This is a genomic window from Undibacterium parvum, assembly GCF_003955735.1.
Classification (GTDB): domain Bacteria; phylum Pseudomonadota; class Gammaproteobacteria; order Burkholderiales; family Burkholderiaceae_D; genus Undibacterium; species Undibacterium parvum.
The window spans coordinates 173,015-230,551 of record NZ_CP034464.1 but is presented as its reverse complement, the minus strand read 5'-3'; the positions used below and the strand labels follow the sequence as shown (position 1 = coordinate 230,551).

Genomic DNA, 57,537 nt, shown 5'->3' with positions numbered 1-57,537 from the left:
TTGGTGCAGGCATTTAATGCCGCTCGTGCACCATGAATGAGCAAGGTTCTGAGATAGGTTTCGCCACGCTTACTAATGTGACCTAAACGTTCTTTGCCACCACTTGAATGTTGGCGCGGAACCAGACCTAACCAGGCTGCCATGTCTCTGCCATTGGTAAATTGTGTAGCGTCGCCTACTGCCGCAACCAAAGCGCTGGCGGTGATTGGGCCAACACCTTCTATTTCCATGAGTCTTTGAATTCGCTCATCGGATTTGACTGTCGCTTCAATACGTCGATCATGTGCTTTAATTTTGTCATCAACTTGCCTCAATTCTTCTGCCAATTCACTTAATAATTGGCGGAAGCGCTCATTAAGTTGTCCATCAGTTTGTTCCAGCAGTATGGGTAAGGCTTGACGAACCTGAGAAATGCCCAAGCCAATAACGATACCAAACTCACCAAGCAATCCGCGTATTTCATTGCTTAACGCAGTTCTTGCTCGAATTAGGCGACTGCGAATTCGATGTTCTGCTTGAGTCACTTGCTGGTCAGTATTTTTGACCGCAACAAATCGCATTGACGGACGACTAACTGCCTCACAAATTGCCTCGGCATCATTGGCATCGTTCTTGCCACTCTTTACGTAGGGCTTGACGAATTGTGCGGCGATAAGCTTGATCTGATGACCGTACTTGCTTAATTCTCTTGCCCAATAGTGCGAGGAACCACATGCCTCCATACCGATTAAACAAGGTGGTAATTCTTTGAAAAATTCATGCATTTGCGCACGACGTAACTGCTTGCGCATCACCACTTTCTCAAATCGATCAACGCCATGCAATTGAAAAACTTGTTTTGCCAGATCGATACCAATTCGACTAATATTCATTTGGACTTCTCCTCTGTGAACTGACTAGTTTTATGACTCATCAGTTTGGCACAGTTGATGCCGTAGGGGGAGGAGTCCATTCCATTGCCCTACGATTACGCCTTACCGCGTTGGTGCGCGGAGGTAGTAGACCCACCTGCTATGCAGTCGATTTGGCTTTTCACTCAAGCTCCATGAAATATTTAATCAGACCCACAGGCTTTCTCTCTTCAGTTCCGAAACACCGAAATAGTTCATCAACTCCCTTCTGATGAGCGGCCTTGTATGTCGGATCATCTTGTAGGTTGACACTATCTTTCACGTATTGAATGGTATCAATGTTTTGATCGTGAAAAACGATTGAGTGACCTGCAATGATTCTAAGAATTGCATCTTCCTCAGATTTACACGGAGAGCCAAGTCTTTGTAGAGCTGCGTCAAAGAAGCCGAATAGATAGCCTCGCACAAATTTGCTTTGAAGCTCAGCCGTATAGTTTGGCCGATTTCGACAAAGGAGTAGTTGCATATCCAGAACCGTCGCAACGCTTCCTATTGCCTTGACACTCTGTTTATCTAAAGTATCGAACACAGCATCGAGAGGTGTCCTCTTTTTTTTAAAAAAACCAAACATGACTATCTCTTTCTTGTGCGAGTGTTGTGAATAAAGCTTCGAGAGGCCTAACGTTGGAAATAACTTGCAGCCGGAATGCCCGAGGCATGGAAGGAACCCAAAGCGTAGCTTTGAGCTGTCAGGTTGATTAAATGGTTAGGCCTCTTTAGTAACAAGTAATTTCTCCATCTTTGCTGGGTCATTTGGCATTGACATATATCCTTTCCCGATGTACCACGAAATAAGCCAGCTTGAATCTATCGTGCGATCAAAAGGGCGGGGCTCTAGCCTAATCGATTCGCAGTGAAGGCTCTTCGCAAGTTCCTCAGAGTATGAAAGCAATTTGCTACCGATGCCTCGTCCTCGGTACTCCGGAAGTACAAATAATTCGTAAATGAATCCTAACGACTGATCGCTCCAGTTGTCGTAGCAAAGAAAACCAACGTCACATTCGCTGATTTTTGCAATAAACATTCTTGATCTACCGTTCTTTGCTCGTTCTGCGAGTCCGCGAAGCATTGAGTTCGTAACAAAGGTAGATATTGTGATTTCGATGATGGATAGCATTAGAACTCCAAAATATGAGAACGGACTAACTAGAAATGTGCGCCACCGTGACGGGCTACGCATGATACTTTAATAAAAAATTTTTGAAACCCGGTAGTGGACTGGCTTTGGAAATATTTATTGCATTTTGGATACCATTAAACGAGCTGCCAAGGTCAGGTCTTGCGTTGCAACAGCGTTGTGAAGCAAGGAGCACTCGACGAGCAGCATGAGCAATGCGCAGCAAACTCGATGGTAAACTGCACGCTGCGAAAAAATTCGATGACTATCCAAGAGAGTGCGCGCATGAGTTCAAAAGGTCCAGGGTTTGCCGTTTTGTATCGGTGGCGTCTGCACGAAGACGCCGAAGTATCATTTGTGAGGGCATGGACACGCGTTTCAGAGTTGCTGCTTTCTGAGCGTGGCTCGCTTGGCTCTCGTCTGCACCGCGGTCCCGATGGTTTGTGGTACAGCTATGCACAGTGGCCGAGTGCAGACGCCAGGAAACAGGCATTCGCTCTCGAATCTGTAGATCCTGAAGCTGAGCGCCAGATGACCGAGGCCATCGCAGAACGCTTCCCTGAAATCGTTCTAGAGCCAGTCTCTGACCTCATGGTTTTACCTTCAAAAAACTAAAAGAGTTAGCAACGCAATTGAATTCAAGCTTGTAACTCGGTAAGACGTAGCGTGCTCCATCTATCCCATTGTAAGCAATCTCAAAACAGGCAAGCCCACTGCGCATATTCCATGCGGGCTGCAGGCCGATGTGCTTGAAGAAGCGCATGGAATATGCGCAGTGGCAGGCATGCTTATGCGATTCCAAACAGTTCAATAGATGAAGCCAATTGCTCCCTGCAATTGCGCCTTACCGCGTTAAATAGGATAGGGGAGAAACGAGCGGGGATATACATTGAATTTTCCTGAGGGCTTGGTAGTCAATGAAAAATGGCGATGATTTGGTTTGAGCTTCATATTCAGGCTATCAGCACTATGATTCGAGCAGCGATATAGAGTCCGCAGCCAAAAACGATGTGCGTGATCAAACTCTGTAAGCGCGCCGACGCAGGATGAGGCGTGCGTGAGGCCGCAATACCTGCGCCCATCCCCGGTTGCATTAAAAAGAAGGGCGCAGTCACGCTTCCTACGCCGACGGCCAGGGCGGGGGCAATCGTCGGCAGCCCAATCCAAGCCATTCCCCAAATCGCAACGAGCATGGCAGCGAATGTGATGCCCACCAGATAATGGGTCAGCCATCCTAAAATAGCTTCGCCGCGTACAGCTGCGGAATCTTTTATGCTGTTATGGCGAAAACGGCCACGGGGCATATGCGCAATCCATCGGCCGAGCAAACCATAGTTTGGCATTGGGATGCGGAGCAGTGCTTGGCGCATGAGGCTCCATAAATCCATCACCGCTGTCGCTCCAATGCCAATCAACACCACATTCAATAAATCGTTCATTTTTCTCTCCGGCAGTCTCTTTGATTGAAATAGGCTGCTATCCTACGAGTTCAAGTTAACTTGAGGTCAAGGACTATTTAAATGGATATTGCTGAAGTGGCGCAACGCTCGGGCTTACCCGCCTCCACACTGCGTTTTTATGAAGAAAAAGGGCTTATTTGTTCGGTCGGCCGACACGGGCTGCGGCGACTTTTTGGCAACAACATCTTGGAACGATTGGCGCTCATCGCCTTAGGGCGTGCAGCCGGTTTTTCCTTGGCTGAAATTTCTCCGATGCTAGGCGCAGAAGGCACCCCGCAAATTGATCGACAACTCTTGTTAGACAAAGCCAGGGAACTCGATCGCACCATCCAAAAATTAACCGCAATGCGTGATGGACTACAACACGCCGCCGTTTGCAAAGCGACTAGCCACATGGAATGCCCAACGTTTCGCCGTCTAATTGGTTTGGCGGCAGCTGGCGTCAATCGTGGGGATGAGGAGAAAAAACACCGTAATCGATCTCGAACTAGTCAAAGTGTGTAACGGTTAAACAAATGAACTGGGTGATGCAAGACCTGAGTCCAGCACACAGCACCCTGCATCTCAAACACGACCAGGCCACAGCAATCCAAAACCGCATGCCGCCAACGCGCATATCCCATGCGGCTCGCCCGCCTATGTGCTTGAAGAAGCGCATGGAATATGCGCAGTGGCGCTGCCTGTTTGAGATTTTATACGGCGTAATAGATGAAGCCCATTACGCCTTACTGAGTTGCATTAGAATAGAATGCGTCAACGCAAGACCTGCCCAGTACTTGCAAGCATTTACCAATACTTTACTTGTTTTGACGCCACGCGGAAGACTTACGTCTTATAGATAGATTTCATACTGGTGATGGCTTCCATGACTTTTTGGCGCAGCTCTGGCGGCTCCAGCACTTCTGCTTCGTTCCCAAAGCGTAAGATATCGGCACAAGCCATCATCAGAGATCCGACAGGCATGGTGGCTATGCACCAGCCTTCTGCATCAGTTTCAGTGGACAACTGCATTTCTGAAAACGCATACGGTGACAAAAAGTGCTCCCGCCATTTCACACCAATAGGTGAGAGGCGCAGTGTTGCCATATTGCTGTGCATGTCGCGCTCCAGTTTTTCTGTCGATTTGCGCCAGTAGGCTGCCAGGTCAAATGGGCCTGGCCTCTGGAAACGCTCATCCAGTACAGAAATTTCCTGTATGCGCGAAATTCTGTAGGTGCGCGGAAGCTCATCGACTTGAGCGACCAGATACCAGGAACCAGCTTTCATGACCATGCCCAAAGGCTCCACCGTGCGCTCCCGTATGCCTTTCCAGCTCTGGTAGCGTATCTGTATCCGCTTATGTTCCCATACGGCATCAGCCACCAGAGGCAGGTATTGCGGCTGTTCCGACTGGGAAAACCAGCTGGGTGCATCAAGGTGAAAGCGGGAACGCATTTCCAGTGCACCTTCACGCAGGGAAGCTGGCATGGCAGACAGCAATTTGTTTTGCGCCGCCATCATGACAGATCCCAGCCCCATGTCGCTTGCCGCACCTGCCAGGCCGCTCATGAACAAGGTTTCTGCCTCCTTGGCGGACAAGCCATTCAACTGCGTGCGGTAGCCATCCAGCAAACGATAACCACCACCAGACCCGCGCTCGCTATAAATAGGAATGCCCGCTTCGCTCATGGCGTCGATATCGCGATAAATGGTACGCAAATTGACAGCACATTCTTCTGCCAACTCAGGCGCAGTAGCAAAACCGCGCGCCTGCAGGATGGCAAGGATGTTAATCAGACGACTGGCACGCATACATGGGCAAAGCCTTATTTTTGTACAAATCTTAAAATAGTAGCAAATATTAACCAATCCTGACAAAAGATGTCAGGTATGAAAGCATATTCTTACATCAACGGCCCGGCAATCCCGCCACCGCAATGAAAAAGAAAGGTCTTACCATGAAAAATACAGACAACATCACCCTGTTCTACGCTCCACAAACACGCGCTACAGGAGCTTTGATTATGCTGGAAGAATTGAGCGCACCTTATCAATTGCATGTCTTGAACATGAAAACTGGCGAACAAAGGCAAAGCGAATATCTGTCCATCAACCCCATGGGTAAAGTACCTGCAATTGAGCATCGTGGCCAGCTCATTACCGAGCAAGTAGCGGTATTCTTGTATCTGGCTGACCTGTTCCCGCAGGCAGGACTGACACCTGCACTGGATAGCCAGTTGCGCGGTCCTTATCTGCGCTGGATGGCCTACTATGCGGCATGCTATGAGCCTGCACTGGTAGACAAGTTTGCGCAACATCCGCCAGTGATGCCTTCGATGTGCCCTTACGGTGATTTTGACACCATGCTGGGCATCATCAAGGCGCAACTGGAAAAGGGACCATATTTACTGGGTGAGCAATTCACTGCAGCAGATGTACTCTGGGGCAATGCCTTGCGCGTGGGTACCATCTTCAAGCTGGTGCCTGAGTCACCTGTCGTCATGAATTATATTGAACGTGTTTGCAGCCGTCCGGCTTTTGTCAAAGTCGATGCCATTGATGCTGCCTGGGCAGCAGAACATGAGCGCATCGTCAGTGAATCCAAGCCTGAAGACAAGGCTGCCTGATCGAGGCTACTGATTGAGCCAGCCTTAACACCTCTGTAAAAAACAATGTCCCTGGTCCGGATATCTTTCCGGGTCAGATACATGCATGAGGCTGCCAGGGTCAAGGCTGCCAGGGTCAGGCCTTGCGTTGATCTGGTCCAGGTTCCAACTCAAAGCGCAAGACGTAGCGCGCTCCAACTATCATGCCGTAAGCGATCTCAAAACCGACTAGCCCACTGCGCATATTCCATGCGCTTCTCCAAGCATGCCGGCCTGTGAACCGCATGGGATATGTGCCTTGGGCCTATGCCATGTTAGGATTTTGCGGCGAGCTGCTGCACGATTTGCTGGTTGCTGCGGTCGACCTTGGAGATGCTCAGGTCTTCGTTGAGTACATAGGCTAGCTTGCCGTCGCGGGTGAACACGATGGCTTGACGCGGTTGCTTGAAGCCGGCGATGGTGGCGACTACTTTGAGGCTGGCGACATCGATCACTGAGACGGTATTGTCGGCCAGATTGCCTGAGTACAGTTGCTTGCCATCTGGGCTTAACGCCGCACCGTAAGGGGCACGCCCGACCGCCACTAGCGCGCTGATCTCGCACTTGGCGCTATCGGCCGACGGCTTACTGAGTTTAATGTGTTGCTAAACCAGTTTGGTAAAGCTTTTAACGCGATAGAACACTGCTTTGTCGTGTACGCAAGCCCATGCCAACAGTCAATGCTATGACTAGGAAAACAGGCCATAGATACATGCTTGTGACATTGCCAAATCGCGAGATACTGTAAGTTAGAAACAAGATAGACAAGGCAAGGAGTTGGGCAATGATGTACTTGGCGAGTGCGCGGTTGTTCGGATTCATGAATAGATAGGCTAGCGCTACAATCATCAATCCGTAGGCTGTGGTCACAGAACGCCAGGCGACTTCGGCAATCGCACGAATGCCAGGAGGCAGGGAGCTCTGTTGAATCGGGGCATTCAATTGCGGGCTGCCCACGAAGATTTGCATGCCTATCATGAACAAGCACAGCAATGCTGCACTTAAGTACCAGCAATTTTGCTTTCGCATAGGATTTTCTTTGATGTCATTTAATTTGTGACTTACACAGATAAGCTAAGCTGCGTAGGGCGCACCCTACAAAAGTCGATTTGCCTAAGCCTTAAATTTGCCTGAGCGACTTTCGGTTCTGCTCTCGCTTTCGGTAAGCTTCAAGCTGACAATAATCCTTTCGTTAGCACCGCTGGCGCAATAATTTTATGCGCCGGTGCAACAAAAAACATATACACGCGGCCTAGTACATTGTGAGTGTGCACCACGGTAGTCAGGGCGACGCAATGCTGCTCGCCCTTACTCTGTTTGAAAACCGATATCTTGACGTTCAGATGTTTGTCTGAATCACCCAAGATGATTTCGTTCTCTGATAAATATTGTAAAGAGAAGATACCAATGCGGTCGCCGACTCGGTAGGCGCTGACTGGCTTTTCTTTAAACTCATTCAAAAGCCCTAGATTTTTAAGTCCAAACAAAGTAACGACGCGATTGCGTATGGACATTAAACGGTTGACCCATGCGGGGGTTTTTCTAATGATCATTAAATACAGTTCCAGCGCCGATGGCGTGTTCGTATTTATCGGAAACTGGTAACAATCATGAAAATCTGCCCCGCTCAAACTACGCGCAATTTCGCTAGAGACAGGTACTTCCGTGGCGCTCACTTGTGAGTTCATTTTTTTCCTTGTATTTGAATGAAGGAGAGATTTTCACAATCAACGTTACTGTTCAGCCGACTATGAAGAAAGTCAAAACCCCTCACCGCTGAGACGCGGAGAACGGCAAAGTAGTGCTCCTTATTTTTCTTGATTTGAAATTTGTTTTGTCCATGGGTTGCCCGTCACAACCGTCGCAGCTATTTTTTTTAGCATGTGCATAAGGCCCAAGAATGCGCGATCAAAATACGGCAAGTCTTCATGAAAACCTGCGGCGATGTTCATCATGGTTTTGCTGTTACTGCGTTCAGGCGATGGATAAGCGGATTTATTGCTGAAATCAAAATGCTGACTTCTAAACGGCTCCAATTGCCAGTTGATGAGAGGCGTAATTGCTGGTATCAAGGTTTCAATAAAATCGGCCAAGCTCAATTCTGGCGAAATGACACCGATAGCGATATACGCTGCACGAACCTGTGCATAGTTGTCTTCTGAAGGCGTATCGAACAGCGCTGTCCAGGCCTGCGCCATGGCTTCGCAAAAATCCTGCGAGATTGTTTTGGTACAGCCAAAATCGAGTACGCCTAATTGCCCATCAGGCATAAACAAAAAGTTACCCGGATGTGGATCGGCGTGTAAGCGACCAAGTTGGCGCACGCTGTGCCAGAACCAGTCGTAAAGCAGTTGGCCGAAATGGTCGCGCTGCGTTTGAGTTGGATTGGTAGCTAACCACGGCTCTAGGTGCAAGCCTTCCAAATGCTGCATCGTTAACACGCGGCGGCTCGATTGCTCGCCCAGCGCTTGCGGGATGACGATGCCTGGTAGCGAGACGTGCGCGCCAAACCAGCGCAACTGTTCTGCCTCATGTTCATAATCTAGTTCTTCCGTCAGCTTGTGTTCAATCTCATGCATCATGCGATCGATCAGCTCTTTGCGTGGCATCAGGTCGGTACCCATCGCCAGGGTTTGCAAGAGCCCTTGCAGCATGCGGATATCGCTGCCTATTGATGAGGCAATCCCAGGGTACTGCACTTTAACCGCGACTTTGCTACCATCGGCCAAGCTGGCTCTATGCACTTGCCCGAGGCTGGCGGCGGCAAACGAATGTGGCTCAAACTGGGCGAACATCTGCTCTGGTGCGAGACCAAATTCACGGCTAAATACTTTGTGAACTAGTGCGCGATTGAGTGGCGTGACTTGGTAGCAGCCTTTGGCTAATTCGCGTCGTATGCCGGCAGGTAAAAAATCGGCTTCCATACTTAGCAATTGCGATACTTTAAGCGCAGTGCCTTTGAGTTGATTCAGTGCGCGAAATAAAATGCGCCCAAGTTCAGCTTCGTGCTGATCTCTGGCCGCGTCCTTGTCGCTATCATCACGCGTGAGTTGGCGTGCCCTATGCCCGATATGCGTAATGCCAGCGTGCGCCAGCGCCAGACCGCTAATGGCGCTGCGTTTTAATTTACTGGTGGCGGGTGCCTTGCTCATGATTATTTTCCGAGGCCACGTTTGGCCAGTTTCAACATATCCAAAATACCGGAACCATTTTGCATCAGACGTGACAACTGGTTGCGTAACAAGAATCCGGCCAGCTCAGAGAGCTTATTCACGACACCACTTTTCAATGCCAGGACCAGGATCGCCAAGGTTAAATCGACCAGTTGCGTGGTATCAGAAAATTCTTCTGATTCATCTTTCAGCCAATACGCTATCACTGCAAACAGGTAATCGGCAAACAGGCCGCCCAGCATATTTTTAAAATCACACACCGCGATCTCGCCACTCAGCTCAGCCGCATCGATAAACGCCACTACTTGCGCTTTTAAGGCTTGCTGTCCTGGCATATTGTCACGCATCATCAGTAAGGGCGATTTGCCGACTACGCTGCGCGTAATTGCGACAAACTCACGGTCTGCCAATAACAATTCAAGCAAGGCATCCACCAGGCGTTGCAAACGCTCCTGCAAGCCAAACTCATCAAAGCCCGGCGTTTCTAAAGTTTGCTCCAGTACGATTTCAATACACAATTCGTAATAACCGAGCATTAACTTCTCTTTGGTCGGAAAGTATTTATAGATCGTGGCATCGCCAATTCCTGCTGCCCGCGCGATCTGTTTCATGCTGCTTGCGTCATAACCATGCTCGGTCATCAGATCGACTGCAGTGCGAATAATCTGGCGCCGGGTTTGTTCTTGCTGGGATTTAGATGTTTTCATAATCAATACTCACTATCTTTAAAATTGAAGATTATTGACTTTAATATATACCTAAAGTATTTTAAGTGCAAGAATCATGAGAGTATTCGATTAAATTAATTTTTTATTATGTTTATTGGCGTTGGCACTTGAGCGTGAGAATGCAGGGCTGGGAACCTGAAAAAGGAAGACCTCGTATTTAATTAGTGACCGAAGGCGCAATGGTTGCGGCAATTGCGCCGTAGCGCATGTTCGAAAATAAGCAGCAAATGTTAGCGGCATCAGGCCAGACGACAAATGCCATGCAAGTTCAGTGAGCTGCGCAGTCTTAAGCGGGCACGAAATAGTACGACCCATAAATTGGCGGCGGATAGGTTGAGTTCTGCGCAGATTTCTTCGGCTTCGCATTCCAACCAGGCGTGCATCATGAATACCTTGGCGGTTTTGATGGGCAATTTTTCTAGCGAACTCTCGAATATGCGGAAAAAATCTTTTTGCTCTAGTAGCGTGTCGGGGGCATTGCCCGCGCGCGCCACTGGCGGCTTGTGGTAAGCCTGGTGCGTGCTGTTGCGCGTACTGTTGAGCAGGCTATCGATCAGGTCGGACTCAGCCGCCTCATCATCCAATATCAGCGATGTTTCTCTTTCTGAAGCACGCAGAATGTCGATGATTTTATATTTGAGTATGCCTGCGACATAGGTGCGAAATGCTGCGCGCCCGGCAAAACGATCTGGCTGTTCCAGCGCCGCCAGCAGCGCTTCTTGTACCGCATCTTCGGCCTGCGCAGGATTGCGTAATCGCTGCAGCGCATAGCGTAATAATAGTGGCCGCATCGTTAGCAATTGTTGGTGGCTGTCCTGGCGATTGCGCATCGCGCTAAATATGGGCCTTGCTGTTTGCTGTTGAGCGAGAGGGGAGTGTGCGTGCATGGCCTTAGGAGCGTGATGGGTGGGAGTAAAAAGACGGTGATGTCTTGATATACGTGCGCATCAGAAGTTTGGATTCAAATACAGAGTTCAATTCTGTGAGTCCGGCAGCGACAGCAACAAAAAAGCCCGCGGCACATGCCTGCGGGCTTATTAATGTGAAATTAATGAGAACTTAATGGAAAATAAAATCCTGCCATGCCCTTGCGCATAGCCCATGCGGCCTGCAGGGCAGATAGGCTGGAAACCCGCATGGATACTGGGTATCCGGCCTATGCCTAATTTTTTTAAAGCTGCTTGGATGAGGCTAGCCTGAAATAGCTTGATGCAAATTTTGCTCTGATAGGCTTAGGCTTAGGCTTAGGCTTAGGCTTAGGCTTAGGCTTAGGCTTAGGCTTAGGCTTAGACTTAGGCTTAGGCATCGACGATCTGAAAAGGCTTGAGCATCCTTACACGCATAGATTTTAGTTTGGCGAAGCGTAGTTCCATATCGTTTTCCAGCAGCCATTCATGCTGGCTTTCGGCGCGCATGGCCTGGCCTTGCAGATTGAACCCTTGCCAGTCGAAATCAAGCGTGACGCTAAAACTTTGATTGCCATGGTCCAGCACTTTAAAGTTTTTATAGGCGTGGCTGCTAACGCTGATGCGTTGCGGGATAGCGCTAATCCAGGCATCAAATTGCTGCAGATTGCTGATGTGCTGGCCTTCGCTTAGCTCTAAAAAAAAATCGTCCGCCAGAAGTTCATGCAACTTAGCGCTATCACCATTGGCTGTTTCTAGTAGATACAGCCAATAGTGCATAAAAGATTTGCTGCGGTTTTCTGCATAGGCGGGCTCAAAATCGAACTGCGCGATCTGGCCGGTGGCTTGTAAATCGAGTTTCTCAAAGACCGGCAGATCTTGTTCAGTGCTCACGAGCACGGTCGCATAATGCAGACGGTAGCTGTGCCTGGAAAGATCGGGACGTATGTTTTGATACACGATGTCGGCTTCTAAAGAGAGCTTGCCATCGGGCAGTAGTTTGACCTCGGTATTTTGCACATGATGGGCATTTTGCCAGCCAGTAAATAGCTCCAGTCTCTGCTGTAAATCGGCTTTCCCCTTGCTCGTGCCCATTTGCGAAGTAATCTCTACATCGTCGCTGAGTAGCGCTTTTTGATTGGCGATACGGGCCTCGGTCAACGGCACTTCATACACCTGGTACCAACGATAGTATTGCGCCAGCGCCAGATGGGTTTGCTGCTGTAGATGAAATGGATTTGTCATTGCTAGTCATTATTCTCGATTTGGATTTGTCTCTGCTGTTTGCTTGTGCGGCTGTCGGTCTGAGGCATAGTCAGCGCTTCAGATCGCAACCACCAGCGACTGCCGGCATGCGGGCTTGCCATGTTTAATAGCTCGCCCATCTGTGGTGTGCTAACCGGGAGCCCAGCTTGCTGGGCTAAATGCACGATGCGATTGAATGGCTCATACCAGGCGTGCAGGGAGAGATCGAAAGTGCCGTTGTGTATAGGCAGCAAATGCTGACCGCGCAAATCTTGATGTGCTTGTAAAGATTCTTCTGGTTGCATGTGTACGTCTGGCCATAACTTATCGTAGGCACCGGTTTCTATCAGCGTCAGATTAAACGGGCCATAGGCATCGCCGATTTGTTTAAACCCATCAAAGTAACCCGAATCACCGCTAAAGAAAATACGCATGTCCTGATGGAGTATGGCCCAGGAGGCCCATAAACTTTTGTTTCTATCGTGCAGGCCGCGCCCCGAAAAATGCTGGGATGGCGTCGCAACAAATTTAATCCCGTGCACGGTAGTGTCTTGCCACCAGTCTAGTTGTTGCACTTTAGCCGCGTCTACACCCCAGGCTATCAAGGTATCGCCGACACCCAAGGGTGTCAGGAAATGCTCTACCTTATGCGCTAATTGCTGTATCGCAGCCTTGTCCAAATGGTCGTAGTGATCGTGTGACAGGATCACGCCCTTAATCTTTGGCAGTTGTTCTATGCTGATAGGTGCCGCATGGAAGCGCTTCGGCCCCATCCATTGAAAAGGCGAGGCGCGTTCTGAGAACACCGGATCGGTGAGCCAAAATTCGCCCTGCATTTTCATCAAAACAGTTGAGTGGCCTAATCTAAACAAGCTATTGTCCGGTGCATCGTGCAATTGCTGCTGGCTCATTTCAATTACCGGTATCGCTAAACTGGGAACGGTATTGGCAGGCTTGTTAAACATGAAGCGCCAGCTAATCGCCAGCGTCTTCCAAAAGCCATGTGCTTGCATTTTTATCTGATTGCGATATTTGCCCTGATGTTGGACGGCTGCTGGTTTGATGGGGGTGAGGCTCATGTGGGTATCATCCTAAATTGGAACATCTGTGTGCGCTACATTGTTACACTACACAGTGTAGTTTTAATTTGGGCAAAAGTAAACTGCCTAGTGTAAAATATTTCATTTGCATTTATTTCACTGATCCCATGACTGCTCCAGTACGCCTTACCGATAGAAAACGTCTCGCCATCCTGGAGGCGGCGATTGCCGAGTTTCGTCAACATGGTTTTGAGGCGACCAGCATGGATAAAATTGCCGCCACCGCCTTGGTCTCTAAGCGTACCGTCTACAATCATTTCGCCAGTAAGGATGAATTATTTGCGGCGATATTGATGGAGTTATGGGATAGCAGTGCCGCGCAAGGCGACTTAAATTACCAAAGTGAACGTACGGTAAGGGCGCAATTGAGCGACTATCTGCAACGCAAAATGCGCTTATTGTGCGACCCCAATTTTATCGATTTAGCGCGGGTCGCAGTGGCCGCCACCATCCATAACCCTGAGCGCGCCAGAGAAATGGTGGCGCGCCTAAGTCAGCGCGAGGAGGGAATTGCGGCTTGGATGAAGGCGGCACAGGCTGATGGCAAACTCAAACCTGGTGACCCTGTACTGCTCAGCGACTTATTGCAAGGCCAGTTAAAAGCGGTGGCATTTTGGCCGCAAGTAGCGATGGGGCAGCCGCTATTAAACCTGCAGCAACAGCAAAAAGTGCTAGAGCTTACTTTGGAGATGTTTTTGTTGCTTAATGAACGCTAGGCTGGCTGTCATGGATAAATCTCTGCGGCTAGATAGTTAGTATCATTGCAGGTGGCACAAGGTTTTGTGCGATTTTTAGCTTGCTAGCGACTATTTTTAGCGGCTTTCTGGGTGTATGCTGAGGTTTTTGTGACTGTTAATAAAAGGCTCACAGCATGCAGCGTCGCGCACTTTTACAACTGGCTGGCTTAACTGCAATAGGCGTACTGCCTGCGTTGGCGCAGGCGCTGCCAGCTATGCAAATTTCCACTCTGTCCGAGCAAGACCCGGCTACTAGTATCGCTGAATTAATCATCACTGAGGCCTATCGCCGCTTAGGGATGCAGGTGGTAGTGCGTAAACTGCCGGGTGAACGCGCCTTGCGTAGCGCCAACAATGGTGAGATGGATGGCGAGTTGTATCGCAAGCTGGGGATGGAGCTTGACTATCCAAACTTACTGATCGTGCCCATACCTTTGCTCACTTATGAAGTTGTGATTTTTTCGCACGGCACCAATTTCGTGGTCAACGGTTGGGAGAGCTTGCGGCCCTATACGATAGGCTATGTCAAGAGTATCAAAATCATAGAAAAAAACACGGTAGGCATGAAGGTCGAAGTGGCGAATAGTCTGCGTCAGGCATTTCTGAAAATGATGCTAGGTCGCTCTGATGTGGTGGTGGCGAATCGCGCCTCGGGTTTGGCTGCGCTAAAAGAGCTTAATCTAACTGAAATCAAGGTGCTGACACCGCCCTTGGCTTCCTTTCCGGTATTTCACTATCTGAATAATAAACATGCGGCCCTGGTGCCTAAACTGACGACGGTGCTGCAACAAATGCAGAAAGACAAGAGCATAGAAAACATCCAAAAATCTGTCATGTCTGACTTGGAGGCTTACCATGCTGTGCCTGTAGATCTGAGCGAAGCTAGCGAGGCTAGCCACGCATGAGCGTAGTGGCTAGGGTAATAGTGCGAAATAATGCGAAATGGTGCGAGCGAATACCAAGTATTCCGCTTTGATCCGGCTTCGAACTTCAACTCATCTCACGTAGTAGGAAACAAACGGCAGACCATGCTGATAGGAGTGCTTAGCTTTGTTAAAAAAGAAGTCATGCCCGCGAACACATGGGGTATAGTGTTGCTCTTGGTAAATAAATTGCATCAGTGAAACTATTGTCATCGTCAGGCAGATCGCTTGCTCAAGCTGCGTTTGCCGTTGACGCTGATCGATAAAATGTCTGTTAGCATGCAAAGTAGCGGGCAATGTCGCTAATGCAGAGCAATAGAACCTTAGGGAGCTCCAGACTGCAGAGGACAAAAAACTATTTTTTGGAGAAATGGGTGTTCAATTCCTACTCTGGTGTGGCGCGATTTCTGGGTGTGGGGCTGATGCATGCATTAGCGGTCTGCCTGGTACTGGACTATCTGACGATAGATGGAAATATTTCTATTTTCTGGATACCTAGCGGCATCGCTTTGGCCAGCGTCATAATGGGCGGTCGCGCCTATCTGATCTCGATTTTTTTCGGGGCATTCGCTGCCTACCTGTGGATGGGGCGTAGCGTGGCTCCCGCTCTGATTATTTCTTTGGTCAATATCAGCGAAGCCTGGCTAGCGAGCTGGCTATTAAGCCGACTGAGTATTCACCACTCCCCATTTAACGCCCGGCTTACGCATGCCCGAGACTATTTGGGTTTGCTGGCCATTGCCATGCCGGTCTCTGTACTTGGTGCACTTCTTGGTGTGCTGTGTTTGTGGGCTGTGGGTGAGCTTGGTGCAGACGCGTTCGCTATTTCTTTGCTGCATTGGTGGATGGGCAGTGTCTTGGGCGTTGGCATTGTCACGCCCTTGATACTGGTATGGCGACATCATTCAGCTAGCTTGTTTGTTGCCGCGCGTGCCGCCGAAGCCTTGTTTGGATTTATTTTGTCTTTTTTGACAGGCCAAATCGTTTTCTTGGGGTGGTGGACTGAGTCGCTAGAAATTATTCTCAACCCATATTGGAGCTTTCTGTTTGTCGCTTGGGCCGCCGCTCGTTTTGGGCGGCATGGTGCTTTGCTCATGGTCTGTATGAGTGTCTTGCAAGCGCTGATGGGGGCTATTCATGTCAGCGGCTATTTTGCCAAATATAGTGTGCAGTTAGGTTTAATGAATTTATGGTTGTATGCGCTGGTGCTAACGGTGTTAGGCGTGATGCTGGCGCTGGTGATTAATGAGCGTAGGCAGGCCGAAAGTCTGGCGATAGCAAGTGAAAAAAGTCATAGGAATTTACTCGATTGCGCACCAGATGCAATTGGCGTGATACGCAATAGCCGCATGGTGTATGTGAATCGTGCGGCCCTGGCGATGTTTGGTGCGAGCGCTAGCGAGGACTTAATCGGAAAATCGATGTTGGATCTGGTGCATCCGGATTTTCATGCGATAGCACTGGCGCGCGCTAAACAAATCGTAAACGACGGGGTGGCCGTTCCCATGATAGAGGAACGCTTCGTTAAATTGAACGGCACACCGTTCGATGCCGAAGTACAAAGTACGCCGATTATTTTTGACGGACTTGCCTCGGTTCACGTGATCGTGCGTGATGTAACTGACGCTAATTGGGCTATTAAAAACGAAAAGTTCCGTACCTATATTTTAGAGTTATTGGTCAGCGATATACCACTTCACCAGCAACTTGAGGCGATTGTACTCGGGGTGGAGCAGCTCGATACGACTGCCATTTGCAGTGTTTTATTACTCGATAAATCAGGCCTGCATCTGGGGCAGGGCGTGGCACCCAACTTACCCGATTTTTATAATCAAGCCGTTGATGGTGTCGCCATTGGCTTAGGGGTAGGTTCATGTGGCACGGCAGCGTTTACCGGCGAAACCGTGATCGTCAGCGACATTGCCCATCATCCGTATTGGGCACCCTATACCGAACTGGCGGCGCGTGCTGGCCTCAATGCGTGCTGGTCGCAGCCTATACGTTCGGCGTCGGGGAGCATCTTGGGCAGTTTTGCGATTTATCATCGGAGCGTGAATATCCCTGGTGAAAAAGATATAGCACTCATAGAGCAGTGCGCGCATCTGGCCAGTATTGCGATAGAAAGGAGCAATGCAGAAGAGAAGCTGAGCGAGAGCGAAGCGCATTTTCGCCTGCTCACGGAAGATGTCACCGACGTAGTGTGGCGCATGGACAGTAATTTCATCATCACCTATGTCAGCCCAGCAGACGAACGACTGCGTGGCTATCCTGCTAGCGAAGTAATCGGATACTCTTTGGCTAATTTGTTGACCGGCCTGGGATCCGAAAAGATCGCGGAAATTATGCAACGCCGCAGCGCTGCCGAACAAGCAGGGCAGTTGCTAGGGAGTGAAACCTTTGAGGTGCAGCAACACTGCAAGCATGGCAAGACCATCTGGATGGAGACGACCTCAAATCCTGAGCGCGATGCGAATGGAAAGATCATTGCCTATCATGGGATTAGCCGCGATATCACAAAACGCAAGGAGGTAGAACTGGAGTTGCGCATCGCTGCGATCGCTTTTGAATCGCAGCAGGGCATGTATGTCGCCGATGCGGCATGGGTAATTTTACGGGTGAATCAGGCCTTTACCAAAATTACTGGTTATAGCGCAGAGGATGTATTCGGACAAAGCCCGCGCATGCTCAGTTCAGGGCGGCACGATGAGGCATTTTATGATGAAATGACAGAAAAAATTGCTAGCTGCGGGACCTGGCAGGGTGAGATTTGGGATAAACGTAAAAACGGCGAAATTTTCCCCGCCTGGTTAATCTTGACCGCGGTCAGTGGCGAGGATGGTTTGATCAGTCATTATGTCGCAACACTGAGTGATATGAGCGCACGCAAGGCCGCTGAAGAGCAAATTAAGACACTGGCATTTTATGACGCATTGACGGGATTGCCGAACCGGCGTTTATTGGTCAATCGGCTCGAACAAGCCATGGCAACGGTGCCACGTCATCAAAGGCACGGCGCTTTATTGTTTATCGATCTGGATAATTTTAAGACGCTCAATGATACCTTGGGCCACGATATTGGCGATTTATTGTTGGCGCAGGTGGCGCAACGACTGAACACCTGCATACGCGATGGCGATACGGTAGCGCGTTTGGGCGGTGATGAATTTGTCGTTATGTTGGAAAACTTAAGTGAACAGACGATCGATGCGGCCAGTCAGGTTGAAGTGGTTGGTGAAAAAATATTGCATGTACTAAATCAGGTTTATCAGTTGGCGAAGTATGAACATCAAAGCACACCGAGTATAGGCATGACCTTGTTTGGCGGAGAGCGTGAAAATATAGAGGAACCCCTAAAACGTGCTGATTTAGCGATGTACCAAGCCAAGGCTGCAGGCCGAAATACCCTGCGCTTTTATGAGCCGCAGATGCAGGCCGTGGTGACAGCCAGGATGCAACTGGATGCAGATCTACGTGAAGCCTTGAGCAGTGAACAGTTCGTCTTGTATTACCAGGCCCAAGTGCAGGGCGCAGCGCTTACCGTCGGTGCCGAGGCACTGGTGCGTTGGCAACATCCACAACGCGGCATGATTTCACCTCTGGAGTTTATCCCATTCGCGGAAGAATCTGGTTTGATTCTGCCTTTGGGGCATTGGGTTTTGCAAGCTGCCTGCCGGCAGTTGGCAGCGTGGGCGCAGCAGCCGGCAATGCGAAATTTATCAATGTCGGTCAATGTCAGTCCACGGCAATTTCATCAGGTTGATTTTGTCGATCAGGTATTACGCATACTCGACGATAGTGGTGCCAATCCTGAGCATCTCAAGCTTGAATTGACTGAAGGGCTATTGGTCACAAATGTGGAAGATGTGATTGCCAAGATGAGCGCGCTTAAACTACGCGGCGTCGGTTTCTCACTCGATGACTTTGGTACGGGTTACTCATCTCTGGCCTATTTGAAACGCCTGCCCTTGGATCAGTTAAAGATAGATCAAAGTTTTGTGCGTGACATTTTGATTGATCCGAATGATGCTGCAATCGCTAAGATGGTGGTAGTGCTGGCCGATAGCCTGGGTTTAGCGGTGATTGCGGAAGGCGTAGAAACAGAAGAACAACGCGTTTTGCTAGCAAGTCAGGGCTGCCATGCTTACCAGGGTTATTTGTTTAGCCGACCACTGCCGATTGCGCAATTTGAGCACCTGGTAGGTGCAGGTGCGGGCGCTGGTGCTAACGTCGATCTGAGTGATAGTCAATTTCGGGATTTGATTCTGCCCCCCCGCCAACACGCATATCCCATGCGCCCTGGCGGGCAGGCAGGCTGAAGACCCGCATGCCTATTGCGCAAGCGGCCTATGCCATTTTGAAATTACGGTCATTCTGAGGCGCGAGCCAGGCGGGCAGCAAGCGTAAAAAAAAGCCGGACAAGTTTGACTTGTCCGGCTTTTGCAAATGCTGGCTTAGTAAGGGCCGCTTTCTAACCAGCGTTCTAATTGCGGCAGGCGATCGTTACCCCAGAAGCGCTCACCTTCGACGATGAAAAAGGGCGATCCGAAAACCCCACGGGCTTCGGCCATGTCGACCTCGGCTTTGACGCGGGCGCGGCTGGCTGGTGCGCTGATCGCATCTTGAAATTCTTCCGCTTCGATTCCCAGTTCGGCTGCGATGCTTTGTAATTCTTCTACCGCAGCGATATTTCTGTCTTCGATAAAATAAGCTTTGAGTACCAGATTGGCGAATTGGCAGCCTAGCTTAGGATTGCGATCATGAATGGCGTGAAACACGCGTGCCGCCTGCTCGGTATTCACGCCTAAGGACGACGGTGTCTTGTACGCGACCCCGTAATAGGCTGCCAGGCGTTCTGCATCGCGTAACACGTAGTCACTACGCATCATGCTGCTGGGTATTTTGATGCGCTCTAAAGATTGGAAATTGGCATCGAGCACGATCGCGTGCCAGTTGACGCTACGTGCATGGCGCGCCGCCAGAGCATCAATCAACTGCGAGGCGATATAGCCGTAAGGAGAAGAAAAGTCGAAATAAAAATCGATAGGCGTGGACATGCTTTGGTTCCTAAGGGTGAGCGAGGGAGCAGGGCGTGAACAGCACCTTGCAAAGAACGCAAAGTATCTATGAAAGTAGCAGTTCTCACAAGTGGCGCGTGCATCTATTGTGATCGTTGTGTCAGCCCTGCAAAATTCGCGCAAGCAAGTGCATATGTAACATTTATATAGCTCAGACTATATTCGTGTAAAATTGCCGCGCAGCAACGTTTTTAATTGTTCTGCGCAGCTTTTTTGGACGGGTACAATAAGAAAAGTAGCTAAGCAAGGTGCCCGCATTAACTCCTTACCGCGATTATGAGCGACCCAGCGAACTCTCAGCAGCATAAGGCCATGGATTTTTTCCTGGCACGGCAACCTATACTGAATCGCCAGCAGAGTCTGACTGCCTACGAATTACTTTTTCGCAGTGCCGCGTTAGGTCCTGCCGGTGTGGTGGACGATGTGGCAGCGACCGCTTCAGTGATCGAGCACGCCTCTGAGTTAGGTCTGGATAATGTCATCGGTAGCTCCTTGGGCTTCTTCAATGTAGACACCAAGGTTTTGCTGAGCGATTTTATTCAGTTTTTGCCGCGCGATAAGGTCGTGTTGGAAATTTTGGAAACGGTAGAAGCCACCGATGAAGTTGTGGCACGTGTGGCCGAATTGCTGGCGCTGGGTTATAAATTCGCACTCGATGATGTGATTGCCGATTCGCCTTGTCTGCGTAAGCTCTTACCTATGATCGAGATTATCAAAATTGATATCATGGGCATGTCGCGCAGTGATTTGACGGCGCTGTATCAGCAATTTAAAGGTGCCAACAAAAAAATGTTGGCAGAAAAAGTTGAGACCTTAGACGAGTTTAATTTTTGCATGAACTTGGGGTTTGATTATTTTCAAGGCTATTATTTTGCCAAGCCACTGATACTGACAGGCAAAAAGCTCTCGCCCTCGCAACTGGCTATCATGCGCTTGATGGCCTTAATCGTGGCCGATGCCGACACTGCGGTGATAGAACTGGCGATTAAGCATGATGCTTCTTTAGGCTTAAATTTGCTGCGTCTGGTGAATACGCCGGCCTTTCTGACTTCGCAGCGCATTGAGTCGCTGCGCCAGGCTCTGGCGGTGCTGGGGCGTAGACAGTTACAGCGCTGGTTGCAAATTTTACTGTATGCCGCGCCCGGTAAAGTCGATAGTTTTATGTCGCCTTTGTTGATGTTGGCCACTAGTCGTGGCAAGTTGATGGAGTTAATCACACAACAAATCATGCCGCGTAATCAGACTGCCGCCGATACCGCATTTACGGTCGGTATCATGTCCTTAATGGATACTTTATTTAGCTCTCCTATGCCGCAAATTCTTGATCAGGTTTCGGTGGTGGAGGAGGTTAAATTGGCCTTGCTGGAGCGCCGTGGCCAATATGGCGAAATACTCCATTTGATCGAGCAGATAGAGGTTTTGGATCAGGATGAAGCTGCTGCGGCGCTACTGCTAGCCGAATTGCAACAAATCGGCATCAGTAAAGAAACCCTGTTTGAGTTGCAAGTGCAGGCCTTTGAGTGGAGCGATGAGATTTCGCGTAGCGTGGCCTAGACCATCTGCATAGTCTTCCTTCCTCTAAGTTTTTATACCTAAGTGCTCTATTTGCTGTAAGGTCACGCTATTGTTCCGCATTACTAAGCGCGGCCTCTTGGTATTTAAATTCTCTTCCTCCCGGTTTTCTCCCCCGTAGATGTTAACGACAGTTGGCTCGTGATGGCGCCGGCGCCGGTGCTGTCTTGTTCTGACTTGCTCTGCTAGTTAGCGGGAAAATCTAGCCTTAGAAAGCAGTATGGCAAATTCTTTTGCATTACCCGCAAGCACTGATTATTTTGGTGATGCGCTGCAGCTAGACATGCTGACCAATCTGAGCACACATGGCTGGTCACAACATAGTCTGTTTTTACCTGAAACGCTCAGATTGGCCTTGGCGACCGAGTGTGCGGATCTGGCGGCGAGTGGGGCGCTCAAATCGGCTGGGGTTGGGCGTACGGCCGTATTGACAGTGCAGCCGGCGATACGTGGCGATCAAATTCTTTGGCTCAATCCCGGTCAGTCGCAGGCCTGTGACGCGTATCTGGCCATCATGGAAAGTCTGCGCTTGCTGCTAAACCAGCATTTTTATCTGGGTCTGGAAGAGTATGAAAGCCATTTCGCTTTCTATGCGCCGGGCAGTGCGTATCTGCGCCATCTGGATAGATTTCGCGATGATGATAGTCGTACCGTGTCGGTGGTGATTTATCTGAATCAGGATTGGCTGTCGGATCAGGGCGGTGCCTTACGCCTGCATCCGCAAGGTCTGGCGAGTCTGGATGTGTCGCCTATCGGTGCCACCATGGTCTTATTTTTGTCGGCAGAAATGCTGCATGAAGTAATGCCGGCAAGCCGCGACCGGCTCTCGCTGACCGGATGGTTCCGGCGCAGAGCTTAGTTGCTTCAGTCTAGTCTGAGCGATTTTCATACTACGTAATTGAGAATAGCGAAGTAGTGGGCGCTGCTGCCGCCCAAGACAAATAAATGCCAGATGCCGTGACCGTGTTTGACGCGGGTATCGAGCACAAAAAAGATAATGCCTACGGTGTACAGTAAGCCGCCTGCTGCCAGCCAGGCGAAACCCGCGCTGCCCAGTGTGTTCATCAAGGGCACGATGGCGGCTAAGGCGGCCCAGCCCATCACCACATAAATCACCACAGAAAAAATTCTGGCTTCACTTTGCGGCCTAAGCTCCAACAAGCTGCCCAGGATACCTAAACTCCAGATCAAGATCAGCAAAGGCCAGCCCCAGGAATGACGCAGGGTGACCAGACAAAACGGGGTGTAACTACCGGCGATGAGTAGGTAAATACTGTGGTGGTCTAGTTTTTGCAAGATGCTTTTTGCCGGCCCGCGCACGCTGTGATACAGAGTTGAAAAGCTATACAGGAGAACGAGCGTGATGCCATAAATGATGACACTGGTCAGTTTCCAAGGGTCGTCGGCTATCACCGCATGCATCACTAGTACGCCACTGCCTATCAGCGCTAAGACTGCGCCGAAAAAATGGGTCGCTGCGTTAAATTTCTCTCCGTAATACATGGCTGATACATCCTGTGGGTTGGAACTATGTGCGGTGCAGCATAACACGCCTGGTTTTTTTCTTGCTAGAGCGCAGGTTCTAGCTGAAAAACGCTGGCTATCAGGGGGCGCGTTTGCAGCAATTGTGCGCGCCTACAAAAGCGCGGCTGTGGTAGTCTGCTGGCATGATTAATACCGCACTAAAAAATGCCGCACTCACACAGTCTGTAAAAGACGGCTGTTTACTTTTATGTTTACTTGGCGCAGCCACTGCCATTAGTTTTCTGCTGGATCCGTATGTCTCGCTGACCAGTCTTTGCATGCTGTATGTATTGGCGGTGGTGTTAGCCTCGTATCGTCTTAGCCGCACTCTGGCGGTGTGCGCTGCGTTTGCCGCAGTGTTAGCCTTAAATTTTTTCTTCGTGCCGCCACGCTGGACTTTTCAGGTAGAACGCTCTGAACATTTTATTGCGCTGCTGACCATGCTGGTGCTCGCTTTGGTCATCAATCACTTAGCTTCAGGGATGCGCCGTGAGACTGAGATTGCCAGGCGCAACGAGCAGCGCGCGCGCCAATTGCAAAGCCTGGCTATCGCTTTGGCCGATGCCGATACCCCAGTGCTGGTAAAGCGCTTGGCGCAAAGTGCACTCGATGTCGCCTTTAGCGGCCCTAACGTCGTAGCGCTCTTGGATGCGGACACCGATCAACTCGATCTGCCTTTAGATCTTCCTAATGCAGTCAGTGATGGCTTGCGTTGTTGCATAAAAGAGGGCGTTATTCTGGGGGCTGGCACTGGTCGCTGGAGCGAACTCGATGCCTGGTATATACCTCTGGGAGCGCGGCGGCTAGAAGCTGCGCTCAGTGGCGCCGTTTGTCTACAGAATGTGGCTGGCGATGATGAAAGCGGCCGTGAACACGCTAGCGCTTTATGTACCATGGTCGCGCAAGCTCTGTGGCGTCTGCGTCTGAGTGGCGCCATGCAGGCCGCCCAGAATGAGGTGCAAAGACAGCAATTGCAGGGCATTTTTTTGGCTGCGATTTCGCATGATTTACGCACTCCCTTGGCGGTCGTATTGGGTGCCGCCTCGGCCTTGCAACTGCAGCACGATAAACTCAGTATGGCCGAGCAGCAGCGCTTATTGACCAGCATCGTCAACGAGGCTGGGCACCTGGCGAGCTTGACCGAGAATACTTTGCAATTGGTCAGACTCGCCAACTCTACGCAGAGCTTGACGCGCGATTGGGAGTCTATGGAAGAAATCATCGGCAGCGTGTTAGCCAGAATCAGGCAAGTCGATACCGGCCGACGTATCCTTACTAAAGTACCGGCAAGCCTGCCTTTGGTGCGGGTCGACGCGGTCTTGCTTTCTCAGTTAATCGGCAATCTACTTGAGAATGCCTTGAAGTATACCGATGATGCGGTTCATCTGGTGGTCAGCCTGGAGTCGCATGCGCAAGGCGTAAATATGCTGGTCGCGGTAAAAGACCGTGGCCCGGGTATTTCTGAGAAAGATCAAATAACAATTTTTGAGGCCTACTCACGTGGCGATCATAGCGAACGCAGTGGGCAACGCGGGTCCGGCCTTGGCTTGGCAGTGTGCCGCGCGATCGCGCAGGCGCATGGCGGCAGCCTGATCTTGCGCCGCCGTAGTGGTGGCGGCAGCAGCTTTGTGCTCAGTCTGCCACTGGCCACGGAGCAACCATTTAAGCAAGGAGAACAGCCATGAGAGTGCTAATTGTCGAGGACGATAAAGATATTCGGGCCCTGATGCGCACTTCGCTGTCGGTCGAGGGCTTTGAAGTGCAGACGGCGGTCTCGGTCAGCGAAGCGAGCGCCATGTTAAAGCATGCTATGCCAGATGTGATGGTGCTCGATCTTGGCCTGCCCGATGGGGATGGGGTCGATCTGGTGCGCCAGGTGCGAAAACATCACAATTTGCCGATTTTAGTGGTCTCGGCGCGGCATCAAGAGGCGCAAAAAATTCTATTACTCGACGCCGGCGCCGACGATTATCTGACCAAGCCTTTTAGCGTGGGCGAACTGCTGGCGCGCATACGGGTCGCCTTGCGCCATCGCGGCACCACAGTCACTGCCGCAGTCACTGTCTATCAGCTCGATGATTTGCAAGTGGATTTACAGTCGCATGAAGTCCTCTGCAAGGGGCAGCAACTGCATCTGACCAAGACAGAATTTAATCTGCTGGCACGCCTGGTGCGCAGCTGCGGCAAGGTAGTCACGCATAGACAATTGCTGGTCGATGTGTGGGGCGATGAATTTGTCGATCACACCCATTACCTGCGCCTCTACATGGGGCAATTGCGCGCAAAGATTGAAGATAATCCGGCTGAGCCACGTTATCTGCTCACCGAAACCGGGGTCGGCTATAGGCTGGCAGCGGTATGAACTCACAACAAACTCTCAATAAATTCTAAATAATTACTTTTGGCTGAAGCCTGGTTGAACCAGGCTGACCGAGAGTGAGGATAAATTCTCAGGTCGCTTCTCTTGTTACTCTAGGCCCCAGGCTGTTTTATACGCTTATTGATCCATTATTTCGTTATTCTCGCTTAATATAGTCGTAAACCGCTAGCTCGTATTCATGCTGACTTTTAGGGTTATGATTTTCTCGATGAATAGCTAAAGTCGTAAATTGAAGACTATAAGTACGTCATATTTTCAAAAGGCATACATTAAAGTCGTAAACATAGTGTGCATCATTGCCGTGAATGACTGGGAAAAGAGAAGGTCCATTCATCCTGGGTACTTTAACGCGCAAATGGCCGATGCGAAGCGCAAGTGTCAATCAGCAATTTAGTTTTTTAGGTGTCATTTAAAATGAATCACTAATGGTAATTATTTATAAAAAATATGAGCCGGAATGCCTGCTTGTTCCGCAAGCCCAACAGCATGACGGGTTCCGCGGGCTAATCCTGGCTTGTCATAGTCTGGATGAAAGGCAAGTACCAAATCGATTCCTGTTCTGAACATTCTATCGTTGAGTCCTTTCCATCCGTCCATAGGGTAAATATCGTAGTCTTCCTTGGTCTTTTTCATCAATTCGACGCCTAATCCAAGTTCTTGGGCAGCTTAATTTGCGAAAGCATCGACACCAGGTGTGTCGCCGGTAATAATCACACTTAAATTTGGAAGGCGGCTAAGTTCGCGTCGCAGCGCTTCGATATCCGTCCAAGTCGTTGAGCCGGTGATGAGAACACGCATTTTAGGGTAAATTCCTTGTCATCATAAACATGGCGATTTTCAATTGGTTACGAAATTTTTTACGAAAATTAGCCATGGAAAATTTTGTTTCATTCCCTTGAAAGAACCATTTGCTACTTTGTAGCCAATGCTGTCTCACACTATTTTTGTTTGTCTGGAAGATGTATGGCTGCCCGAACAATGGAATGTTTGTGAGAACGCTGTTATGCCATGATTAAATTGTCGATGCTAATCTTGCTCTGACATCTGCGAGAGTCACTTCGTTGAGTAGCTTGCCATTTTCAAACACTGAAACAAATTCGCAATTATTGACTTCAGTCCAGCTAACTTGATCCTTTAGATAAAATTCACCTTGCTTATCTTTGTAGACAGCCACCAAACCTTTGGCCGAATTTTTGGTGCCGTCACCCGTTTTTGGTGCTTTAAAAATTTCACGATTTTCACCTGCAATTTTGGCAAACGTCGCTTTCACGGCGAAACCATCTGTGTCACGAGTGACATATTGATAGGTGTAACTTCCAATCCCAAACACTACATTGGTTGACGCAAATCCTTTGGCTTTTAGTCCGGTACAAATCGCTGTCGCACGTTCAATCGTGATGGAGTCACCATAGATTAAACCAACATGCGGGTCGAGAAGTTTATACCCTTGCATGCTTTTGCTACCACCAAACACATCCCACAGGCATTCTATCGCGCCCTTGTATTCAGGCGATCCGACCAGTGCATCTGCATCTCCACAAATCATTTTTACCGGGCAGCCAGTGTCAGGGCGAAATACCACTTTGCCATCCCGCGCCAAAATTTGCGCTTTAAGTTTGACGGTAAAGTCAGTCATAACCTGCCAGAAATCCCAAGAGTCCGACACAATACTGACGATGCCGGCCGGATAGATGTCTTGGATTAAACGGCGAAAGGTTTCTAGCTCATTATCCATACCACCCGCACACATAACGGAATGCTCAGTCGCTGCGACACTACCACCGACCAGTTCCAGGTCACTATTGGCGCCATAAAAATCTTCCAGAAAGTCGATGGCGGGAATGGTGTCTGTTCCGGTAAAACTTAATAAGTGCGCAGCACCGCTCATCGCCGCAGCTTCAGCGCCAAACATGCCGCGAAAACTAAAGTCATGTCCCTGCCAATTTACAAAATCAATACTACCATCGGTTTCTAGCGCAAAAGCTGTGAGAATTTTCTTGTACTCATGTGCTGTGGTGGCACTGGTGCACATGCCCCATACATTGGTGGATAGAATAGTCTCGAGGTAATTAGTGAGCCAGAAAAAACGCTCGTCTGTATTGAAAATAACCAAACATGGAACTCTTAATGGATAAACCGAGCCCTCAGGTAATGCCATAATTTTTATAGGCAAATAGCCCAGATCATGAAGATCTTCTATGTGCTGAGTGCCGACATTGTTTGGACCTAAATAATTATTGATACGACGTGAAAATCGACGAATCACTTCCTCTTTTGGTTGTTGGAAAAAATCTTCTTCCCAGCTCTTTATTAGGAAGCTTTTTATAAAATACTGTAGTCCAAAAAAAACGAGGTTACTTGTGTATTCGCGGCGCGTTGTTCTGGCGGTTAGATTACTAAACACGACTTCGGTATTGTCGGGATATTGACGGCGATGATCAACTTTGTAGCCATCAATTGCGGTAGCGGGATTTAAATTCATTTGCTTTCTCCTTGAGCTGGCATAAATTGCCAAATGTTTTTCACGTTTAAAAATTTAGTTGCGACCAAGTCTTGCAAACTGTTGGTGGTGTACACCGCATCAATCCCGCTTTCTTGCAATTTAATTTCCTGGGCACTTCCTTCATAGTGCGAGACTACCAAGATTATTTTTTCACAATTTTTAGCTTTGAGCTTCTTTGCCAACTCGATAAAGGTGCGGCCACCGGCACAAATATCATCGACAATCATCGCTGTTTTTCCACTTAGATCTTCACAGAAAACCTCTGTGCCGATGATCGCGCCATTGCTTACATCGCGTAATTTGTCGGCTCTCACTACCGGTAGTCCACCGAGTTGACTAGACAATTCAAAGATTTTTTTATTCGATCCGGCATCTGGTGAAATTAAAATCAGATCCCTGTCAATTTCATTAACAACGTCTTTAATAAATTGATGGTTCTTAATGACTTGCGCGTTATTGAGCAAAGCAACCACGACATCGCTGTGCGGATCAAATAGATACACCTTGTGATACTGCTGTTGATTAATTAAATCGGCATAGACCTTGGCCGACAGCGGCTCGCCCTGATTGCATACACGGTCTTGTCTAGCGCCAGGAAAATACGGGATGTATAAATCAATTTCATTCGCACCTTGGCGGCGCAATGCATCGGTCAAGAGTAAAAGTTGAATTATCGATTGATCACCTCTGTAGCGAAACATGATTTCAACATGCTTGTTGCTGGGCGCTAAAATTTGCAGATGATTTTCACCACTACCGAATGTAAACTGCTTAAACAGCTCACCCTCCTGTTGAGCCTTAGGTAAGAAATAGCGACTATTAACTGTATCGAAGTTTGCCATCGGGTCATCCTTTTTTTACTGTGATCAGAGCGAATTCATTTTTGCGTAACAGCGGTCAGAAGGGATAATTTACTTTTCAATACAATCTTTTTTCCTTGCGCTAAATTTATTATAAGTGACTTAGTTTAATTGTGCAACTAAGTATGTTATATTACTTAAAAACCTAATTAGCGGGTATCTATGTGGGTTAATCGTAAATTGAATGTCCGAATAATTTGACGCTTGGACGTAAAAAAATGCAAAAAGAATGGAGTTTCAAATGACTCATGTTATTTGTACGGTCGATATGGTCTTACTTACATTGCACGAAGGCGGACTGAAAGTGGCGCTTTTAAAGCGTGATCGAGAACCGTTTAAAGGCGTTGCAGCGCTCCCAGGTGGCTTTATTCATATTGAAGAAGATACGGATGTTCGAGCGGCCGCATTACGCGTATTAACAGAAAAGACCGGAATCGACGTTCCCTATCTGGAGCAGTTGGCTACTTTTTCCGGTCCAGCGCGAGATCCACGTGGATGGTCGGTATCGATAGCGCACTACGCTCTGGTTTCCTTCGATGTAATTGATCGCGCCGCCCATCCTGATGTGAAATTGCTTAGTGTTGATCGACCAATCTCTTTGCCATTTGATCATCGCCTAATTTTGGAAACAGCGGTATCGCGTTTGCGTAGCAAGAGCCAGTATTCGTCATTACCGTGCTATCTGGTTGGAGAGACGTTTACATTGCCGCAGCTCCAGCGCGTCTATGAAATCTTGATGGGTGAGTTAATTAACAAGGTGAGTTTTCGCAGAAAAATCGCCGAAATGGACATGCTGGAAGTCATAGAGGGCCAATTCGAATCGGCGGGTGCGCATCGTCCGGCACAACTGTATCGCCTTAAGGCACACTTCAAACAGCAGTTGCAACTGTTGGAGCGAGGCTTGTGAAATAACGGTCGGATTTACGATGCGAAAGCGAGCAAAAAAGCTGAAAATGGCGTCGTGACATACCGTTTTCAGTATTCAGTTTCTTATAAATTTTAGCTCGCTTCAACTTGACAATGTCCGCAAAACCGCAGCTGAATATAGCGTGATCGGGGAAGTCAGTAAGTCATCGTTATGTGTTGTTATACTCATTCAATTTTGACGTTTCATATTTCTAGGGTATCAAGTTCTCCGCTGTGATTTTTTACAGAGTCATGCCAGAAGGCCTATATTTTTCTGGGATGTTGATTTACGCATGAGCACCTAATTGTCAGAAAAATTTTAAGGGAAACATTATGGTATTTAACGCGCCTGCGCCGGACCTCGGGTTTGGATACAACAAAGAATTCCCGGGCGTCATCGACGATATTTCGTCTGCGTTCTCAGTCACGCTTCCCGATGCAGTGGTCAACATGGTATTCGAAGTACTGAATCAATACTCGATCACTCTCTCTGCCAGCAGCAATCCGGCGGGTCTCTATGTGGAGTCGCTCTTGTACATGATTTATTGGTTCCATCGCCTCCGTGATCCCATGCGCAAGAATGCTATCGAAGAATGTCTTAGTCAATATTTGAACGTGGATCGCCAATCCCCAGTAGTGAATGCGTTATTGTCCGATCCTAAGCTAAAAATCCACGCACAGGAGCGAATTAATCATGGCGTCATGGTTCGTAAGACTGTCGACGTACTAGTGATACGCGACGGTCAGAGCGGGCGGGAATTTCTAACGTTGGATCGTACTTTTTTCCCTGAAGGCATAGCTTTGCCTGGCGGACTGCTTCGGGATGACGACGAACAAAACGATTTTGGCATCCCGGGAAATATTTTTGCGGCACTTCGGGTAACGGGGAGTAAAGTGTTTGGATCGGAAACGCCAGAATTTGGCATATCAGACGCCGACGGCCGTAAATACTATTTTGTCCGGAGCGAAGTGGGAAAAGAAGCTCGAATCCATATGGATAGAACCATTTCGCACGGATATCGCGACCACCTAAAAGACATCGCTGTTCCATCAGATCCGCGCCACATTGTTGACACGGTTGGATTTCTCGTCGAAATTTCAGATACCGAAAATGTCAAGGGAAGGTGGCTTCCGGCGAGCGTAATTACGACGCCTAATGCGAAAGAAGGGACCTTTGCCTTCGGTCACCACAAACAGATCGCTGCTTCACTCATGGCGAAAAATTTTTCCAAAACGCAAGGGGTTTCCCACCATGAATGGATACGGAGTTCGGTAAAAAATCCAGTGGATGTTTACGGTGCTTTGCGGGAGCGGTTTGCAAAGAATAATGACAGTCTGAATACGTCGATTCCAGAGTTGTTGCCTGTAGTCGACTACATTCGTAGTCAGATGATGCTTCCAGCGATGGACGAGAAGTGCTGCGGCAATTTAGCACTTGCCTCAATGCGCGAGCAGTTAGTACACAAACTCCACCACATTACAATACAGAACGGCGCGATGTGTCCTTACGCACCGACGTTACGTATCGTGTTCGAAGCAGTAAGCTTTTTTGATGTGGCATGCCGTATTGAGAAAAATCTGAGCACCCATTTCCAAAAGAAATACTGGTACCGGTACGAGGAGTTGATGTCCCGAATTCCCGAAGTGATCATCATTCCGACTTTTGATAATATTTCCGCGACTGACCTCATGAAAATCCGAGGCACCCCACTATATTTTATAGGGATATCACCAGATCCTGTGTACGTCGATGAATTTTGGCAGTCTCCACTTGAATTTCTGATTCACGACCTTAACCATGCATGGAAGATGATGGACATGGACGACAGGTTTATTCAAAAACACCCAAAGATGAGCAGAGATGACCTCATGGAAAAATCCAATGATTTTATCCGCGGGTACTTTCCGAGTATTGCCGTCAAAAAAACAGACACAGAAGAACAGAAAGAATTGAAGAAGCTCAAGAAAATTCTCTTATTTGAAGTCGCTCACGAAGACGCTAGGCCACTGTTGCCCAATATCGTTAGCGAGGCTCTTCTAGAAGACGAGGGATACGAGTTCCCGGACAACGTCGTGCGCTATGATGACAGCGGGAATCAAGCGTATTTGGAAAAACGCACCATTCCTGGCATTACTGCGCTTTCTTACGTGCGGCACAAACTGCAGCATGGTTTTTTTGATCAAACTGACTCGCAGAACATTCAGATCGTGTCCCCAAAATGCCGCACCGTGGACTGGATTGTCAGAGCGACGGAAGAGTTGCTATTGGAGGTTGGTGGGATGATTCCTCCCGCGATTCAAAAAGAAGGTTTGACCGAATACCTGACGCGACAGGCGTGCTCCCGAGGGCCCACGATTCTTCATTCACCCGAAAATTTGGATCCCGCGGTAGGACAGTATGGAGATGGAACCATCGCACAGACGTAACAGTGTTGACGCGCATTAAAAATTGATCAAGATGGTGGAGGCAATTTTCGCTGCGCATCAAAAGTTTAGGTCAATTTGATTAAAAAAAGCCCAATAGAAAAATTGGGCTTTTTTGCTTTTGTTTAAATAAGTTATCGATTTTAAGATAAATTACTGATAGTTGAGATAACGACTTTAATAATCAGTTTACGACTATATTAAGTGGGGATATTAGTAGTCTCAAATTCAGAAGAATTGTTACTGCCTATATTTTTCCTTATGCTTTCCTTATACGCTTAGTCCGATAGTGGTGACCTGTCCTACTTTTTTGGAAATTCATGAGTAATCATTCTAGTCGCGAAAGCGTCGCCGCACTCACTCTGGGTGCGCTGGGCGTGGTGTATGGCGACATCGGCACTAGCCCCTTGTACACGATGAAAGAAGTGTTTAGCCCTACTACCGGCGTGCCGCTGGATGCCGCGCATCTGATCGGTGCCGTCTCGGTGATCTTCTGGGGACTGATGATGGTGGTCACTCTCAAATATGTCTTACTGATTTTACGTGCAGATAATCGTGGTGAAGGCGGTATCATGGCGCTCACGGCTTTGGCCGCCAAGGCGGCTGGTACTAGCGGCCAGCGGCGCGTGATCTTGTTGCTGACCGGTGTGTTTGGGGCCGCTTTGTTTTACGGCGACAGCATCATTACCCCCGCGGTGACGGTACTCGGTGCGGTCGAAGGTCTGGAAATGATCTCGCTCAGTTTTAAAGCCTATGTAGTACCAATCGCGCTGACAGTTTTGATCGCCTTGTTCGCGATGCAGCGTTACGGAACTTCGGTGGTAGGAAAACTCTTTGGACCGGTAATCGTGCTGTGGTTTGGCGTGTTGGCAGTCTCCGGGCTTAACGAAATTATCCAGCAACCGGCTATTTTAACGGCATTAAATCCGCTCAATGCGATTCGTTTTCTGAGTGCGCAGGGCTGGCATGTGTTTGTGGTGGGCGGCGCGATCGTGCTGGCGTTTACCGGGGCCGAAGCGCTGTATGCCGATATGGGCCACTTTGGAAAACGCCCTATACAAATTGCCTGGATGGGCTTGGTGTTGCCTTCCTTAGCGCTTAATTATATGGGGCAGGGCGCCTTGTTGATGCGTGATCCCGGTGCCATAGAGAATCCATTCTTTCGCTTGTTTCCGGCTAGTTTATTGATTCCTGCCGTGGTGCTGGCGACCTTCGCTGCGGTGATCGCCTCGCAGGCGGTGATTTCGGGGGCTTATTCCATGACCAAGCAGGCCATGCAATTGGGTCTACTACCGCGTATGCAAGTGAACTTCACTTCAGCCAAGGAAATGGGACAGATTTACATGCCTGGCGTGAATTGGATCTTGCTGGCCGGTGTGTTGTTGGCGGTGGTGGGTTTTGGTAGCTCGTCAGCGATGGCAGCGGCATACGGGATCGCGGTGACGGTGACCATGCTGATCACCACGATATTGACCTTCTTCGTGGTGCGCAATAGTTGGAAGTTTCCTTTGGCGGTGGCATTGGCTTCTACCTGCGTATTTCTGACGCTCGATATCTTGTTGGTGGTGTCTTGTTCGCTAAAGTTCTTTCAGGGTGGCTGGTTTCCATTGGCGATGGGTGGCGTGATCTTTTTGGTGATGGCGACCTGGCGCCGCGGACGTGAGTTGCTGATCAATAGCATACGTCAGCATGATCCGGAATTGTTACCGTTTATTACTGCCTTGTCGGGTGACAGCATAGCGCGCGCTTCCCGTACTGCAGTGTATGCAGTGGCTAATCCAGATACGGTACCGCAAGCCCTGATGCATAACTTAAAACACAATCAGGTACTGCATGAACGCAATCTGATACTCACTGTGGTGTTCCATGATGTGCCTTGGATACCGTTTGAAGAGCGGGTGCAAGTAGAAGCGCTGGCTCCCGGATTTTGGAAAGTGAAGGTCAATTATGGATTCAAGAACACGCCGGATATTCCTAAGGCACTAGAGCTCTGCGCCGCCCATGGTCTGGTTCTGAATTTATTCGAGATCTCTTATTTCCTGAGCCGTGAAATCGTGGTGCCAACCAAGGGCACCGGCATGGCGCACTGGCGAGAACTGTTGTTTGCCCTGATGTCGCGCAATGCGGGCAACGTGGTGGATTTTTTCAGATTGCCGAATAATTGTGTGATCGAGTTGGGCACCCGGGTGCAAATCTAATCAGGCATGCCGCCAACGCGCATATTCCATGCGCCTTCCCAGCCTGTCTGGCTGGAGAGCCGCGTCCAGTATGCGCGTCCGGGCATGCCATCTTTGAATTTAAATAGGGAGATGAAATCATGAAAAAATCTATCGCAGTACGGCTGGTTTTATCGGCAATCACGTTGTTGCTCACCCCAGTTTTAAATAGCTTATTGATGCCCACTGCGGTGCTGGTGTCGGGTAATGCGGCCTTGGGTCAAATGACTAGTTCTGAGGCCAGTTATGTCAGCGCTATCGCTGGCATGAACTTGGGCAGCATGTTATCCGGCACCCCTGGCATCTTGTTGTTCCTGGCACTGCTGCTGATCTGGGGTTCTTTGCTGATCAATCGCAAGCATAAATAGCCTGCAAAAACTAAGCGAAACAAAGAAGCAAATCAAACAAGTTAAGCAAAAAAATAAGAGAGCATAAAATGAAAAAAATAATCGCAACGGGCTTGCTACTGAACTTTTCACCGAGCTTGCCACTGTCCTTAATCCTGATTGCCAGCCTGAGCGGCTGCGTCGGTAAGCCTGATCTGGAAGAATTGGTAGAGATTAAACCTAACGAAACATCCTTCATGATCAAGCTGGAAGGTGATACGAAAGCGGGTCAGGCCAAGTTTATGTCGGAAGAATTTTTAGAACAAAACAAAGTAGCCACCAAACGCATTTCTATTCCTCACCGCAAACGCAGTACAGGGAATAATTCTAATGATTATGAATGGATACCAACCGCAAAGCTGGTCACGGTGGACCGCACGCCAGTCTCGCGCGAATGGACTAGCAGCGAAAAAACCGGCACTAGCAGTAAGAACGAAGGGATACGGGTAGAGTCGGTAGAGTCTATCGATTTTTCTATCGGCGTGGTGATGACGGCCTCGATACCGGAAGACAAGGCGGCTAAATTTTTATATAACTACGCTGGCAAGCCTTTGCGCGACGTGGCGGATCAGGATATTCGCACCTATGTGCAGGCCGGCTTGTCGCGTGAGTTCGGGGTGCGTACGCTGATCGATGGCCAACATCAGAAAAAAGAGATTTTCGATAAAGTACTGGTCGACACCCGTGCACACTTTTCTGATTTGGGCGTCGTCATCAATAACCTGGGCTATGCCGAGGGTATGACTTACTCTGACCCTAGCATACAAAAAGCCATCAACGAAACTTATGCGGCGCAGCAATCGGTAGAAAGAGCCAAAGCCAAGGTACAAGAAGCAACGCAGATGCGCTTGGCTGCCGAAGAGTTTGCCAAAGCACGCGAAGCGCAAGTGGCGAAGACCCAGCTAGAAATCGAAATGCTCAAGGCGCAGGCCATGGTCGAGTTTGCCAAGAACCTTAAACCGGGCATGCTACCCAATATCGTGCCACAAGGCAGCCAACTCTTGTTTGGCTTAGATAAGCAGCTCAAATAAATCGCATAATCCCGAAACATAGTTGCATAGGTGAGCACAGCTTGTCTATGCAGATCGGGGCTGCTGTTCGGGTTAATTGAAATTCATGGTGCCGGCCAGTAGGGCATCGCGCATCAGGCTTGGAGTCTGCCCGGTCCAGCGTTTAAACGAGCGGCGGAAGTTGTTGCTATCATGAAAACCGAGATAGCTGGCGACCGCCTCGTTATCGTAGCCTAAGCTTTGAAATAAATGTAGCGCGACATGAGTGCGAACCTGGTCTAGCTCTGCCTGGAAGTGCGTGCCGTGACGCGTCAGATGACGCTTCATGGTTGCTGGGCTGATGCCAAAGTCGTGCGCGCAGGTTTCCAGATTGGGTGCGGTGCGGATGTTGCGGAGCAGGTAGTCATACACTGCTCCGAGCAGGCTAGGCAGGACAGGTGCAAGCAGAGCTTGCTGCTCCAAATTTTGCAGTATCAGTGTGCTTGCCATCGCGTTGCCTCGTGGCCAGGGACGGTCCAAGCATGTGGCATTGATCAGCATGGCGTCGAGCTGACAATTAAAACGTAAATCAGCCCCTAAATGCAGACGATGTTGCTCGTTATGCCTAGGGCTACTACGGTTAAAACAAAAACGCCATGCTAGTCGTTCGCCACTGAGCCAACGGCACATACTTGTTACCGCGGTCATATGCATTTCTACCAGGAATGGGAGCAGGCTGGGCGCGCCAAAACTATCGCTCCAATACAGTATCGCGATCCCAGCTTCCTCTCTGAAACGTGGCTGCAATAACGGACAGAGTTTGCTTTGATAACGCACCAATATATGCAAAGCCTGACGCAAATTTGGCGCTTGTAACAGAGCGTGACTCACTTCCCCGTAATGACCTGGCAGCATCTGCTGGCCCAGCATAAAACTGGTATCGGCACTATCCAATGCCCGGATTAAGTTTTTCAATAATTGCAGATAGTGGCTAGGGCTAATGCGCTCATCATGGTCAAGCTGGTGCTGTAAATGCTGTACTTTATCGCCTGGCCCTTGCAGTGTGTCCGGCATGATGTCGATGCGATTGAGCTCGCGGCTATCTGCGTAGCCTAGCACTAAGGCCGGTTGGTACTGGATAGGAATGCTGCACTCATGCTCCTGCAGATAGGCAATCACGCGGCCGCCAGTGTGGTGTGCTCGCTGGTGGCAAGTGGTTCTAAGGCCAGGTTTAAACGTGCCAGCACGGCATCGGCACAGGTGTCTGCGGTGGTGCAGGCGTGGCGCATACTAATTTTGATCAGCTCGCCCGAAGCGCGATGTTGCATATGCGCCAGCATAAAACATAGATGCTGTGCGCAAGACTCGGCGCTGGCAAGACTGGTTTCCGGCATCAAAATAGCGAAGCGATCGCCCGCGTAGCGACAGAGTAAATCTTCATTGCGTAAATTAAGTAAGAGCATGTGACCTACCGCTTGTAGCACAGCATCGCCTTGCTCCTGTCCAAAACGACGATTGATCAAGTGGAAATCATCGATGTCTAGTAATGCCACGGCACAGCTTGCGTCTGGTTTTCGGTGTTGTTCTAGCGTGATTTGTTCGCGCAGATAGTCGGCCGTGGCGAGTTGAGTAATTCTATCGAAAGCGCGATGATTTCTAAATAAACGCTCACGTTTTTGCAAATGCTCGTTGAGTCTAAATTGTTCCTGACGCCAGTAATACATGCCTGCCGTCAGGGTCAACATGCCGCCCAACATGAATGCTGCTTCCAGAAAATTATCCCAAGTTTGCTCTTTAGGAATGACAAAAAATTCGTCCAGACAATCGGCCCATTCGCCTAGCATGATTGCTGCCAAGCCGCTTGCCAGTAAAGTGGTGACCAAGCCACGAGGGCGACTACTCAGTAGCATCAAGAGCCAGACCCCGGCCATGATGGCCGTGCCGCCTTCGCCTATGATATCCATCCATTGCCAGCGTTGCATAGGTTTGAGCGTGCCTTTGCTGGCATAGGCGATCAGGCACAGCAGTAGCGCAATTATTGCGCCAGTCAACAAAGGTCGATGTAGTCTGAGCATGCTAAGGGTCTTTTCTGTCAAGGTGCCGGAACGTAGATAATCATTGACTGATGCAAACTTGCCCGCATCCTGCTATCTGCCATTCCGTCCTAAAGCTTGGTGTGCGGCGGCGCGCGTAGCGGGAGCAATTTTGCGTAAATTCTAAATAAAAACAAGTGCGCGAGGATAGCGTTTGCAGGTGACAGGCGCATGACATGCGGATGTTGAGACGAGAATCAGGGGCGATTGATGCAAAATCACAACGCGGGGCAAAACAGCTCACGATCATCGGCATGAGCCTTGCACAGGAGGGCAAGCAGCTAGTGGATATCATACGGATGAGCAGTCAATCTGGCTCATTTTTCGGACTGGCGGGTAGAAAATAAGGGCTAAGTGTGCCAGTCACTAGCTGGCACGCTGTGGCTGTCACGTAAGCGTCATATTCGGCTTCTACACTCCGTGCTTTCCCTCACGCCAGCTGAATTTATTTTATGAAAACCTTGCCAGTTACCCGTCGTACTCTCCACGCAAAATCCCCCAAATGCGGCCGTCTTTCAGCCTTAAACCTATGTCTGTTGACTGCCTTTGGCGGCCTCATTACTGTTGCTAGCAGCGTCCACGCGCAAGCAGTCGAGGCGCAGCCAGCTAGTGTGCAGATCAATGGCCAACGCGCCAGCTTGCGCAATTCGATAGCCGCACAAGAAAAAGCCGATAACATCGTCAGCGTCATCAGTAGTGATGATATCGGTGGCTTACCGGATAAAAACGCCGCCGAGGCACTGGCTCGTCTGCCGGGTATTTCTGTGCAGCGCGATCAGGGGGAAGGGCGTTATGTCACGGTGCGTGGTATCGGTGCTGATCTCAATGCGGTCACTATCAATGGCGCTTTGGTACCGTCTCCAGAAGCTAGCCGACGTGCGGTGGCGCTCGATATTTTGCCGGCTGGTTTGATCCGTACACTGGAAGTGACTAAGACCTTAATGCCAGAGCAGGACGCCAATTCGTTGGGCGGCACTACCGAGGTAAAGACCTTATCGGCGTTTGATATTCCAGGCAAAATGCTGACCCTCAATGCGGGCGCCAACTATGATGAGAATACCGGCAAGACCAGCCCCAATCTTGGCGCGGCATGGGCCGATCGTTTCATGGATGGCAAGCTCGGCGTGGCACTCGGCATCAGTTTGGAAAAACGTGAATTTGGATCGGATAATGTAGAAACTGGCGGCGCCTGGACAGGCTCAGGCAGCGATGCCAAAGTGGGCGGATTTGAATTGCGCGATTATCTGCCGGTGCGCGAACGGCGCGCCTTTGCATTCAATCTCGATTTCCGGCCGAGTAAGCACAGCAGCTATTTTTTGCGTAGTTTTTTGAGTGATTTCAGCGATGATGAGGTACGTGATCGTCTCACCATCAGTAATATTAGTGGTGGTGCGGTGGCTGAGGGTGGCAGCGCTAGCGCTCGTGGCGAGCGACGCTTGCGGCAACGTAAATACACGCAAAATATCAGTTCTGTAGTGCTAGGGACCGGGCAAAAATATAAGCATTGGACGTTAGACGTAAATCTGGCGAGCAGCAAGGCCAGCGATGATACGCCAGAAGCTATTAATGATGCGCGTTTCCGTGGGAATAGTAATTTTTCCGGGGTAGGATTTTACAATAGCCAGATGCCGCAGTTAGTCGGGCCTGCCAGCTTGTATGCGCCTGCCAGTTATAGCCTCAATGCAATCACCTTGCAGCAACGCTTGTCACAAGACAGTGTGCAACATGCCAAAGTTGACCTGGCCCGCAAGTTTCAGCTCGATCAGTTTGAATCCACGCTTAAATTCGGTGCCAAAAGTAGCCGCCGCGAAAAAACCAATGATACCAATCAATGGCTGTATAACAGTAGTAAATCATCCAGCGCGAACTACTGGGGTGCTGGTCCGACTGCACTGACAGATTTTGTCCAGGAACCGCTCGACTATCAATTGGGGCGCATAGGCCAGGGAATTAATCCTGCACTGATACGGGCGCGGGTGGCAGGCTTGAATCGCGATGCTGCCAAACTAGTACTGGAGTCGAATCTGAATGACTACCGCATGCATGAAGATATTGATGCGGCGTATCTGCAAAATGCATTTGATAGCGACGCCTGGCATGTCTTGGCGGGCGTGAGGATGGAGAAAACCAGCTTTGACGCCAGCGGTAGCCAGGTGTCCGGGACAAAATTGCAGGCGCTACAGCGCGAGAATGCCTATACCAATTGGCTGCCATCCTTGCAGGCCCGCTATGAGCTGGATAAACACACCAGCGTCAGAGCGGCCTGGACCAATGCCGTGGTGCGTGCCAATTTTAGCCAGCTGGCACCCGGCATCAATCTGGTGAGTAACAGCGAAGCGGTGATTGGCAATCCTGATTTGAAACCGCTCAAAGCGGCTAATCTGGATCTGGGCGTAGAACGCATTCTGGGGGGCGACGGTAGTGTGTCGGCCTATCTGTTTTACAAAGATATTAAGGATTTCACCTATTCGACCAATCTGGCAGGTAGCGGAAAATGGCTGGGCTATACCAGTGCTAGCTCGTATGCCAATGGGGATGCCGCCAAAGTGAGGGGCATAGAGCTCGCTTATACGCAAACTCTGAGCCGTTTGCCGGCGCCCTGGAATGGCTTATTGTTTGGTGTAAATACCACCTTGAGTAGTTCTAGCGCCACCGTGAGTCGTTACGATAGCGCTGCTGGCAAGAGTTTGTCGCGCAGCATCAGCTTGCCTAGTCAGTCGGATCAGATTGTGAATCTGATGCTGGGCTACGAACAGGGTGCGCTCAGCACGCGTCTGGCACTCAATTACAAATCAGCCTACCTGCTGGAAATGGGCAGCGACATACTTAAGGCAGATCAGGATCGCATTGTCGACGCGCAAAAACAATTGGATTTTTCTTGCGCCTACCAAATCAATAAGCGCCTGCAGCTGATCTTTGAAGCCAGCAATCTGAACAATGAAAAATACTATGTATATCAAGGCAGCACGCCTTACAACGCACAGTATGAGCAATACGGACGCAGCTATAAGTTAAGCCTGAAAGCGAGCTTATTCTAGGCCTGATTAAGTAAATCCTTACTATTCAGCCTAATATGAAGAAAGTCAAAACCCCTCACCGCAGAGGCGCTGAGACGCGGAGAACGGTAAAGTAGTTCTCCGTTTTTCCTCGGCGTCTCGGCGTCTCAGCGTTGAGAGGTCTTAGTTGTTTTTGTCGTGCTCCTAGCAGGCTGAACAGTTACGTTAATCTTAAAATTCACCGGCTGCCAGGCTGGAGCGGTAGTATCCATGCGCCTTGCCAGCCAGGCTGGCCGCTAAGGCGCATGGATACTGCGCCAGCGGGCATGCTGTTTTTTAAATTGTCTTTGTCCACATGGGCAGGGATGTAAGAGTGAAGTCGTCGAAATATTTCATGAAAATCAAAAATCTAAGTCATCAATTTTGCGTGGCCGCCGTATTGATGCTGACGCAGCTGGTCTGTGCAGCCCGCCCGTCCCGTGTTTCTGACGCGTTGCCTGTGAGTGTCCCGGCAGAACTGGCTAAAGCCCAAGAATTAGCGGCCTTGCCTGACGGTGCCTGGCTGGCGCTAGACAAACAAGCCTTGCGTCTGTTCGACGCCAAGGGCAAGCAGTTGGCGAAACTGCCTATGCGTGCCAAACATCTGGACACCCGCTCGCATGCACAGGGCGCGCTGGCGATAGTGCTCGACGCCGATACCCAGCGGGCGCTGCCTATTCTGGTCGATCTGAAGGCGGGCACTTTGCACGCGCAAGCGGCTTTTCCTATGCCTACATTTGCGGTCGAGACCATCTGTCTATACCGCGATGCGCAGCAGCTCGATTATCTATTTTTAGTAGGAAAAGATGGTTTGAGCGAGCAATGGGTGATGCAGGGCGATCTACGTAAGCTGGTCCGTAAGCTGGCCTTGCCAGCGCAAGCTAAGCATTGCCGTAGCGACGACCATACCCATACTCTGTTTGTCAGTGAAAGCAATCTGGGATTGTGGGCTTATGGGGCCGATCCGGAAGGCGCGGCGGCAATCGGCCAGCATCAGCCGTTGATTTTGCGCGCGCCATTTGGTGGTTTGCGGGGCGGCGCCGGTGCTCTTGCGGTGCTGCCGGGTGGTGTGGCCGTACTCGACGCCAAAGGCGAAAATCTCCATTTATTGCGTCAACATCAAGGCACGTGGCAGGCGTTGCCAGTACAGCGGCTGGCGTATAAACATGAAATCGATCAAATCAGCTTAAGGCAAGACGCCAGCGGCATACAACTCTTGCTGCGTGACGAAACGGCCAAGAGCTGGCATGTGCGCAGACCAGCATGGCAGCACAGTGCAGCCACGCAGCAGCGGGCGCAGAGTCTGCCCATCGTGATCGTAGCGCCGCAAGTACAAACCGATCCTGTCGCGCGTTACGGTGATGCTGCGGATGATCCGGCAATTTGGGTTCATGCCAACGATACCTCGCTATCGAGAGTAATGGGTACGAATAAAAAGCAAGGTTTGCTAGTCTATGATTTGCAGGGCAAACAAAGGCAGTTGCTGGAGAGCGGACGTTTGAATAATGTGGATTTGCGTCAAAACCTGCAATTTGCACAGCAAACTTACGATCTGGCAGTGGCCACACAGCGCGATGAAAATAGTCTGGTGCTGTTTGAGATAGCGGCCAATGGTGAGGTGACGGAAAGTGCGCGCATCGCCACTGACCTAGACAAAATTTATGGCACTTGCCTGTATCAGCCAGTGACTGGGGGCTTAGAGGTATTTGTCAATGACAAGGATGGTCGCTTTCAGCAGATACGCATAGAACGATCGGCGCAGGGCTTTACCGGCCGGGTAGTGCGCCGTTTTAAGGTGGATAGTCAGCCCGAAGGCTGCGTCGCCGATGACCGTAACGCCAGGCTTTTTCTAGGGGAAGAGAAGCGCGGTGTCTGGCAAGCTTCCGCCAAGGCGGAGAGCGATCCCGCGCTAAGCATGATCTTGCCGGTCGCTGAAAACCTCAAGGCGGATGTGGAAGGTATGGCGATTTATTATGGTGCTAAGCATGATTATCTGATTGTCTCTAGTCAGGGCGATAGCACTTATCTAGTGCTGGATGCGCAAGCACCTTACCGTCTGCGTGGCAAGTTTAGCATCGGTATCAATTTAGCCGCAGGCATCGATGGCAGCTCAGAAACGGATGGTCTGGATGTGAGTTCGGCCAACTTCGGTGGAAAGTTTAGTCGCGGAATGTTAGTGGTGCAGGATGGGAATAAACGATTGCCTGACGGTCCGCAAAACTTTAAATATGTGGCGTGGTCCGACATCGCAAGAGCGCTACAACTGCCTGACTAATGAAAGTAAAAATCGGCGTACATGATGGCTCTGGCTGCGTCTCACATTATCGGATAAATGTAATATACCCCCTCCCTGTATATTTTTTAACGCGCAATAAACGTATGCGCTAAGCCTATGTTTATTTAAAAATAGAGGGGAGTATGTCTCATAAGCAGGTGCTTGCCAGCCTAGGCGCGATGCTATAGGCTGGCTTGACCTGGAAAATTACGCAGCCGTGAAATATCGATAAAGGGCGGTGTACGGCACCCGCAATTCCGAGCCGAAATTGGCCTTGCTGCAGCCATCGACGGGGGCTTTGCCAGCTTCGGTCGCCAGACGTTGTATGTAGCTCACTTTGCTAAATACACCGTTGCCGGAAGTCGACTTCGCAGAGAGCAATAACCAAGGGATGGCGCTGGCGACAGGGCCATCATTGCGTGCTTTGACTTCAGCGACGACCTTGCTGCCATCCTCTGATTCCCAACTAGGGCCAGCGTAGTGCTTGCCGATTTTTTTCCCGTTGGCATTGAATAGCTCGGCTTCCGGTGCCTTGAAACTCCATTCATATTTATTGACGTCGGTTTTGCTGGTGCTGCAGGTGTAAATTTGCACACCGCTGGCATTGGTCTCTGCCAGGAATTGCTGAGCAGCAGGCACTTGCAGGTTCTCTGGCACGACGATCTTGCTGGCGGGGCTAGAGGCGCAGGCACTGAGGCCGGCGCTGATGGCAGCGAGCAGTAGCATTAGCAGTTTACTAGGAGGAAGAATGGCATTAGATGTTGGCATGAGCGTCTTGGATGATAGGTGGGTGCTTGAGTTAAAACGAAACACTAAAAATTAGTTTCGCAATGGAAATAGAAACGTGTTATTTTACTATGAGTAAAAAATACATAAAAAGTTCCAGTGGAATATTCCATGCAAAAACCTGAACTTGAACTTTCAGAGCAGTACCAGCTTCTGCTCGCGATGGCTTTTCACGCTGAAAAAGTTGCGGGCCGACGCTTGGCGCGTCAGCGTGGCTTCTCGCAAGAGTTGGCGCTGCTGGAGATTTTAGAGGAGATTGCCGCGCTCGCTGGTCTGGCAGGGTGGTCGCAATTACTCGCACAACGCGCCGCACAACGCGCCATGTTGGGGAGTAAATTGGCAGCGGTTCGGCAACGCAAAGTAGCTGCGCGCCGCGCGCGGCAATTGCAGCAGCAAGCACCAGCCCATGCATGGCAAGCCTGGTTTGATGGTTCGGCCCATCCCAATCCCGGTCGTTGCGGCATAGGTGCGCTGTTGATCGCACCGGATGGCCGTCAATTTAAAATATCCCAAGATGCAGCTTATGGCGATAGTAGCGATGCCGAATATCGCGCCCTGATCGCCTTGCTGCAGAGAGCATTGCCTTTGCAGCCTGAACTTTTAATGGTGTACGGCGATAGTCAGGTGGTGATTAATGATGTGCAGCAGGAGGTGGACGATGGGCTAGCCATGCACGGCGCTCAGGTCTGGCCTGGTCGCCTGCAAGCGTATCGGCGCGAGGCGAGGGCATTGATGCGGCAATTGTCTGAAGTGCGTTTATGCTGGGTGCCACGCCACAAAAACGCGGCCGCCGATGCTCTTTCGCAGGCCGCCTCGCGTAGTATTACTGCAGGCTTCATACCAGCGACACATTAGTTGATGATAGTTAGGTTTTATTAGTTGATGATAATAAGGCTTTGCCAGGTTTAGGTATTGGAATAGCAGCGTTTGCTTTTTTAATTTGAAGTACTAAAAATTGTAGGTAAAAAAGGATTAACATGAAAATCGAAAAAACTTCCACTGGATTTTCCACTTTATTCTATGCTGGCTTTCGGAAAACCGCGCTGCTCGCCAGTAGCGCCATACTGATCAGTGCCTGTGCCAGCACTAACTCTTTGACGCCTGCGCAGAGCGCGGAAAATGCCCTGGCATTGCTAGGCGCGGATAGTATTTATTTTGGTGGCGACATTATCACCATCAATGATGCCCAGCCTAGTGCCGAAGCGGTCGCCGTGAATGGGGGCAAGATCGTGGCAGTCGGTACCCGCGCCGAGATAGAGAAAACCCAGCGTGGTAGTAAGACCAAGATGATCGATCTGGCGGGTAAGACCTTGTTACCTGGTTTTGTCGATGCTCATAGCCATTTTACGGCGGTCGGTATGCAGGCTAGCTCTGCCAATCTCCTGCCTTTGCCAGATGGCCCTGTGAATACAATCGCTCAGTTGCAGCAAGTGATGCGCGAATTTATCGCCAAGTCGCCAGTGGTGAAAGCGCATGGGGTTGCGGTGGGGTTTAATTATGATGACTCACAACTTAAAGAGCGCCGACATCCTACCCGCCAGGAGCTAGATGCTATTTCTAAGGATATTCCCATCATGGTGATCCATCAGTCCGGTCACCTTGGCGTCTTAAATAGCAAGGCGCTGGCAAATATGAAGATCACGGCCAAGAGCGTCAATCCAGCTGGCGGCATGATCCGGCGCGAAGCCGATCGCAAAACGCCTAACGGTGTGCTGGAAGAAAATGCGTTTTTTGGTATCGTGTATAAGATGGTGCCAGCATTAACTGCTGCCGAGACTGTGGCGCAAATCCAAGCCAGTGAGGCGATTTATCTGGCCAATGGTTTTACCACGATACAGGATGGCAAGACCGATTTAGCTACGCTGAAAGCCTTGCCGGAAATGGCCGTGGCCGGTAGTTTTAAAGCCGATATTGTGTCGTATGCCGATATTGCCGCGATGGGCGATGATCCTATTTTGCACAGTAGCTGGATGTCGAGCAATTATCGCAATCACTTTCGCATAGCCGGCGTCAAGTTGACCTACGATGGCTCGCCACAAGGTAAAACTGCCTGGTTCACCGAACCGTATTTTAAAGTACCTGCTGGGCAAAAAAAGAGCTATGCCGGTTATGCCGCGTTCAGTGATGCCGAGGCGCTTAAATGGTACACATTGGCGACTCAAAATAATTGGCAAATGCTAAATCATGCGAACGGTGATGCCGCTATCGATCAGTTAATCAAGACAGTGACAGCGGTGCAAACTGCGGCACCGGGCAAAGACCGCCGCGGCGTTTTGATCCACGGCCAGTATCTACGAGCAGACCAGATTCCGGCGCTACAAAGACTGGGTATATTCCCCTCGCTGTATCCTATGCACACCTTTTACTGGGGCGACTGGCATAGAGAATCGGTGGCCGGTGCCAAGCGTGCCGAATTTATTTCACCTACCGGCGCGGTGCTGGCGCGTGGCATGAAATTTAGCATACACTCGGATGCGCCCGTGACTTTCCCTAACTCTATGCGGCTATTGGATAGCGCGGTCAACCGAACTACCCGCAGCGGCTATGTATTGGGCGCGGATCAACGCGTTGAGCCTCTGGTCGCCTTAAAAGCCATGACGCTGTGGCCTGCCTATCAGCATTTTGAAGAAGCCAGCAAAGGCAGTATCGAGCTTGGTAAACTGGCCGATCTGGTGATTTTGTCGGCCAATCCTTTGAAAGTAGAGCGCGCCAAATTGATCGATCTGAAAGTGCTGGAAACCATCAAGGAAGGTCAGCCAGTGTATCGCGCCGCTGCTAAATAAAAAAAGCAGGATTTTTTTATGGCACCCTGCCAAGGCGCATAGCCCATGCGCCTTGGCAGGCATGTTGGCTTGAAACCCGCATGGAATATGCGCGCTGGGCTAGGTGCCTTGGTAGAATAAATGCAGTAAGTTACTGTTCAGCCGACTATGATGAAAGTCAAAACCCCTCACCGCAGAGACGCTGAGACGCAGAGAACGGCAAAGTAGTTCTCCGTTTTTCCTCGGCGTCTCGGCGTCTCAGCGTTGAGAGGTCTTAGTTTTTTTCGTCGTGCTCCTAGTGGGCTGAACAGTTACAGCAGTAAGCAAGTGGCGTAAAAAAACTAAGTTAAATTGCGAGAGTTAGTCGTATTTTTATAAAGGGTGGTTTATGACTGTGCAGCACACGCAAGTTCGCAATGTTGGTAGCAAGCAGAAAAATTTTTGTAGCCTGGCTTTTGCGGTGATCGGTCTGGCCTGTTTGCTTACGGTCCCGGTTCAAGCGCAAGCGCAAATTTCGCCTTCTAGCAAAGCAGAAACGAGCTTTGTGATCGTCAGTGGTAGTGCCGCGTATAAACAAAGAATCGCCTTGCCGCCCGATGCCGTGTTGACAGTGCGGGTAGAGGATGTTTCGCGCGCCGATGCACATGCCAAGGTCTTGGCTGAGACCAGCGAATCCTTCGGAAATCGCCAGGTGCCTATCCGCTTTTTACTCAAAGTACCTAGCTCGGCGATCGACGAGCGTTTTACTTATTCGGTGCGCGCCACCATCAAGTCTGGCAATGATTTATTGTTTAGCACTACGCGCAGCTACCCGGTGCTGACACGTGGCGCGGCCAATCAAGTTGATCTGATGCTCGATGCGGTGCCGCCACCAGTCGCAACGTCAGCGTCGAATGTGGTAAAGCCAGTGCCGGTCACAGTCCCAGTCCCGACGCCCAAGCGCGAGTTGGTTTTGCCAGCCAGTTTCGCCGGACTTCTGCCATGCGCTGATTGCCAGGGCGTGGCGCAAACCCTAAGTTTGCGGGCCGACGGTCTGTATCGCTTGCGTCGCACTTATCTGGGTAAAGACATGGCGGCCGTATCGGAATTGGGGCGATGGCGCCTGGATGCTGGCACCAGGCAAGTCAAGCTGATTAGCCCGCAGAGTGTGACTCAGATGGAGTTGCTCGATGATGGAAATTTACGTTTGCTCGATCAGCAAGGGCACAGCATCAAGACCTCGGCAAATCTAGAGTTAAGACGTACCGTACAACTTGATGCTATTAGTGAAACTTTGCGCTGGCGTGGCGAATTAAATTTTTTGACGGATGTTGCTAGTTTTCGCGATTGCGCTAGTGGCATAGCTTGGCCAGTGGCGACTGCCGCAGAATACGTTCAGCTTGAGCAAGCGTATCGGCAATCTGCCAAGCCGCTGTTGATACAATTTGATGGACGACTTACGCTCATACCATCTACCGAGAGTGCGCCGCGTGAGCAAATGCTGATAGAGCGACTCGACCAAGCAGAACCTGGCATGACTTGTGTGCCTAAGAAAAACGAGATCGCCAGGGAGATCAAAATGTCGGAAGAAAGTAAGGTAGGGGGCAAACCCGCTGCCAGTTTAACTGAGACTTACTGGAAGCTCAGCGAGCTAGACGGCGTGAAGATTTCCATGTCGGCCACCCAAAAACGTGAGGTTAGAATTAGCTTGAGCGCGGACGGTGCAGGTGTCAGCGGTTTTGGCGGCTGCAATCAATTGAACGGCTCTTATCAGCAAAGCGCTAGCGCGCTGCGCTTTAGTCAGATGGCGAGTACGCGTATGGCTTGCGCGGCGCCGTTTATGGCACTGGAAAGCCAGGTCCTGAGTATGTTAGCAGCGGTGAATATGTACAGGATAGAAGGCGATCAGTTAGCGCTATTTAAGGATGATCAGTTAGTTGCGCGTTTTGATGCGGTGTATTTACATTGATTCACACTTAAATATTTGTTTTTTTGATATATTTATCGCAGTCGGCTATGACTAGTGCTATTCTTTCTGCTAATTGCAAAAAACCAAGGTTTTTGCTGATTTTTTTAGTTATTGATGTTTGCTAATGGTTGATTTTTCATTTCACTTTCCGGAGATTTTCATGACACGTTTGACTAAAATCGTACTCGCCTGTGCCTTAGCCTTCCCAGTTGCCGCATTTGCCCAAGCCACTGTCACTACTGCCAGCGCAGCCGCATCTGGTATGCGTGCCAAAGCCGGTGAAATCGAAGTACGTGCGACCGTGGTTGAGTTGGATATGGCCAATCGTATCGCCACCTTAAAAGGTCCTAAGGGTAAATTGGTGACGATGAATGTTCCAGCGGAAGTGAAAAATTTTGATCAAGTCTTGGTTGGCGATCAATTGGTTGTACGTTATATGACTGCGGTTGCTGCAACTTTGGAGCCAGTCTCAAACAATGGTATTCGTGAACGCGTAGAATCGACCACCACTGGCGCTGCTCCTGCTGGTGGTATGCCAGGCGCCTTGGTTGGTCGTAAAGTAGAAATTTTAGCTGACGTCAAAGCGCTAGACGCCAAAGCCGGCACGGCAACATTGCGCGGCGCGACCCGCGAATTTATTATCGCGATACCTGAAGGTGTAGATGTTAGTAAAGTAAAAGTCGGTAGCCAGGTAAGGGCAGTGTTTGTTGAAGCGGTGGTTCTGAATGTCGAACGCGTCGCTAAACCCGCAGCACCAGCGGCTACTGCTAAGCCAGCAGCTCCAGCAGTCCCAGCGGTGAAGAAGTAAGCCTCTGGCTTAGTTTCTTAAGTTAAGGAAAAAACTGATATGAAAATCCAATTAAAAAATAGCCTATTGCCATTGGCAATGGTGGCGTCCTTGTTGAGTGGCTGTGCCAGTGGCCCAGAAGTGCATGCGGTATTTGATAGGGCTGCTGACTTCACGCAATACAAGACCTTTGCATACGCTAGCCCTTTAGCGACAGATAGAGGCGGCTATCAAAGCATAGTTTCGCAAGAGTTGAAGGCAAACACAACGCGCGAAATGGAAGCACGCGGTATGCGCTTGGTAGAAACTGCACCGCAACTGCTGGTCAATTTCAATGCCAGTTTGAGTGATAAAACACGTGTCAGCACCATGCCTGTCTCTACCGTTGGTTATGGCATGGGCATGGGTTATTACGGCTATCGTGGCGGCATGTACTCGGCCTATCCTATGTATATGGATCAGACTGTGGTGTCGCAATACAAAGAAGGCACTTTGAATATCGACGTGGTTGATGCTGCCCGCAAGCAATTGGTGTGGGAAGGCGTCGTGACCGATAGCGTAACGCAAAAAGATCTGGCTAATATGCCAGAAGCTTTGTCGATAGCGGTAAAAGCGGCATTTGCCAAGTATCCTTTGCCTGCCCCGGGTAAATAAGTCTTGGCTATTTAGTTGTTGAAAAAAGCGAACCTCAGGTTCGTTTTTTTTTGTTCTTGTTCAAGTGATTGCCGGTCAAGCTACATTCCATGACTGGTTGTTTTTGTTGAACAAATGCCACTTGATTGATCTAGGCGTTTTCTTACTTGTGATTAGCTGTAAATTGGATAATACTTAGATCGCTCTAGTTGCTACTATTTCGTCGTGAAGATGCCTTGATGCCTTGTTTGGTTCGCTACTAAAGAGATTTGCGAACCTATCTATTTTTTACCTAGGTATTTCAGTAATATTTTTTTGCTTTTATGCAAGATTAACTGAGGGAGAAATTCCATGAAAAAAATGCTAACAGCAGGATGTTGGCTTAGGCGTCTTCCGGCAATGTTTGGCTTTTTGTTGGTGACATTGTCTAGCTTTAATGTGTATGCCACAGAAAAATTAATTGTTTATATTACCCCAGGTTTAGACCTGCCGTTTTGGCGCACCTTAGGGGGCGGCGTCAAAGATATGGCGCTCGCCAATGACTACCAATATCTGGTTTTAGACAGCAAAAATAAGGATGAAAATCAGACCGCGCATATCAAAACGGCGATCGCTAAAGGGGCTGCCGGTATCGTGATATCTCCGACTGACAGCAAAGCCGCTCCGGCGATTTTAGAATTAGCCAGTCGCGCCAAGATACCGGTCGTCATCGCAGACATCGGTACTAATGGAGGGGATTACATTTCCTATGTTAAGTCAGATAACTACAAGGGCGCATTTGGGGTAGGTGTTGCGCTCGCTGCGGCGCTAAAAGAAAAAGGCTGGGACAATGAGCAGTTCGCACTTTGTACTATTTCTCTTGCTAGAAAAAATGGACAAGACCGAACCAATGGATTTCGCGATGCAATGAAGGAAGCAGGTTTTACCAATGAAGTTGCGATTATGCAGATGCAAAATTATTCTATCGAAGAGACCTACGGTTTCGTCAATCAAATTTTGACAGAGCATCCGAAATTGCGCGCCTTGTTTGTCGAGGTCGATAAGCCAACATTGGGAGCACTGAAAGCCATCAGAGAAAAACGCAGGCAAGGGGAGGTGCTGGTTGGGTCGTTTGACGGTATCCCAGAGTTTGTTGATTATCTCAAGGCCGGTACTATTATTGCGGTTGGCATGCAGCAGCCGTATCTGATAGGGAGTAAGGCAGTTGAAGCTTTGCTCGCCAGTTTTAAGGGGAATGCTCCCGCCAAGCAGATTGTGGTTCCCATTTTAATTGCAACAAATAAAAACATTCAGGAACTCCTGCCCGTCGCAAATAAAACCGTTTTTGGTGTCGACTCGAAATAGATGTTGCATGCGATCTGGCTTGATTTAGTGGGGGTTTTTTATGTTTGAGTTATGTATCCACTTCGATTAACCCTCCGGCAGCGCCTCGCTTTCAGCTATGGTGCGGTGATAGTCTTGCTGATAGCGGTGAGTTTCCTGGGTTTGGGAGTGTTGGCTGATTTAAGTCGTATCACTGATGATGCTTTAAAGGATAAATATCCGAAAACTATCTTGGTGAATCAAATAATCAATGACTTAGAGAGTAGTGCGCGCGCCATGCGCAATACCTTATTTCTCAAAGACGATCCTCAATTGCAGCAACAGTTGATAGAAATTCAAACTGCAAAGACACGGATGGTCGAGGCGCTGGCGAGTCTCAAAAAATATGCCGCCGCGGTCGGCGCTGACGCGCAAGTGACAGACATCGTTCGTGAAATTGAGATTGTTAACTCTGCTTATGTCGTCAATCAAGATGATTTCGTTAATATGGTCTCTGAGAAGAGAATGAACGAGGCCAAAAATTTATTACTGGTGGACTTGCATCCCTATCAGATCCAATATTTTGATTTGCTGCATAAATTAAATCGACATCAAAGTGTATTGATGGCCGATGCCAGCGACGAAATTTTCCAAGCTTCCAATTACGCCAGAAAACTGATCATTGCTTTGACGGTGGTCGCAGTTCTGTTGAGTATATTTATTACCGTATTTATTGCCCGTTCATTGTTAGCGCAATTGGGAGGGGAGCCTGATTATGCTGCGACTATTGCAAAACGAATCACCGCCGGTGATTTGAGCTCCGACATTTACATTGATAGTGGCGATGAATCCAGCCTGTTATTTGTAATGCGGGCGATGCGCGACCGGCTGCTGGAACGTACCGATTCCTTAGAAAGTGCAAATCTTGAATTGGAGGCGATGGTCGATACACTTAAACGAACTCAAGATGATCTGGTGTCCAGTGAAAAAATGGCTGCACTCGGGTATCTGGTGGCAGGAATCGCGCACGAATTGAATACGCCGATCGGTAATGGCGTGATGACCGCGAGCACTCTGGCCGACATGACCAATGCGATGTCTGAAAGTCTTAAAAACAACTCAGTGCGTCGCTCTGCACTAGATCATTTTTTTACGGAGATGCAGCAAGGTGAAGAAATTTTATTGAGAAACTTGAATCGTGCTAGCGAACTGGTGAGTAGTTTTAAACAGGTAGCAGTCGATAGAGAGACCTCTCAGTTTAGGAAATTTATGCTCAGTGATGTGGTAAATGAAATCCTGCTGACTTTGCAGCCCACGATAAAAACAACTCCATTCAAACTTGTCTGTGAGGTCGCACCCGGGATTTCTATGGAAACTTATCCTGGGCCTCTTGGTCAAGTGTTGACTAACTTAATTAATAATGCCTTGATACACGGATTTGATCGTAGGGAAAACGGAACTATCGTCGTCTCGGTACAGAACGAAACAGATCAAACACTGGAATTGCTAGTGGCTGATGATGGAGTAGGGATTCCTCCGGAAAATTTGCCTCATATTTACGAACCATTTTTCACAACAAGACTAGGTTTCGGAGGATCAGGCTTAGGCTTGCATATTGTCCATAACGTGGTGCATGCCCTCTTGCGTGGGAAAATTAAGGTTCAAAGTGAAATCAATATGGGGACTACGTTCACCATCAGTTTGCCCAAAAAAATCACTCCAGATTAATCGCTAATTTCTGTCTATTGCCGCATCGACATTGCCTCAATTATTCCCTTGTTTTTCAGCTTTTTCGAACTTTGTTCTTGGCTCTTGTTGCGCGCGTTTTTTGCTGCTATTGCTGTGCTAGTCGCGTGGCGATCAATAAGTGATTGACCATGCTTGTTGCTATCCCATACACTTTCGCAATTAATAAGAATTTACCTACCTGAAGAAGACCTATCATGACTTTTAAACGAATTTTCCTTGCTGTACTCATACTGGTTTTGCTGGTGACGGGATATTTTTATGCGGCCTTAAATTGGAGCTACTCCTCGGGTGAGAGGGCTGGCTGGATACAGAAATTGTCGAACAAGGGCTGGGTCTGTAAAACCTGGGAAGGCGAATTGGCTTTGGTGTCTTTGCCAGGTAGCGCCACGGTAGAAAAATTCCAATTTTCGGTACACGATGAAAAAGTGGCGGCCGAGTTGACCGAGGTAATGGGGCGTCGTGTGACTTTGCATTACGAAGAAAAAGTGGGATTGCCAACTTCGTGTTTTGGTGAGACGCGTCACTATGTCACCAAGGTGACGGTGGCGAATGACATCTCCATCTCTCCTGGCGTGGTGGTACATAGAGAGGCGCCGGATGCGGCTGCTGCATCTGTCCCAGCCACGAATAAATAATCTTATATTTATTTGCCCTGAACTAGTCGGGGCGAACAGATGTTTTGATGTTTTCGAGATTCAAAGATGAGTGCGAATCTCCGCGTTTTTTGCTTTAGATATGGATGTAGTAATGAAAAAACCTCTGCTCATGGGTATTGCATGGACACTGACTCAGTGCTGTTTGGCTGATTTTGCCTATGCCGCTCAAGCGCTTGGTATTAGTCAGGCCTTAGCCTTGGCTAGCCAGAACTCGGGTAAGTTGGGTGGGGCGAATGCTGCCGTGACGCAGGCACAGGAGCAAGTGCAGGCGGTGGCTGGTCTTGGTGGCCCCATCCTCGCGCTCACTGGTATGGGCTATAGTTTTGAGCGTCAGCAAAATATTAGCCTGCAACCCTACGCCAGCAATATCAACGGCATGATCAGCGGTCTGCCTATTCCACCGAGTGCTTTGCCGATACCGATAGATATTCCGACTTTGCCAGATTCGGTGAATCTGCATGTGCGTAAAACCGGTGCGGTGGGCTTCGTGAATGCCATACTGCCTTTGTACACTGGTGGCCGCATCGATGGGGTGCGCGGTGTGGCAGCAGGGCGCGCTTCTGAGAGTGTCGCGAATGCACAGCAAGAGCGCGATGAAGTACAAGCGACTTTGATACAGCGCTATTTCGGGGTGCAGGCGACTGCGCAAGTGGCGCAATTGCGTGAGGCCGCCAGAGTAGGCGTGGCCGAGCATCTGGCTACTGCCAAACGTATGGAAGCGGCGGGTCTGTTGGCCAAGGTTGAACGCTTGCAGGCCGATGTTGCGTATGCCAATGCGCTGCGCGATGCCGCTAAGGCCCAACATGATAGCGCGCTAGCGCGCCGTGCTTTGGATTCTATGCTCGATACTGAATATGCGGCAGCGGTGTTGGCGACCCCTTTATTTGTCGATACCCGAGATCTGGAACCCTTAGAGCACTATGTCACCCGCGCGCTGGCCGCGCATCCGGGTATGGCGATTGTCAGCGCCAAACGTCAGCAAACCGAGGGCCTGCATCAGATTGAAGAGGGCATACATAAACCTAGTGTGTTTGCCTATGGGGTGGCAGAACCGCATAAGGGGCGACCGGATTGGATGGTCGGCATCGTGCTTAATTGGGTCTTGATTGATGGCACCGATAGAGCAGCCTTGTCACGTTCTAGCGTGGCAGCAGCGCAAAGAGTGGATCAGGCAGAGCGTCAGGCCAGACAAGATATCGCCTTGCTAGTCGAGCGCAATTATCGCAATCTGGATCAAGCCAAATTGAAATATCTGGCGCTGCGCGCTGACGAGGAGTTGGCGCGGGAGTATCTGCGCCTACGCGTCAAGAGTCTGGCATCTGGTCTGGGGACTGCGGTCGAAGTGATTGATGCGCAACTGAATCTGGCCAAGGTACAGGCAGAGCAAACTGGCGCGGCCTATGAATACAGTATGGCGCTGGTGGCTTTACTGAGCACGACTGGCGAGCTGGCAAATTTCCCGCAACTGGCACAGAGCGCTGATATTCAGCATCCTCAATGAGATCATGGTCTTTCGGTTTTGAGCTGTGTACATTAAATTTAATCTAGTCTGAATAGTGATAGCGAGTGGTCTTTGATGAAAACAAAAATAATTCCAATCTTGGTACTGGCGCTGGTGGCTGCTGTGATCGCCTTAGGTTTGTGGTTGTCTGGGCGGACCGGGCCTATACAGTTTCAGGGGCAAATGGAGGCCGAGCAGATTTCGGTTGCGCCTAAGGTGCCGGGGCGGGTCAGCCAGGTACTGGTCACCGAAGGGCAGCTCATTTCTGCCGGTACCCATCTGATCGTCATGGATGCGCCGGAAATTCAAGCCAAGGCGCAGCAAGCGAATGCGGTCAGGGATGCGGCGCAAGCACTGAATGATAAAGCGCAAAACGGCGCCCGCAAAGAAGAAATACGCATGGCACAGATGAACGCGCAACGCGCTACGATAGCGGCAAATCTGGCGGAAATTTCGTTCAAGCGAGTCGATGGTTTGGCACGCGATGGCTTGATCGCAACACAAAAACGCGATGAAGCCGAAGCCAATTGGCGCGCCAATGCCGATCTGGCGCGCGCCGCGCAGGCACAATACGAGATGGCGCAAGCGGGTGCCCGTAGCGAAGATAAAGCGGCTGCTGCGGCGCAATTACGTCAGGCGGGTGGCGCTGTGGCCGAAGTGAATGCGGCATTAAAAGAGTCGCAATTGACGAGCCCGGTGGCAGGTGAAGTGACCAAGGTGAATGCTAAGGTCGGTGAGTTGTCGCCCGCTGGGGTGCCGGTGGTGGTGGTGACCGATCTGGCGCGCAATTGGATGGTCTTGAATGTGCGCGAAGATTTGCTTAGCCGCTTTCAGAAAGGCAAAAAATTTACCGCAGCGATCCCCGCACTGAATTTAAAAGAAGTCGAATTCGAGGTCTATGCCTTGGCGGCCCAGCCCGATTTTGCCACCTGGCGCGCCGCACCTGGCGGTACCAACTTTGATGCCAAGACCTTTGAAATCAAGGCGCGCCCAGTCAAGCCTTTGGCTGGGGCGCGGCCTGGTATGTCGGTGTTGGTGAGTGTGACGCTCTAGTGTCCGTGTCTAAGTTGAAACCATCAGCATGGCAGCGCGTGTTGCGGCGTGAGTGGCTGGCCTTGCGCGCCAAGCCCTGGGAATTGGCTTTAATGAGTTGGTGGCCCTTGCTATTGCTGGCGATACTCTGGTGGACGTTGGCGGCAGGTCTGCCACGCAATTTGCCTTTGGTCTGGGTTGATCACGATAAATCAGCCAGTTCACGTCAACTCTTGCAATTACTAGAGTCCTCGCCAACGCTCAGCCTTAGTTTACGACTGCCCGATGAAGTCGCTGCCATGCAAGCGGTGCGTAGTGGTCATGCGGTCGGCTGGTTGCTGGTGCCACGTGATTTTGAGCGGGACATTAAACGTGGCGTCGCCCCCACCGTGCACCTGCAGGTCAACGCTCAGCAATCGACCGCAGCCGGTATGGTGAAAAGCCAGGTGCAAACTGCGCTGGCATTGTTTTCGGCTGGTGCTGAATTGAAAATCCGTACGGCGCAAGGCGAGCCGGCCGCATCAGCCATGAATAATCTAGAGCCCTTGCGACCGGGCTTGATGACTTTATTTAACGGCAGCATGAATTACGAAGCGTTTTTAGTCCCGGCATTAGGCACCGCTTTGCTGCAATTATTTGCAATGTTCATTGCGGTGGCCTGTGTTGGCCGCGAGCTTAAGCATGGCACGGTCAAGGTCTGGCTAGAGCATGCAGATGGTAATTTACTGATTGCCTTGGCTGCGAAATTATTCATCAATCTGGCGCCATTGGCCTTGCTTACTTGCGGCATGGTGTTTGGACTTGGCTTGCTGCGCGGTTTTGCGATTGCCGGGTCCTTGCCTTTGTTATTGCTGGCTCATCTGCTGGGCTTAGTGGCCAACGCGGCGCTGGGCGTGGTGGCTGTGCTGGCAACGCGCAGCTTGCGCATGGGCTTGTCGGTGGCGGGCGTGATTGCGTCTCCGGCGTTTACTTATTCCGGTGCAGGCTATCCTTTGATGGCGATGCCGCTGGCGGCGCAGGTTTGGGCCTGGCTGCTGCCACTGACCCATTTATTAAGACTACAGGCGGAGCAATGGGGTATGGGCGCGCCGGTAATCTATAGCTTAGATGACTTGGGGGTGTTAGCGGCGATGGCTATTTTGCCTTGGCTGCTGGTGCCTAGGCTGATCTCGCCTTGCTTAAGTGCTTATGCCTGGGGACGAGCATGAGCAAGAGTCTCG

At 49.9% G+C, this 57,537-nt stretch carries 53 protein-coding genes (2 of these 53 only partly in view); 29 read left to right on the top strand and 24 right to left on the bottom strand.

What is annotated here, in order from left to right; all coding sequences use genetic code 11:
* The 3 genes from EJN92_RS01020 to EJN92_RS01010 all read right to left on the bottom strand — a co-directional run.
* Positions 1 to 872 carry the 5' portion of an IS110 family RNA-guided transposase gene (locus EJN92_RS01020; RefSeq protein ID WP_126126135.1) on the bottom strand. 148 nt of this gene lie to the left of the window's left edge, so 872 of the gene's 1,020 nt are visible here — the first part of the coding sequence; the start codon lies at positions 870 to 872; its stop codon lies beyond the left edge, outside the window.
* 160 nt (positions 873 to 1,032) lie between these two features.
* Positions 1,033 to 1,482, bottom strand: a complete 450-nt coding sequence (locus EJN92_RS01015; protein WP_126126134.1) for a hypothetical protein — start codon at positions 1,480 to 1,482, stop codon at positions 1,033 to 1,035.
* 135 nt (positions 1,483 to 1,617) lie between these two features.
* A complete protein-coding gene (locus EJN92_RS01010; RefSeq protein ID WP_157984286.1) occupies positions 1,618 to 2,028 on the bottom strand; it encodes a GNAT family N-acetyltransferase in 411 nt (136 codons plus the stop codon).
* A gap of 285 nt (positions 2,029 to 2,313) precedes the next feature.
* On the opposite strand from EJN92_RS01010, the gene EJN92_RS01005 reads away from it, so the two are divergent.
* Positions 2,314 to 2,643 (top strand): antibiotic biosynthesis monooxygenase family protein, encoded by a 330-nt coding sequence (locus tag EJN92_RS01005; protein ID WP_126126132.1) that lies wholly within the window; start codon positions 2,314 to 2,316, stop codon positions 2,641 to 2,643.
* A 338-nt stretch (positions 2,644 to 2,981) separates the two neighbouring features.
* Here EJN92_RS01005 and EJN92_RS01000 read toward each other — a convergent pair whose 3' ends face one another.
* Entirely contained in the window at positions 2,982 to 3,467 is a 486-nt protein-coding gene (locus EJN92_RS01000; RefSeq protein WP_126126131.1) for a DUF2938 domain-containing protein, read from the bottom strand.
* An 81-nt stretch (positions 3,468 to 3,548) separates the two neighbouring features.
* Here EJN92_RS01000 and EJN92_RS00995 point away from each other — a divergent pair, with 81 nt between their 5' ends.
* Entirely contained in the window at positions 3,549 to 3,992 is a 444-nt protein-coding gene (locus EJN92_RS00995; RefSeq protein ID WP_126126130.1) for a helix-turn-helix domain-containing protein, read from the top strand.
* Between the two features lie 321 nt (positions 3,993 to 4,313).
* Here EJN92_RS00995 and EJN92_RS00990 read toward each other — a convergent pair whose 3' ends face one another.
* Complete coding sequence (locus EJN92_RS00990; RefSeq protein ID WP_126126129.1) at positions 4,314 to 5,279, bottom strand: helix-turn-helix transcriptional regulator; 966 nt, start codon at positions 5,277 to 5,279, stop codon at positions 4,314 to 4,316.
* A 146-nt stretch (positions 5,280 to 5,425) separates the two neighbouring features.
* Between EJN92_RS00990 and EJN92_RS00985 the strand changes: the two genes are divergently transcribed.
* A complete protein-coding gene (locus tag EJN92_RS00985) occupies positions 5,426 to 6,094 on the top strand; it encodes a glutathione S-transferase family protein (protein WP_126126128.1) in 669 nt (222 codons plus the stop codon).
* A gap of 115 nt (positions 6,095 to 6,209) precedes the next feature.
* On the opposite strand, the gene EJN92_RS21370 is transcribed toward EJN92_RS00985, so the two are convergent.
* The 10 genes from EJN92_RS21370 to EJN92_RS00945 form a co-directional block, all read right to left on the bottom strand.
* Complete coding sequence (locus tag EJN92_RS21370; protein ID WP_157984285.1) at positions 6,210 to 6,359, bottom strand: hypothetical protein; 150 nt, start codon at positions 6,357 to 6,359, stop codon at positions 6,210 to 6,212.
* 28 nt (positions 6,360 to 6,387) lie between these two features.
* Positions 6,388 to 6,657 (bottom strand): YncE family protein, encoded by a 270-nt coding sequence (locus tag EJN92_RS00980; protein ID WP_227869643.1) that lies wholly within the window; start codon positions 6,655 to 6,657, stop codon positions 6,388 to 6,390.
* A gap of 82 nt (positions 6,658 to 6,739) precedes the next feature.
* On the bottom strand, positions 6,740 to 7,141 hold the full coding sequence (locus EJN92_RS00975; RefSeq protein WP_126126126.1) for a hypothetical protein: 402 nt from the start codon (positions 7,139 to 7,141) through the stop codon (positions 6,740 to 6,742).
* A gap of 140 nt (positions 7,142 to 7,281) precedes the next feature.
* Entirely contained in the window at positions 7,282 to 7,800 is a 519-nt protein-coding gene (locus EJN92_RS00970) for a DUF2867 domain-containing protein (RefSeq protein WP_126126125.1), read from the bottom strand.
* A 120-nt stretch (positions 7,801 to 7,920) separates the two neighbouring features.
* Complete coding sequence (locus EJN92_RS00965) at positions 7,921 to 9,264, bottom strand: ABC1 kinase family protein (RefSeq protein WP_126126124.1); 1,344 nt, start codon at positions 9,262 to 9,264, stop codon at positions 7,921 to 7,923.
* 2 nt (positions 9,265 to 9,266) lie between these two features.
* Positions 9,267 to 9,992, bottom strand: a complete 726-nt coding sequence (locus EJN92_RS00960; RefSeq protein ID WP_126126123.1) for a TetR/AcrR family transcriptional regulator — start codon at positions 9,990 to 9,992, stop codon at positions 9,267 to 9,269.
* A 260-nt stretch (positions 9,993 to 10,252) separates the two neighbouring features.
* On the bottom strand, positions 10,253 to 10,843 hold the full coding sequence (locus EJN92_RS00955) for a sigma-70 family RNA polymerase sigma factor (RefSeq protein ID WP_126126122.1): 591 nt from the start codon (positions 10,841 to 10,843) through the stop codon (positions 10,253 to 10,255).
* A 341-nt stretch (positions 10,844 to 11,184) separates the two neighbouring features.
* A complete protein-coding gene (locus EJN92_RS21965; RefSeq protein WP_265415594.1) occupies positions 11,185 to 11,319 on the bottom strand; it encodes a hypothetical protein in 135 nt (44 codons plus the stop codon).
* Positions 11,312 to 12,163 (bottom strand): hypothetical protein, encoded by an 852-nt coding sequence (locus tag EJN92_RS00950; protein WP_126126121.1) that lies wholly within the window; start codon positions 12,161 to 12,163, stop codon positions 11,312 to 11,314. Before EJN92_RS00950 ends, EJN92_RS21965 begins: the two co-directional genes overlap by 8 nt.
* A gap of 2 nt (positions 12,164 to 12,165) precedes the next feature.
* The gene (locus EJN92_RS00945) at positions 12,166 to 13,242 is read right to left on the bottom strand and encodes an MBL fold metallo-hydrolase (RefSeq protein WP_126126120.1); all 1,077 of its coding nucleotides are present in this window, start codon (positions 13,240 to 13,242) and stop codon (positions 12,166 to 12,168) included.
* 128 nt (positions 13,243 to 13,370) lie between these two features.
* Here EJN92_RS00945 and EJN92_RS00940 point away from each other — a divergent pair, with 128 nt between their 5' ends.
* The 3 genes from EJN92_RS00940 to EJN92_RS00930 all read left to right on the top strand — a co-directional run bounded on the left by EJN92_RS00940 (position 13,371) and on the right by EJN92_RS00930 (position 19,239).
* Positions 13,371 to 13,979 (top strand): TetR/AcrR family transcriptional regulator, encoded by a 609-nt coding sequence (locus EJN92_RS00940; RefSeq protein ID WP_126126119.1) that lies wholly within the window; start codon positions 13,371 to 13,373, stop codon positions 13,977 to 13,979.
* A gap of 155 nt (positions 13,980 to 14,134) precedes the next feature.
* Positions 14,135 to 14,905 (top strand): substrate-binding periplasmic protein, encoded by a 771-nt coding sequence (locus EJN92_RS00935; protein ID WP_126126118.1) that lies wholly within the window; start codon positions 14,135 to 14,137, stop codon positions 14,903 to 14,905.
* A gap of 392 nt (positions 14,906 to 15,297) precedes the next feature.
* A complete protein-coding gene (locus EJN92_RS00930) occupies positions 15,298 to 19,239 on the top strand; it encodes an EAL domain-containing protein (RefSeq protein WP_170174843.1) in 3,942 nt (1,313 codons plus the stop codon).
* 135 nt (positions 19,240 to 19,374) lie between these two features.
* On the opposite strand, the gene EJN92_RS00925 is transcribed toward EJN92_RS00930, so the two are convergent.
* Positions 19,375 to 19,977 (bottom strand): 2-hydroxychromene-2-carboxylate isomerase, encoded by a 603-nt coding sequence (locus EJN92_RS00925; RefSeq protein WP_126126116.1) that lies wholly within the window; start codon positions 19,975 to 19,977, stop codon positions 19,375 to 19,377.
* A gap of 297 nt (positions 19,978 to 20,274) precedes the next feature.
* On the opposite strand from EJN92_RS00925, the gene EJN92_RS00920 reads away from it, so the two are divergent.
* Together EJN92_RS00920 and EJN92_RS00915 are read left to right on the top strand one after the other, a co-directional pair.
* Entirely contained in the window at positions 20,275 to 21,552 is a 1,278-nt protein-coding gene (locus tag EJN92_RS00920) for an EAL and HDOD domain-containing protein (RefSeq protein WP_126126115.1), read from the top strand.
* A gap of 238 nt (positions 21,553 to 21,790) precedes the next feature.
* Positions 21,791 to 22,429, top strand: a complete 639-nt coding sequence (locus EJN92_RS00915) for a 2OG-Fe(II) oxygenase (protein WP_126126114.1) — start codon at positions 21,791 to 21,793, stop codon at positions 22,427 to 22,429.
* Between the two features lie 26 nt (positions 22,430 to 22,455).
* On the opposite strand, the gene trhA is transcribed toward EJN92_RS00915, so the two are convergent.
* Positions 22,456 to 23,073 carry a PAQR family membrane homeostasis protein TrhA gene (gene trhA, locus EJN92_RS00910; RefSeq protein WP_126126113.1) on the bottom strand — a complete coding sequence of 206 codons (618 nt, stop codon included), beginning with the start codon at positions 23,071 to 23,073 and terminating at the stop codon, positions 22,456 to 22,458.
* Between the two features lie 164 nt (positions 23,074 to 23,237).
* Between trhA and EJN92_RS00905 the strand changes: the two genes are divergently transcribed.
* Both EJN92_RS00905 and EJN92_RS00900 read left to right on the top strand, forming a co-directional pair.
* The gene (locus EJN92_RS00905; RefSeq protein WP_126126112.1) at positions 23,238 to 24,779 is read left to right on the top strand and encodes a DUF4118 domain-containing protein; all 1,542 of its coding nucleotides are present in this window, start codon (positions 23,238 to 23,240) and stop codon (positions 24,777 to 24,779) included.
* Entirely contained in the window at positions 24,776 to 25,456 is a 681-nt protein-coding gene (locus EJN92_RS00900; RefSeq protein WP_126126111.1) for a response regulator, read from the top strand. Before EJN92_RS00905 ends, EJN92_RS00900 begins: the two co-directional genes overlap by 4 nt.
* Before the next feature lie 450 nt (positions 25,457 to 25,906).
* On the opposite strand, the gene EJN92_RS00895 is transcribed toward EJN92_RS00900, so the two are convergent.
* The 4 genes from EJN92_RS00895 to prs all read right to left on the bottom strand — a co-directional run bounded on the left by EJN92_RS00895 (position 25,907) and on the right by prs (position 28,819).
* Positions 25,907 to 26,107: a hypothetical protein gene (locus EJN92_RS00895; protein WP_126126110.1), complete on the bottom strand. Its 201-nt coding sequence runs from the start codon at positions 26,105 to 26,107 to the stop codon at positions 25,907 to 25,909.
* A 33-nt stretch (positions 26,108 to 26,140) separates the two neighbouring features.
* The gene (locus EJN92_RS00890) at positions 26,141 to 26,272 is read right to left on the bottom strand and encodes an SLOG family protein (RefSeq protein WP_126126109.1); all 132 of its coding nucleotides are present in this window, start codon (positions 26,270 to 26,272) and stop codon (positions 26,141 to 26,143) included.
* Positions 26,273 to 26,486: 214 nt separating this feature from the next.
* On the bottom strand, positions 26,487 to 27,956 hold the full coding sequence (locus tag EJN92_RS00885; RefSeq protein WP_126126108.1) for a nicotinate phosphoribosyltransferase: 1,470 nt from the start codon (positions 27,954 to 27,956) through the stop codon (positions 26,487 to 26,489).
* Positions 27,953 to 28,819 (bottom strand): ribose-phosphate diphosphokinase, encoded by an 867-nt coding sequence (prs, locus tag EJN92_RS00880; protein ID WP_126126107.1) that lies wholly within the window; start codon positions 28,817 to 28,819, stop codon positions 27,953 to 27,955. Before prs ends, EJN92_RS00885 begins: the two co-directional genes overlap by 4 nt.
* 259 nt (positions 28,820 to 29,078) lie before the next feature.
* Between prs and EJN92_RS00875 the strand changes: the two genes are divergently transcribed.
* From EJN92_RS00875 to EJN92_RS00855, 5 genes are all read left to right on the top strand, one after another.
* A complete protein-coding gene (locus EJN92_RS00875) occupies positions 29,079 to 29,744 on the top strand; it encodes an NUDIX hydrolase (RefSeq protein ID WP_126126106.1) in 666 nt (221 codons plus the stop codon).
* A gap of 332 nt (positions 29,745 to 30,076) precedes the next feature.
* A complete protein-coding gene (locus EJN92_RS00870) occupies positions 30,077 to 32,170 on the top strand; it encodes a hypothetical protein (protein ID WP_126126105.1) in 2,094 nt (697 codons plus the stop codon).
* A 317-nt stretch (positions 32,171 to 32,487) separates the two neighbouring features.
* Positions 32,488 to 34,365: a potassium transporter Kup gene (locus EJN92_RS00865; RefSeq protein ID WP_126126104.1), complete on the top strand. Its 1,878-nt coding sequence runs from the start codon at positions 32,488 to 32,490 to the stop codon at positions 34,363 to 34,365.
* A gap of 119 nt (positions 34,366 to 34,484) precedes the next feature.
* Positions 34,485 to 34,751 carry a hypothetical protein gene (locus tag EJN92_RS00860; RefSeq protein ID WP_126126103.1) on the top strand — a complete coding sequence of 89 codons (267 nt, stop codon included), beginning with the start codon at positions 34,485 to 34,487 and terminating at the stop codon, positions 34,749 to 34,751.
* A 68-nt stretch (positions 34,752 to 34,819) separates the two neighbouring features.
* Complete coding sequence (locus EJN92_RS00855; RefSeq protein ID WP_126126102.1) at positions 34,820 to 35,800, top strand: SPFH domain-containing protein; 981 nt, start codon at positions 34,820 to 34,822, stop codon at positions 35,798 to 35,800.
* 72 nt (positions 35,801 to 35,872) lie between these two features.
* Here EJN92_RS00855 and EJN92_RS00850 read toward each other — a convergent pair whose 3' ends face one another.
* The gene (locus tag EJN92_RS00850; RefSeq protein WP_194074954.1) at positions 35,873 to 36,937 is read right to left on the bottom strand and encodes an AraC family transcriptional regulator; all 1,065 of its coding nucleotides are present in this window, start codon (positions 36,935 to 36,937) and stop codon (positions 35,873 to 35,875) included.
* Positions 36,934 to 37,833, bottom strand: coding sequence for a GGDEF domain-containing protein (locus EJN92_RS00845; protein ID WP_126126101.1), 900 nt, complete (start codon positions 37,831 to 37,833; stop codon positions 36,934 to 36,936). The genes EJN92_RS00850 and EJN92_RS00845 overlap by 4 nt, the downstream gene beginning before the upstream one ends.
* Positions 37,834 to 38,303: 470 nt before the next feature.
* On the opposite strand from EJN92_RS00845, the gene EJN92_RS00840 reads away from it, so the two are divergent.
* Both EJN92_RS00840 and EJN92_RS00835 read left to right on the top strand, forming a co-directional pair.
* Positions 38,304 to 40,889 (top strand): TonB-dependent receptor, encoded by a 2,586-nt coding sequence (locus tag EJN92_RS00840; RefSeq protein ID WP_126126100.1) that lies wholly within the window; start codon positions 38,304 to 38,306, stop codon positions 40,887 to 40,889.
* Positions 40,890 to 41,241: 352 nt separating this feature from the next.
* A complete protein-coding gene (locus EJN92_RS00835; RefSeq protein WP_227869642.1) occupies positions 41,242 to 43,161 on the top strand; it encodes a phytase in 1,920 nt (639 codons plus the stop codon).
* A 207-nt stretch (positions 43,162 to 43,368) separates the two neighbouring features.
* Here EJN92_RS00835 and EJN92_RS00830 read toward each other — a convergent pair whose 3' ends face one another.
* Positions 43,369 to 43,929: a DUF3455 domain-containing protein gene (locus EJN92_RS00830; RefSeq protein ID WP_227869641.1), complete on the bottom strand. Its 561-nt coding sequence runs from the start codon at positions 43,927 to 43,929 to the stop codon at positions 43,369 to 43,371.
* A 129-nt stretch (positions 43,930 to 44,058) separates the two neighbouring features.
* Here EJN92_RS00830 and EJN92_RS00825 point away from each other — a divergent pair, with 129 nt between their 5' ends.
* The 12 genes from EJN92_RS00825 to EJN92_RS00770 all read left to right on the top strand — a co-directional run.
* Positions 44,059 to 44,802 (top strand): ribonuclease HI family protein, encoded by a 744-nt coding sequence (locus tag EJN92_RS00825; protein WP_126126099.1) that lies wholly within the window; start codon positions 44,059 to 44,061, stop codon positions 44,800 to 44,802.
* A gap of 122 nt (positions 44,803 to 44,924) precedes the next feature.
* A complete protein-coding gene (locus EJN92_RS00820; RefSeq protein ID WP_126126098.1) occupies positions 44,925 to 46,730 on the top strand; it encodes an amidohydrolase in 1,806 nt (601 codons plus the stop codon).
* A 367-nt stretch (positions 46,731 to 47,097) separates the two neighbouring features.
* Positions 47,098 to 48,657 carry a YbaY family lipoprotein gene (locus EJN92_RS00815; protein WP_126126097.1) on the top strand — a complete coding sequence of 520 codons (1,560 nt, stop codon included), beginning with the start codon at positions 47,098 to 47,100 and terminating at the stop codon, positions 48,655 to 48,657.
* A 160-nt stretch (positions 48,658 to 48,817) separates the two neighbouring features.
* Positions 48,818 to 49,465 (top strand): hypothetical protein, encoded by a 648-nt coding sequence (locus EJN92_RS00810; RefSeq protein ID WP_126126096.1) that lies wholly within the window; start codon positions 48,818 to 48,820, stop codon positions 49,463 to 49,465.
* 39 nt (positions 49,466 to 49,504) lie between these two features.
* Positions 49,505 to 50,098, top strand: coding sequence for a DUF4136 domain-containing protein (locus EJN92_RS00805; protein ID WP_126126095.1), 594 nt, complete (start codon positions 49,505 to 49,507; stop codon positions 50,096 to 50,098).
* A 330-nt stretch (positions 50,099 to 50,428) separates the two neighbouring features.
* Complete coding sequence (locus tag EJN92_RS00800) at positions 50,429 to 51,421, top strand: substrate-binding domain-containing protein (RefSeq protein ID WP_227869640.1); 993 nt, start codon at positions 50,429 to 50,431, stop codon at positions 51,419 to 51,421.
* Positions 51,422 to 51,472: 51 nt separating this feature from the next.
* On the top strand, positions 51,473 to 53,107 hold the full coding sequence (locus EJN92_RS00795; RefSeq protein WP_126126094.1) for an ATP-binding protein: 1,635 nt from the start codon (positions 51,473 to 51,475) through the stop codon (positions 53,105 to 53,107).
* 215 nt (positions 53,108 to 53,322) lie between these two features.
* Positions 53,323 to 53,763: a hypothetical protein gene (locus EJN92_RS00790; protein ID WP_227869639.1), complete on the top strand. Its 441-nt coding sequence runs from the start codon at positions 53,323 to 53,325 to the stop codon at positions 53,761 to 53,763.
* Between the two features lie 112 nt (positions 53,764 to 53,875).
* Positions 53,876 to 55,285: a TolC family protein gene (locus tag EJN92_RS00785; protein ID WP_170174842.1), complete on the top strand. Its 1,410-nt coding sequence runs from the start codon at positions 53,876 to 53,878 to the stop codon at positions 55,283 to 55,285.
* A 75-nt stretch (positions 55,286 to 55,360) separates the two neighbouring features.
* The gene (locus tag EJN92_RS00780; RefSeq protein WP_126126092.1) at positions 55,361 to 56,338 is read left to right on the top strand and encodes an HlyD family secretion protein; all 978 of its coding nucleotides are present in this window, start codon (positions 55,361 to 55,363) and stop codon (positions 56,336 to 56,338) included.
* Between the two features lie 5 nt (positions 56,339 to 56,343).
* Positions 56,344 to 57,525: an ABC transporter permease gene (locus EJN92_RS00775; RefSeq protein WP_126126091.1), complete on the top strand. Its 1,182-nt coding sequence runs from the start codon at positions 56,344 to 56,346 to the stop codon at positions 57,523 to 57,525.
* Positions 57,522 to 57,537: the 5' portion of an ABC transporter permease gene (locus EJN92_RS00770; RefSeq protein ID WP_126126090.1), read on the top strand. 1,181 nt of this gene lie beyond the right edge of the window; 16 of the gene's 1,197 nt are visible here — the first part of the coding sequence; it begins with the start codon at positions 57,522 to 57,524; its stop codon lies off the right edge, out of view. Before EJN92_RS00775 ends, EJN92_RS00770 begins: the two co-directional genes overlap by 4 nt.

Bases quoted from the DNA above. Each gene is read 5' to 3' on its own strand.
- EJN92_RS21965 (WP_265415594.1), bottom strand. From the start codon at position 11,319: ATGCCTAAGCCTAAGTCTAAGCCTAAGCCTAAGCCTAAGCCTAAGCCT.
- EJN92_RS01005 (WP_126126132.1), top strand. From the start codon at position 2,314: ATGAGTTCAAAAGGTCCAGGGTTTGCCGTTTTGTATCGGTGGCGTCTG.
- EJN92_RS01000 (WP_126126131.1), bottom strand. From the start codon at position 3,467: ATGAACGATTTATTGAATGTGGTGTTGATTGGCATTGGAGCGACAGCG.
- EJN92_RS00810 (WP_126126096.1), top strand. From the start codon at position 48,818: ATGACACGTTTGACTAAAATCGTACTCGCCTGTGCCTTAGCCTTCCCA.
- EJN92_RS21370 (WP_157984285.1), bottom strand. From the start codon at position 6,359: ATGCGGTTCACAGGCCGGCATGCTTGGAGAAGCGCATGGAATATGCGC.
- EJN92_RS00800 (WP_227869640.1), top strand. From the start codon at position 50,429: ATGAAAAAAATGCTAACAGCAGGATGTTGGCTTAGGCGTCTTCCGGCA.
- EJN92_RS00970 (WP_126126125.1), bottom strand. From the start codon at position 7,800: ATGAACTCACAAGTGAGCGCCACGGAAGTACCTGTCTCTAGCGAAATT.
- EJN92_RS01010 (WP_157984286.1), bottom strand. From the start codon at position 2,028: ATGCTATCCATCATCGAAATCACAATATCTACCTTTGTTACGAACTCA.
- EJN92_RS00855 (WP_126126102.1), top strand. From the start codon at position 34,820: ATGAAAAAAATAATCGCAACGGGCTTGCTACTGAACTTTTCACCGAGC.
- EJN92_RS00965 (WP_126126124.1), bottom strand. From the start codon at position 9,264: ATGAGCAAGGCACCCGCCACCAGTAAATTAAAACGCAGCGCCATTAGC.
- EJN92_RS00890 (WP_126126109.1), bottom strand. From the start codon at position 26,272: ATGCGTGTTCTCATCACCGGCTCAACGACTTGGACGGATATCGAAGCG.
- EJN92_RS00785 (WP_170174842.1), top strand. From the start codon at position 53,876: ATGAAAAAACCTCTGCTCATGGGTATTGCATGGACACTGACTCAGTGC.
- EJN92_RS00790 (WP_227869639.1), top strand. From the start codon at position 53,323: ATGACTTTTAAACGAATTTTCCTTGCTGTACTCATACTGGTTTTGCTG.
- EJN92_RS00995 (WP_126126130.1), top strand. From the start codon at position 3,549: ATGGATATTGCTGAAGTGGCGCAACGCTCGGGCTTACCCGCCTCCACA.
- EJN92_RS00955 (WP_126126122.1), bottom strand. From the start codon at position 10,843: ATGCGCAATCGCCAGGACAGCCACCAACAATTGCTAACGATGCGGCCA.
- EJN92_RS00895 (WP_126126110.1), bottom strand. From the start codon at position 26,107: ATGAAAAAGACCAAGGAAGACTACGATATTTACCCTATGGACGGATGG.
- EJN92_RS00860 (WP_126126103.1), top strand. From the start codon at position 34,485: ATGAAAAAATCTATCGCAGTACGGCTGGTTTTATCGGCAATCACGTTG.
- EJN92_RS00795 (WP_126126094.1), top strand. From the start codon at position 51,473: ATGTATCCACTTCGATTAACCCTCCGGCAGCGCCTCGCTTTCAGCTAT.
- EJN92_RS01015 (WP_126126134.1), bottom strand. From the start codon at position 1,482: ATGTTTGGTTTTTTTAAAAAAAAGAGGACACCTCTCGATGCTGTGTTC.
- prs (WP_126126107.1), bottom strand. From the start codon at position 28,819: ATGGCAAACTTCGATACAGTTAATAGTCGCTATTTCTTACCTAAGGCT.
- EJN92_RS00840 (WP_126126100.1), top strand. From the start codon at position 38,304: ATGAAAACCTTGCCAGTTACCCGTCGTACTCTCCACGCAAAATCCCCC.
- EJN92_RS00985 (WP_126126128.1), top strand. From the start codon at position 5,426: ATGAAAAATACAGACAACATCACCCTGTTCTACGCTCCACAAACACGC.
- EJN92_RS00830 (WP_227869641.1), bottom strand. From the start codon at position 43,929: ATGCCAACATCTAATGCCATTCTTCCTCCTAGTAAACTGCTAATGCTA.
- EJN92_RS00820 (WP_126126098.1), top strand. From the start codon at position 44,925: ATGAAAATCGAAAAAACTTCCACTGGATTTTCCACTTTATTCTATGCT.
- EJN92_RS00870 (WP_126126105.1), top strand. From the start codon at position 30,077: ATGGTATTTAACGCGCCTGCGCCGGACCTCGGGTTTGGATACAACAAA.
- trhA (WP_126126113.1), bottom strand. From the start codon at position 23,073: ATGTATTACGGAGAGAAATTTAACGCAGCGACCCATTTTTTCGGCGCA.
- EJN92_RS00865 (WP_126126104.1), top strand. From the start codon at position 32,488: ATGAGTAATCATTCTAGTCGCGAAAGCGTCGCCGCACTCACTCTGGGT.
- EJN92_RS00885 (WP_126126108.1), bottom strand. From the start codon at position 27,956: ATGAATTTAAATCCCGCTACCGCAATTGATGGCTACAAAGTTGATCAT.
- EJN92_RS00975 (WP_126126126.1), bottom strand. From the start codon at position 7,141: ATGCGAAAGCAAAATTGCTGGTACTTAAGTGCAGCATTGCTGTGCTTG.
- EJN92_RS00905 (WP_126126112.1), top strand. From the start codon at position 23,238: ATGATTAATACCGCACTAAAAAATGCCGCACTCACACAGTCTGTAAAA.
- EJN92_RS00815 (WP_126126097.1), top strand. From the start codon at position 47,098: ATGACTGTGCAGCACACGCAAGTTCGCAATGTTGGTAGCAAGCAGAAA.
- EJN92_RS00960 (WP_126126123.1), bottom strand. From the start codon at position 9,992: ATGAAAACATCTAAATCCCAGCAAGAACAAACCCGGCGCCAGATTATT.
- EJN92_RS00925 (WP_126126116.1), bottom strand. From the start codon at position 19,977: ATGTCCACGCCTATCGATTTTTATTTCGACTTTTCTTCTCCTTACGGC.
- EJN92_RS00805 (WP_126126095.1), top strand. From the start codon at position 49,505: ATGAAAATCCAATTAAAAAATAGCCTATTGCCATTGGCAATGGTGGCG.
- EJN92_RS00835 (WP_227869642.1), top strand. From the start codon at position 41,242: ATGAAAATCAAAAATCTAAGTCATCAATTTTGCGTGGCCGCCGTATTG.
- EJN92_RS00940 (WP_126126119.1), top strand. From the start codon at position 13,371: ATGACTGCTCCAGTACGCCTTACCGATAGAAAACGTCTCGCCATCCTG.
- EJN92_RS00935 (WP_126126118.1), top strand. From the start codon at position 14,135: ATGCAGCGTCGCGCACTTTTACAACTGGCTGGCTTAACTGCAATAGGC.
- EJN92_RS00945 (WP_126126120.1), bottom strand. From the start codon at position 13,242: ATGAGCCTCACCCCCATCAAACCAGCAGCCGTCCAACATCAGGGCAAA.
- EJN92_RS00845 (WP_126126101.1), bottom strand. From the start codon at position 37,833: ATGCTCAGACTACATCGACCTTTGTTGACTGGCGCAATAATTGCGCTA.
- EJN92_RS00780 (WP_126126092.1), top strand. From the start codon at position 55,361: ATGAAAACAAAAATAATTCCAATCTTGGTACTGGCGCTGGTGGCTGCT.
- EJN92_RS00920 (WP_126126115.1), top strand. From the start codon at position 20,275: ATGAGCGACCCAGCGAACTCTCAGCAGCATAAGGCCATGGATTTTTTC.
- EJN92_RS00915 (WP_126126114.1), top strand. From the start codon at position 21,791: ATGGCAAATTCTTTTGCATTACCCGCAAGCACTGATTATTTTGGTGAT.
- EJN92_RS00825 (WP_126126099.1), top strand. From the start codon at position 44,059: ATGCAAAAACCTGAACTTGAACTTTCAGAGCAGTACCAGCTTCTGCTC.
- EJN92_RS00900 (WP_126126111.1), top strand. From the start codon at position 24,776: ATGAGAGTGCTAATTGTCGAGGACGATAAAGATATTCGGGCCCTGATG.
- EJN92_RS00950 (WP_126126121.1), bottom strand. From the start codon at position 12,163: ATGACAAATCCATTTCATCTACAGCAGCAAACCCATCTGGCGCTGGCG.
- EJN92_RS00990 (WP_126126129.1), bottom strand. From the start codon at position 5,279: ATGCGTGCCAGTCGTCTGATTAACATCCTTGCCATCCTGCAGGCGCGC.
- EJN92_RS00875 (WP_126126106.1), top strand. From the start codon at position 29,079: ATGACTCATGTTATTTGTACGGTCGATATGGTCTTACTTACATTGCAC.